The 55,003-nt window shown below is 68.3% G+C and carries 60 protein-coding genes, 1 tRNA gene and 1 pseudogene (1 of these 62 cut by a window edge); 28 read left to right on the forward strand and 34 right to left on the reverse strand.

The genetic code is table 11. The features are described 5' to 3' along the window. Positions 1-227: 227 nt before the first annotated feature. Positions 228-1,445, reverse strand: a complete 1,218-nt coding sequence (locus VFZ92_RS09850; protein WP_330875528.1) for an MFS transporter — start codon at positions 1,443-1,445, stop codon at positions 228-230. Positions 1,446-1,529: 84 nt separating this feature from the next. Between VFZ92_RS09850 and VFZ92_RS09855 the strand changes: the two genes are divergently transcribed. Continuing rightward, positions 1,530-1,970: a Fur family transcriptional regulator gene (locus tag VFZ92_RS09855; protein WP_330875529.1), complete on the forward strand. Its 441-nt coding sequence runs from the start codon at positions 1,530-1,532 to the stop codon at positions 1,968-1,970. Continuing rightward, the gene (locus VFZ92_RS09860; protein ID WP_330875530.1) at positions 1,967-3,415 is read left to right on the forward strand and encodes a catalase; all 1,449 of its coding nucleotides are present in this window, start codon (positions 1,967-1,969) and stop codon (positions 3,413-3,415) included. The genes VFZ92_RS09855 and VFZ92_RS09860 overlap by 4 nt, the downstream gene beginning before the upstream one ends. A gap of 77 nt (positions 3,416-3,492) precedes the next feature. Here the strand turns inward: VFZ92_RS09860 and VFZ92_RS09865 are convergent, their stop codons facing one another. Next, complete coding sequence (locus VFZ92_RS09865) at positions 3,493-4,581, reverse strand: alpha/beta hydrolase (protein WP_330875531.1); 1,089 nt, start codon at positions 4,579-4,581, stop codon at positions 3,493-3,495. A gap of 120 nt (positions 4,582-4,701) precedes the next feature. Between VFZ92_RS09865 and VFZ92_RS09870 the strand changes: the two genes are divergently transcribed. The 3 genes from VFZ92_RS09870 to VFZ92_RS09880 all read left to right on the forward strand — a co-directional run bounded on the left by VFZ92_RS09870 (position 4,702) and on the right by VFZ92_RS09880 (position 6,307). Then, the gene (locus VFZ92_RS09870) at positions 4,702-5,262 is read left to right on the forward strand and encodes an NADPH-dependent FMN reductase (protein ID WP_330875532.1); all 561 of its coding nucleotides are present in this window, start codon (positions 4,702-4,704) and stop codon (positions 5,260-5,262) included. Positions 5,263-5,391: 129 nt separating this feature from the next. After that, complete coding sequence (locus VFZ92_RS09875; RefSeq protein WP_330875533.1) at positions 5,392-5,814, forward strand: organic hydroperoxide resistance protein; 423 nt, start codon at positions 5,392-5,394, stop codon at positions 5,812-5,814. Positions 5,815-5,830: 16 nt separating this feature from the next. Continuing rightward, a complete protein-coding gene (locus tag VFZ92_RS09880) occupies positions 5,831-6,307 on the forward strand; it encodes a DNA starvation/stationary phase protection protein (RefSeq protein ID WP_330875534.1) in 477 nt (158 codons plus the stop codon). Here the strand turns inward: VFZ92_RS09880 and VFZ92_RS09885 are convergent. The 3 genes from VFZ92_RS09885 to VFZ92_RS09895 form a co-directional block, all read right to left on the reverse strand. Then, positions 6,255-6,752 (reverse strand): hypothetical protein, encoded by a 498-nt coding sequence (locus VFZ92_RS09885; RefSeq protein WP_330875535.1) that lies wholly within the window; start codon positions 6,750-6,752, stop codon positions 6,255-6,257. The two genes, VFZ92_RS09880 and VFZ92_RS09885, sit on opposite strands and share 53 nt — an antisense overlap. 214 nt (positions 6,753-6,966) lie before the next feature. Next, positions 6,967-8,799, reverse strand: coding sequence for a S9 family peptidase (locus tag VFZ92_RS09890; protein WP_330875536.1), 1,833 nt, complete (start codon positions 8,797-8,799; stop codon positions 6,967-6,969). After that, complete coding sequence (locus tag VFZ92_RS09895) at positions 8,796-9,608, reverse strand: class I SAM-dependent methyltransferase (protein WP_330875537.1); 813 nt, start codon at positions 9,606-9,608, stop codon at positions 8,796-8,798. The genes VFZ92_RS09890 and VFZ92_RS09895 overlap by 4 nt, the downstream gene beginning before the upstream one ends. Before the next feature lie 42 nt (positions 9,609-9,650). Here VFZ92_RS09895 and VFZ92_RS09900 point away from each other — a divergent pair, with 42 nt between their 5' ends. After that, positions 9,651-10,457 (forward strand): alpha/beta hydrolase, encoded by an 807-nt coding sequence (locus VFZ92_RS09900; protein WP_330875538.1) that lies wholly within the window; start codon positions 9,651-9,653, stop codon positions 10,455-10,457. Here VFZ92_RS09900 and VFZ92_RS09905 read toward each other — a convergent pair. Both VFZ92_RS09905 and VFZ92_RS09910 read right to left on the reverse strand, forming a co-directional pair. Then, complete coding sequence (locus VFZ92_RS09905; RefSeq protein WP_330875539.1) at positions 10,454-11,377, reverse strand: glycoside hydrolase family 16 protein; 924 nt, start codon at positions 11,375-11,377, stop codon at positions 10,454-10,456. The genes VFZ92_RS09900 and VFZ92_RS09905 overlap by 4 nt on opposite strands. A gap of 116 nt (positions 11,378-11,493) precedes the next feature. Next, on the reverse strand, positions 11,494-11,715 hold the full coding sequence (locus VFZ92_RS09910; RefSeq protein WP_330875540.1) for a hypothetical protein: 222 nt from the start codon (positions 11,713-11,715) through the stop codon (positions 11,494-11,496). A 201-nt stretch (positions 11,716-11,916) separates the two neighbouring features. Here VFZ92_RS09910 and VFZ92_RS09915 point away from each other — a divergent pair, with 201 nt between their 5' ends. Next, entirely contained in the window at positions 11,917-12,414 is a 498-nt protein-coding gene (locus tag VFZ92_RS09915) for a GyrI-like domain-containing protein (RefSeq protein WP_330875541.1), read from the forward strand. Between the two features lie 169 nt (positions 12,415-12,583). Here the strand turns inward: VFZ92_RS09915 and VFZ92_RS09920 are convergent, their stop codons facing one another. The 3 genes from VFZ92_RS09920 to VFZ92_RS09930 all read right to left on the reverse strand — a co-directional run bounded on the left by VFZ92_RS09920 (position 12,584) and on the right by VFZ92_RS09930 (position 15,908). Continuing rightward, on the reverse strand, positions 12,584-13,603 hold the full coding sequence (locus VFZ92_RS09920) for a right-handed parallel beta-helix repeat-containing protein (RefSeq protein WP_330875542.1): 1,020 nt from the start codon (positions 13,601-13,603) through the stop codon (positions 12,584-12,586). 670 nt (positions 13,604-14,273) lie between these two features. Continuing rightward, positions 14,274-14,633, reverse strand: a complete 360-nt coding sequence (locus VFZ92_RS09925) for a hypothetical protein (protein ID WP_330875543.1) — start codon at positions 14,631-14,633, stop codon at positions 14,274-14,276. A gap of 66 nt (positions 14,634-14,699) precedes the next feature. Beyond that, the gene (locus VFZ92_RS09930; protein ID WP_330875544.1) at positions 14,700-15,908 is read right to left on the reverse strand and encodes a Shedu immune nuclease family protein; all 1,209 of its coding nucleotides are present in this window, start codon (positions 15,906-15,908) and stop codon (positions 14,700-14,702) included. 171 nt (positions 15,909-16,079) lie between these two features. On the opposite strand from VFZ92_RS09930, the gene VFZ92_RS09935 reads away from it, so the two are divergent. Together VFZ92_RS09935 and VFZ92_RS09940 are read left to right on the forward strand one after the other, a co-directional pair. After that, complete coding sequence (locus VFZ92_RS09935) at positions 16,080-16,442, forward strand: 4-fold beta flower protein (protein WP_330875545.1); 363 nt, start codon at positions 16,080-16,082, stop codon at positions 16,440-16,442. Between the two features lie 249 nt (positions 16,443-16,691). After that, positions 16,692-17,651 carry a hypothetical protein gene (locus tag VFZ92_RS09940; RefSeq protein ID WP_330875546.1) on the forward strand — a complete coding sequence of 320 codons (960 nt, stop codon included), beginning with the start codon at positions 16,692-16,694 and terminating at the stop codon, positions 17,649-17,651. A gap of 125 nt (positions 17,652-17,776) precedes the next feature. On the opposite strand, the gene VFZ92_RS09945 is transcribed toward VFZ92_RS09940, so the two are convergent. From VFZ92_RS09945 to VFZ92_RS09955, 3 genes are all read right to left on the reverse strand, one after another. Then, positions 17,777-19,309: an ATP-dependent nuclease gene (locus VFZ92_RS09945; RefSeq protein WP_330875547.1), complete on the reverse strand. Its 1,533-nt coding sequence runs from the start codon at positions 19,307-19,309 to the stop codon at positions 17,777-17,779. Between the two features lie 104 nt (positions 19,310-19,413). Then, entirely contained in the window at positions 19,414-19,611 is a 198-nt protein-coding gene (locus VFZ92_RS09950; protein WP_330875548.1) for a DUF397 domain-containing protein, read from the reverse strand. Between the two features lie 9 nt (positions 19,612-19,620). Beyond that, positions 19,621-20,481 carry a helix-turn-helix transcriptional regulator gene (locus tag VFZ92_RS09955; RefSeq protein WP_330875549.1) on the reverse strand — a complete coding sequence of 287 codons (861 nt, stop codon included), beginning with the start codon at positions 20,479-20,481 and terminating at the stop codon, positions 19,621-19,623. 362 nt (positions 20,482-20,843) lie between these two features. On the opposite strand from VFZ92_RS09955, the gene VFZ92_RS09960 reads away from it, so the two are divergent. From VFZ92_RS09960 to VFZ92_RS42445, 5 genes and pseudogenes are all read left to right on the forward strand, one after another. After that, positions 20,844-21,179, forward strand: coding sequence for a recombinase family protein (locus VFZ92_RS09960; RefSeq protein WP_330875550.1), 336 nt, complete (start codon positions 20,844-20,846; stop codon positions 21,177-21,179). Positions 21,180-21,587: 408 nt separating this feature from the next. Further along, entirely contained in the window at positions 21,588-22,484 is an 897-nt protein-coding gene (locus VFZ92_RS09965) for a helix-turn-helix transcriptional regulator (protein WP_330875551.1), read from the forward strand. Between the two features lie 154 nt (positions 22,485-22,638). Next, positions 22,639-22,944: a hypothetical protein gene (locus VFZ92_RS09970; protein ID WP_330875552.1), complete on the forward strand. Its 306-nt coding sequence runs from the start codon at positions 22,639-22,641 to the stop codon at positions 22,942-22,944. A gap of 138 nt (positions 22,945-23,082) precedes the next feature. Continuing rightward, the gene (locus VFZ92_RS09975; protein WP_330875553.1) at positions 23,083-23,562 is read left to right on the forward strand and encodes a hypothetical protein; all 480 of its coding nucleotides are present in this window, start codon (positions 23,083-23,085) and stop codon (positions 23,560-23,562) included. A 612-nt stretch (positions 23,563-24,174) separates the two neighbouring features. Continuing rightward, a pseudogene (locus VFZ92_RS42445) lies at positions 24,175-24,429 on the forward strand (zinc ribbon domain-containing protein); the annotation flags it as partial. Here VFZ92_RS42445 and VFZ92_RS09985 read toward each other — a convergent pair. From VFZ92_RS09985 to VFZ92_RS10000, 4 genes are all read right to left on the reverse strand, one after another. After that, positions 24,361-24,597 carry a hypothetical protein gene (locus tag VFZ92_RS09985; protein ID WP_330875555.1) on the reverse strand — a complete coding sequence of 79 codons (237 nt, stop codon included), beginning with the start codon at positions 24,595-24,597 and terminating at the stop codon, positions 24,361-24,363. The pseudogene VFZ92_RS42445 and the gene VFZ92_RS09985 overlap by 69 nt on opposite strands. A gap of 9 nt (positions 24,598-24,606) precedes the next feature. Then, positions 24,607-24,780 carry a hypothetical protein gene (locus tag VFZ92_RS09990; RefSeq protein ID WP_330875556.1) on the reverse strand — a complete coding sequence of 58 codons (174 nt, stop codon included), beginning with the start codon at positions 24,778-24,780 and terminating at the stop codon, positions 24,607-24,609. A gap of 415 nt (positions 24,781-25,195) precedes the next feature. After that, positions 25,196-25,272 (reverse strand) — tRNA-Pro (locus VFZ92_RS09995). 18 nt (positions 25,273-25,290) lie between these two features. Then, positions 25,291-26,253, reverse strand: coding sequence for a metallophosphoesterase (locus VFZ92_RS10000; protein ID WP_330875557.1), 963 nt, complete (start codon positions 26,251-26,253; stop codon positions 25,291-25,293). A gap of 65 nt (positions 26,254-26,318) precedes the next feature. On the opposite strand from VFZ92_RS10000, the gene VFZ92_RS10005 reads away from it, so the two are divergent. Then, a complete protein-coding gene (locus VFZ92_RS10005) occupies positions 26,319-26,789 on the forward strand; it encodes a GatB/YqeY domain-containing protein (RefSeq protein WP_330875558.1) in 471 nt (156 codons plus the stop codon). 46 nt (positions 26,790-26,835) lie between these two features. Here VFZ92_RS10005 and VFZ92_RS10010 read toward each other — a convergent pair whose 3' ends face one another. After that, complete coding sequence (locus VFZ92_RS10010; protein WP_330875559.1) at positions 26,836-29,316, reverse strand: transglycosylase domain-containing protein; 2,481 nt, start codon at positions 29,314-29,316, stop codon at positions 26,836-26,838. Positions 29,317-29,567: 251 nt separating this feature from the next. On the opposite strand from VFZ92_RS10010, the gene VFZ92_RS10015 reads away from it, so the two are divergent. Further along, positions 29,568-29,870, forward strand: coding sequence for a WhiB family transcriptional regulator (locus VFZ92_RS10015; protein ID WP_330875560.1), 303 nt, complete (start codon positions 29,568-29,570; stop codon positions 29,868-29,870). A 15-nt stretch (positions 29,871-29,885) separates the two neighbouring features. On the opposite strand, the gene VFZ92_RS10020 is transcribed toward VFZ92_RS10015, so the two are convergent. From VFZ92_RS10020 to VFZ92_RS10030, 3 genes are read right to left on the reverse strand one after another with little or no spacing between them, the layout of a single operon-like run. Beyond that, positions 29,886-31,013 carry an ArsA family ATPase gene (locus tag VFZ92_RS10020; RefSeq protein WP_330875561.1) on the reverse strand — a complete coding sequence of 376 codons (1,128 nt, stop codon included), beginning with the start codon at positions 31,011-31,013 and terminating at the stop codon, positions 29,886-29,888. Then, entirely contained in the window at positions 31,010-32,014 is a 1,005-nt protein-coding gene (locus VFZ92_RS10025) for an ArsA-related P-loop ATPase (RefSeq protein ID WP_330875562.1), read from the reverse strand. Before VFZ92_RS10025 ends, VFZ92_RS10020 begins: the two co-directional genes overlap by 4 nt. 36 nt (positions 32,015-32,050) lie before the next feature. Continuing rightward, the gene (locus VFZ92_RS10030; RefSeq protein ID WP_330875563.1) at positions 32,051-32,302 is read right to left on the reverse strand and encodes a hypothetical protein; all 252 of its coding nucleotides are present in this window, start codon (positions 32,300-32,302) and stop codon (positions 32,051-32,053) included. A gap of 74 nt (positions 32,303-32,376) precedes the next feature. Here VFZ92_RS10030 and VFZ92_RS10035 point away from each other — a divergent pair, with 74 nt between their 5' ends. Genes VFZ92_RS10035 through VFZ92_RS10050 form a run of 4 tightly spaced genes read left to right on the forward strand, consistent with a single transcriptional unit; the run spans position 32,377 to position 34,903 of the window. After that, the gene (locus tag VFZ92_RS10035; RefSeq protein ID WP_259628849.1) at positions 32,377-32,532 is read left to right on the forward strand and encodes a DUF4177 domain-containing protein; all 156 of its coding nucleotides are present in this window, start codon (positions 32,377-32,379) and stop codon (positions 32,530-32,532) included. Then, on the forward strand, positions 32,529-32,987 hold the full coding sequence (locus VFZ92_RS10040; protein WP_330875564.1) for a RidA family protein: 459 nt from the start codon (positions 32,529-32,531) through the stop codon (positions 32,985-32,987). Before VFZ92_RS10035 ends, VFZ92_RS10040 begins: the two co-directional genes overlap by 4 nt. Before the next feature lie 36 nt (positions 32,988-33,023). Further along, positions 33,024-33,641, forward strand: coding sequence for a hypothetical protein (locus tag VFZ92_RS10045; RefSeq protein WP_330875565.1), 618 nt, complete (start codon positions 33,024-33,026; stop codon positions 33,639-33,641). A 35-nt stretch (positions 33,642-33,676) separates the two neighbouring features. Next, a complete protein-coding gene (locus VFZ92_RS10050; protein ID WP_330875566.1) occupies positions 33,677-34,903 on the forward strand; it encodes a hypothetical protein in 1,227 nt (408 codons plus the stop codon). Between the two features lie 558 nt (positions 34,904-35,461). On the opposite strand, the gene VFZ92_RS10055 is transcribed toward VFZ92_RS10050, so the two are convergent. Together VFZ92_RS10055 and VFZ92_RS10060 are read right to left on the reverse strand one after the other, a co-directional pair. Further along, entirely contained in the window at positions 35,462-36,352 is an 891-nt protein-coding gene (locus tag VFZ92_RS10055; RefSeq protein ID WP_330875567.1) for a Gfo/Idh/MocA family oxidoreductase, read from the reverse strand. Positions 36,353-36,368: 16 nt separating this feature from the next. Beyond that, positions 36,369-36,740 (reverse strand): hypothetical protein, encoded by a 372-nt coding sequence (locus VFZ92_RS10060; RefSeq protein ID WP_330875568.1) that lies wholly within the window; start codon positions 36,738-36,740, stop codon positions 36,369-36,371. Positions 36,741-36,780: 40 nt separating this feature from the next. Between VFZ92_RS10060 and VFZ92_RS10065 the strand changes: the two genes are divergently transcribed. Continuing rightward, positions 36,781-37,635: an NUDIX hydrolase gene (locus tag VFZ92_RS10065; RefSeq protein WP_330875569.1), complete on the forward strand. Its 855-nt coding sequence runs from the start codon at positions 36,781-36,783 to the stop codon at positions 37,633-37,635. Further along, positions 37,632-38,450: an MBL fold metallo-hydrolase gene (locus VFZ92_RS10070; RefSeq protein ID WP_330875570.1), complete on the forward strand. Its 819-nt coding sequence runs from the start codon at positions 37,632-37,634 to the stop codon at positions 38,448-38,450. The genes VFZ92_RS10065 and VFZ92_RS10070 overlap by 4 nt, the downstream gene beginning before the upstream one ends. A 577-nt stretch (positions 38,451-39,027) precedes the next feature. Here the strand turns inward: VFZ92_RS10070 and dnaN are convergent. Continuing rightward, positions 39,028-40,134, reverse strand: a complete 1,107-nt coding sequence (gene dnaN, locus VFZ92_RS10075) for a DNA polymerase III subunit beta (RefSeq protein ID WP_330875571.1) — start codon at positions 40,132-40,134, stop codon at positions 39,028-39,030. A 76-nt stretch (positions 40,135-40,210) separates the two neighbouring features. On the opposite strand from dnaN, the gene VFZ92_RS10080 reads away from it, so the two are divergent. Then, positions 40,211-40,840, forward strand: a complete 630-nt coding sequence (locus VFZ92_RS10080) for a Scr1 family TA system antitoxin-like transcriptional regulator (RefSeq protein ID WP_330875572.1) — start codon at positions 40,211-40,213, stop codon at positions 40,838-40,840. A 13-nt stretch (positions 40,841-40,853) separates the two neighbouring features. Here the strand turns inward: VFZ92_RS10080 and VFZ92_RS10085 are convergent, their stop codons facing one another. The 3 genes from VFZ92_RS10085 to VFZ92_RS10095 form a co-directional block, all read right to left on the reverse strand. Then, positions 40,854-42,095, reverse strand: a complete 1,242-nt coding sequence (locus tag VFZ92_RS10085) for an MFS transporter (RefSeq protein ID WP_330875573.1) — start codon at positions 42,093-42,095, stop codon at positions 40,854-40,856. Between the two features lie 424 nt (positions 42,096-42,519). Next, positions 42,520-43,194, reverse strand: coding sequence for a Crp/Fnr family transcriptional regulator (locus VFZ92_RS10090; RefSeq protein ID WP_106185253.1), 675 nt, complete (start codon positions 43,192-43,194; stop codon positions 42,520-42,522). Between the two features lie 219 nt (positions 43,195-43,413). Beyond that, a complete protein-coding gene (locus tag VFZ92_RS10095; RefSeq protein ID WP_259629660.1) occupies positions 43,414-43,665 on the reverse strand; it encodes a hypothetical protein in 252 nt (83 codons plus the stop codon). Positions 43,666-43,850: 185 nt separating this feature from the next. Between VFZ92_RS10095 and nth the strand changes: the two genes are divergently transcribed. Genes nth through VFZ92_RS10115 form a run of 4 tightly spaced genes read left to right on the forward strand, consistent with a single transcriptional unit; the run spans position 43,851 to position 47,017 of the window. Continuing rightward, entirely contained in the window at positions 43,851-44,555 is a 705-nt protein-coding gene (gene nth, locus VFZ92_RS10100) for an endonuclease III (RefSeq protein ID WP_330875601.1), read from the forward strand. Continuing rightward, positions 44,552-45,148, forward strand: coding sequence for a TlpA disulfide reductase family protein (locus VFZ92_RS10105; protein WP_330875574.1), 597 nt, complete (start codon positions 44,552-44,554; stop codon positions 45,146-45,148). The genes nth and VFZ92_RS10105 overlap by 4 nt, the downstream gene beginning before the upstream one ends. Then, a complete protein-coding gene (locus tag VFZ92_RS10110; RefSeq protein ID WP_330875575.1) occupies positions 45,145-45,807 on the forward strand; it encodes a CoA pyrophosphatase in 663 nt (220 codons plus the stop codon). Before VFZ92_RS10105 ends, VFZ92_RS10110 begins: the two co-directional genes overlap by 4 nt. A 22-nt stretch (positions 45,808-45,829) precedes the next feature. Beyond that, entirely contained in the window at positions 45,830-47,017 is a 1,188-nt protein-coding gene (locus tag VFZ92_RS10115) for a MarP family serine protease (RefSeq protein ID WP_330875576.1), read from the forward strand. Positions 47,018-47,053: 36 nt separating this feature from the next. Here the strand turns inward: VFZ92_RS10115 and VFZ92_RS10120 are convergent, their stop codons facing one another. From VFZ92_RS10120 to acs, 4 genes are all read right to left on the reverse strand, one after another. Continuing rightward, the gene (locus VFZ92_RS10120; protein WP_330875577.1) at positions 47,054-47,980 is read right to left on the reverse strand and encodes an alpha/beta hydrolase; all 927 of its coding nucleotides are present in this window, start codon (positions 47,978-47,980) and stop codon (positions 47,054-47,056) included. Between the two features lie 9 nt (positions 47,981-47,989). Then, complete coding sequence (locus VFZ92_RS10125) at positions 47,990-48,478, reverse strand: phage holin family protein (RefSeq protein ID WP_330875578.1); 489 nt, start codon at positions 48,476-48,478, stop codon at positions 47,990-47,992. A 48-nt stretch (positions 48,479-48,526) separates the two neighbouring features. Continuing rightward, positions 48,527-49,726, reverse strand: a complete 1,200-nt coding sequence (nhaA, locus tag VFZ92_RS10130; protein ID WP_330875579.1) for a Na+/H+ antiporter NhaA — start codon at positions 49,724-49,726, stop codon at positions 48,527-48,529. 129 nt (positions 49,727-49,855) lie between these two features. After that, positions 49,856-51,838 carry an acetate--CoA ligase gene (gene acs / locus VFZ92_RS10135; RefSeq protein WP_330875580.1) on the reverse strand — a complete coding sequence of 661 codons (1,983 nt, stop codon included), beginning with the start codon at positions 51,836-51,838 and terminating at the stop codon, positions 49,856-49,858. A 460-nt stretch (positions 51,839-52,298) separates the two neighbouring features. Between acs and VFZ92_RS10140 the strand changes: the two genes are divergently transcribed. Next, the gene (locus VFZ92_RS10140) at positions 52,299-53,024 is read left to right on the forward strand and encodes an oxidoreductase (RefSeq protein WP_330875581.1); all 726 of its coding nucleotides are present in this window, start codon (positions 52,299-52,301) and stop codon (positions 53,022-53,024) included. Here the strand turns inward: VFZ92_RS10140 and VFZ92_RS10145 are convergent, their stop codons facing one another. From VFZ92_RS10145 to VFZ92_RS10155, 3 genes are all read right to left on the reverse strand, one after another. Continuing rightward, positions 53,025-53,522 (reverse strand): hypothetical protein, encoded by a 498-nt coding sequence (locus tag VFZ92_RS10145; protein WP_330875582.1) that lies wholly within the window; start codon positions 53,520-53,522, stop codon positions 53,025-53,027. Between the two features lie 89 nt (positions 53,523-53,611). Continuing rightward, positions 53,612-54,748 carry a kynureninase gene (gene kynU / locus VFZ92_RS10150; RefSeq protein WP_330875583.1) on the reverse strand — a complete coding sequence of 379 codons (1,137 nt, stop codon included), beginning with the start codon at positions 54,746-54,748 and terminating at the stop codon, positions 53,612-53,614. Next, on the reverse strand, positions 54,745-55,003 hold the final stretch of the coding sequence (locus tag VFZ92_RS10155; protein ID WP_330875584.1) for a tryptophan 2,3-dioxygenase. 578 nt of this gene lie beyond the right edge of the window; 259 of the gene's 837 nt are visible here — the last part of the coding sequence; its start codon lies off the right edge, out of view; its stop codon occupies positions 54,745-54,747. Before VFZ92_RS10155 ends, kynU begins: the two co-directional genes overlap by 4 nt.

Below are 55,003 nucleotides of genomic sequence, written 5' to 3' on the forward strand. Positions count from 1 at the left end.
GCGGGCTCGGCCTCTGGTGGAGAAGGCCTATTCGGCTTTGCGGGAGTTGCACGCGGAGTTGGTTCGGTGAGGTGGGGGTAGGGGTTCCGCCGGTCCCAGCGGTGGTGGCCGATGCGACTCGGGGACCCCTCGATGTGACCCAGTGATCGGGCTGAAGGGCAGGTGGTGGCTACCTGCCCTTCCACCGGGGCAAGGGTCGAATCCCCCGAGCGACATCGGCCACTGCTCTAGGGAAGGCTCTGGCTCGTTGGTTGCGGGTCGGCCTTTTCGTTGTTCTTGGTCGTGTGTTTCGCTCTGTGGTCGAGGGCTGCGCCCAGGGCCGCGATGGCGGCGCCCGCTGCTCCCGTCGCCGCGAAGCCCCAGCCCGATGACGAGTGGTCTATGACGAAGCCCGCCAGTGGGGCTCCTGCTGCTGCTCCGAGGGTGAACGCTGAGCCTTGCAGGCCCATTGCCTCGCCGCGCACCGATGCCGGGGTCAGTTTGGTGATCACCTCGCCCGTGCTGGCGATCACCGGAGCCGCCAGCATGTTTGCCGGGACCAGTGCTGCTGCCAGTAGCCAGAGGTTGTCTGATGCCAGGCCCACCGGGATGGCCAGCAGGCCCAGTGAGGCCATGAGGGTTCTCGGGGTCGGGGCGTTCGTGAGGCCGCCGTAGATGAAGCCGCCCATCAGCGAGGCCGCGCACATGACGATGACCAGTGGGCCGGTCCACTGGATCTGGCCTTGTTCTTGCAGGGCGGCCACCAGGGAGACTTCCATCCCCGCCAGTACGAGGATCGCTCCGCAGGACGTCACCAGCACACCCAGGACCGGTGCCGTCAGCCATTCCCGCCTCGGTGGGCGTTCCGCGTGGGTTTCCTCCTCCTCGCTGCGGACCGGGGGGTTGGCGATCCACAGTGCGATCCCGGCCGCGACCATGGCGGCTCCCACCGTCCACAGTGCTGTGCGGCTGGAGGCGCTGGTGGTGAGCAGCACCGCCAGCGCCGGTCCCGCCATGTAGGCGACCTCGACGGCCATGGAGTCCATGGCGAGCGCGGTTCTGCGGTGGTCCACCGGTGTCAGCGCGGTGAGGACCTGGCGGCCGATGGACATCACCGGGAGGATCGTGAGGCCGGTCAGGAACGCCGTCACGAGCAGGACCGGATAGGACAGTGCCGGTGCGGTGAACCAGAACAGGCCCTCGGTGACCGTGCTGAGCGCGAGCATCGTGCGCAGTCCTCGGCGGTCGGTGAGGCGGCCCATCAGCGGGGCGCCCAGTGCGATGCCGATGGTGCTGGCCGTGCCGACCAGGCCCGCCGCGCCGTAGCCCCTGTCCAGCGACAGGACCACGTGGAGCGTCAGGGTCATGCCCGACGCCGTCGTCGGGATCCTGGCCAGGAGCATCAGCAGCATCGCCGGTCTGATGCCCGGCAGGCGGAGCAGGCTCAGGTACTTAGCAGGGTTCACGATCCCATCGTGCCCTGCGGGAGCAAGTCTTTAACCGCTCGTTTTCTTGACTCATTCCAGAAAACGTGGTCACATGGTCGGGACATGACACCTGACCCGCGTGAACTGCTGCGAGGAGCCGGACTGCGTCTCACCGCTCCTCGGCTGGCCGTGCTGGAGTGGCTCGGCCGGCACCCGCACTCGACGGCCGAGCACGTGGCCGACGGGGTGCGGGAGCGGCTGGGGACGGTGTCGACACAAGCCGTCTACGACGTGTTGAACACGTGTTCCCGGCTGAACCTCGTGCGCAGGATCGAGCCCGCCGGTCATCCGGCCCGCTACGAGACGCGCACGGGGGACGACCACCACCACCTGGTTTGCCGCCGCTGCGGCCGCGCCGAGGACGTCGACCACGTCCACGGCGCGGCGCCCTGCCTCGAACCCCCGAACTCGGCGGGCTTCACCGTCGACCGGGCCGAGGTGGTCTTCTGGGGCCTGTGCGGCGACTGCCAACTCCCACCACGGAACGAGGAGCCACCAGCGTGACCGAACCGCGCCACACCACGAACAACGTCGGCATCCCCGTCGCGAGCGACGACCACTCGCTGACGTTGGGCGCCAACGGGCCGATCCTGCTCCAGGACCACTACCTGATCGAGAAGAACGCCCAGTTCAACCGCGAGCGGGTGCCCGAGCGCGTGGTGCACGCCAAGGGCGGCGGCGCGTTCGGGTACCTGGAGGTCACCGAGGACGTCAGCCGGTACACGAAGGCGGCGCTGTTCCAGCCCGGTGTGAAGACCGAGGCGCTGGTGCGGTTCTCGACCGTCGCGGGTGAGCTGGGGTCGCCGGACACGTGGCGCGACCCGCGCGGCTTCTCGCTGAAGTTCTACACGTCGCAGGGCAACTACGACCTGGTCGGGAACAACACGCCGGTGTTCTTCCTGCGCGACCCGATCAAGTTCCCGGACTTCATCCGCTCGCAGAAGCGGCGGGCCGACACCGGTCGCCGCGACCACGACATGCAGTGGGACTTCTGGACGCTCCAGCCGCAGACGGCGCACCAGGTGGCCTGGCTGATGGGCGACCGGGGCATCCCGAAGACGTGGCGCCACCAGAACGGGTACGGCTCGCACACGTTCCTCTGGGAGAACGCGGTCGGCGAGAAGTTCTGGGTGAAGTACCACTTCAAGACCGACCAGGGCATCGAGACGCTGACGTCGGAGGAGGCCGCGCGGATCGCCGGTGAGGACGCCGACGCGCACCGGGCCGACCTGTGGCACTCGATCGAGCGCGGCGAGCACCCGTCGTGGACCCTGCACGTCCAGGTGATGCCGTACGCGGAGGCGGAGAACTACCGGTTCAACCCGTTCGACCTGACGAAGGTGTGGCCGCACAGCGACTACCCGCTGGTCAAGGTCGGCAAGCTGGTGCTGGACCGGAACCCGGCCGACTACTTCGCGGAGATCGAGCAGGCCGCGTTCGAGCCGACGAACCTGGTGCCCGGCATCGGGCCGTCGCCGGACAAGATGCTGATCGGCCGGATGTTCTCCTACCCGGACGCGCACCGGTACCGGATCGGCGCGAACTACGCGCAGTTGCCGGTGAACCGGCCGAAGTCGCCGGTGAACTCCTACTCCAAGGACGGCGCGATGCGGTACGGCAACGCGTCCGACCCGGTGTACGCGCCGAACTCCTACGGCGGCCCGCACGCCGACCCGATCGCGGCGGGCGAGGTGACGACGAACTACGGCGTCGAGGACGCCCCCGTGCGCGCGGCCTACAAGCTGCACGTCGAGGACGACGACTTCGGCCAGGCGGGCACGCTGATCCGCGAGGTGTTCACGCAGGAGCAGCGCGACCGGCTCGTGGAGACCGTGATCAACCACGCGGGCAACGGCGTGTCCGAGCCGGTGCTGGAGCGCGTGTTCGAGTACTGGCGCAACATCGACAAGGAGACCGGCGACCGCATCGCCGCAGGCTTCGGCAAGTGAGCTAGACCCGCACGCCACCACGCGCAACGGCCCCGGCGGCGCTCCTCGCGAGCGCCACCGGGGCCGTTCCGCCGTGCTCAGGCGGTCTTCGGCACGTCCTGGCGGGCGTTGGCCAGCGCGAGCCCGGTGCGCAGCGAGCCGACGGCCTCGGACACGGCCTCGCGGTAGATGCCGCCCAGGCCGAGGACGTTGGCGAACCCGTGGAACAGGCCCTCGTGGCGGCGGAGCACGACCGGCACGCCCTCCTCCGCGAGCCGCGCCGCGAACGCCTCGCCCTCGTCGCGCAGCGGGTCGAAGCCCGCGGTCGCGAGGTAGGTGGGCGGCAGGAGGCTGAGGTCGTCGGCCAGCAGCACCGAGATCCTGGGGTCCACCCAGGACTCCTCCTCGGGCGCGTAGTGGTCGCGGAACCAGTCCATCTTGGCGTCGGTGAGGAAGAAGCCGTTGCCGAACAGGTCGCGGGAGCGGCGGCGGGTCGAGGCGTCGACGGCGGGGTAGAGCAGCAGCAGGAACACCGGTGTCGGCCCACCGGCCTGCGCCGCGCGCAACGCGGTCACGGCGGCCAGGTTGCCGCCCGCGCTGTCGCCGCCGAGCGCGATGCGGTCGCGGTCCACGCGCAGGTCGGAGGCGTGCTCGACGGCCCACTCGAACGCGACCATCACGTCCTCCACGGCCGCGGGGAACGGGTGTTCCGGGGCGAGCCGGTAGTCGACGGCCAGCACGCGGACGCCCGCCTCGACGGCGAGGAACCGGCACAGGTTGTCGTGGCTGTCGAGGTCCCCGCTGACCCAGCCGCCACCGTGGTAGAAGATCAACAACGCGGAGTCGGGTGCGAGGCCGACGGGTTCGTAGACGCGGCCGGGGACCACGCCGCCGTCGCGGGGGATGCGCACCGGGCGCGTGGCGACGCCCTGCACGACCGGTCCGCACACCAGCGCGTTGCTCTGCGTCAGCGCGGCCCGGTTCTGCGCGGGCGTGGTGGTGTCCCAGTCCTGGCCGCTGAGCTGCTGGAGCTTGAGCAGGAGCTGGGCGTCGGGGTGCAGGCGCTGGCCGTCGACGACGACCGGCTTCCCGGTGATCAGCCGCCGCACCGGAGCGGGCAGGCCGAAGGCGAACCGCAGGGCCCCCGCGAGGACACCGACGGGGAGGGAATCGGCGAGCTTCGACATGAGTCGAATGTTACTCGCGGGTAGTCGATGTGACGAGCGTCCCCACCGGGTGGACCTCCACCGCGCTGGAGGTCGTACGGTCGAGTCGTTCGGTTCGCGCAGGTGGAAGGATCTCGACGCATGACGGTCACCGTGGTGGGCATCGGGGGCTCCATCCGCCCCAACTCGCAGTCCGAACGCGCGATGCGCATCGCGCTGTCGGGCGCGCGCGAAGCCGGTGCGCACACGATCGAGGTGACCGGCCCCGACCTCGTGCTCCCGTTCTACGACCCGCACGTCCCCGACCGCCCCGAGGCGGCGTCCCGGCTCGTGAAGGCGCTCCGCGGGGCCGACGGCGTCGTGCTGGTGTCGCCCGGCTACCACGGCACGGTGTCCGGCCTGGTCAAGAACGCGCTGGACTACGTCGAGGACCTCCGCACCGACGACCGCCCGTACCTCACGGGCCGCGCGGTCGGCTGCGTCGCCGCCGCGCAGGGCTGGCAGGCGTCCGTCACCACGCTGACCGCGCTGCGCTCGATCGTGCACGCGCTGCGCGGCTGGCCGACGCCGCTGGGCGCGGCCGTGCACTCCGGCGACGTCACCTTCGACGGCGACGGCGGCTGCTCGGACCCGGCCGTCGCGGAGACGCTGCGCGTCATCGGCCGCCAGGTCGCGGAGTTCGCCCTGTCACAGTCGGGTTGACGTTCGCACCTTCGGGTATGCCTTCGGCGGGTGAGTTGCCACACCACCGGGAGTCGAAGAGTGTCGGAGAGTGGTTACCAAGTAGTAGAACACCGGGAACCACCCCTCCAGCTCGAAGGAGAGCGTCACATGAACGTGCTCTACACCGCCGAAGCCGTCGCCCTGGGTGAAGGTCGTCAGGGCGAGATCCGGTCTTCCGACGGGGTGCTCGACGAGCTGGTGGCGATCCCCAAGGAGATGGGCGGACCCGGTGGCGGCACGAACCCCGAGCAGCTGTTCGCCGCAGGCTACGCCGCGTGCTTCAACAGCGCGCTGCGGACCGCCGCCCGCATCGCCAAGGTCGAGGTCGGCGTGACCGAGGTGACGGCGAAGGTCGGCATCGGCCGCATCGACGACCGCCCCGGCTTCCACCTGACCGTCGACCTGGTCGCCCGCGTCGACGGCGTCGAGCAGTCCGTGGCGGACAAGCTCGTCCACGAGGCGCACCAGCTGTGCCCGTACTCCAACGCGACTCGCGGCAACATCGAGGTGGCCGTTACCGCCACCGTCTGAAGGAGGCGCTGAAGTCATGCCCGTCAAGTCACCGATCAGCTCCCCGCTCGGCAACGCCGAGAGGGACGCCGTCGGCGAGGTGCTCCAGAGCACCCTGGTCGACCTGATCGACCTGTCCCTGATCGCCAAGCAGGCGCACTGGAACATCGTCGGCAAGAACTTCCGCAGCGTGCACCTCCAGCTCGACGAGCTGGTCACGTTCGCGCGGACCTACACCGACGAGGTCGCCGAGCGCGCCAGCGCGCTGGGCGTCTCGCCCAACGGCAAGGTGCGCACCGTCGCAGACGGCTCCGTGCTGGACTTCCCGGAGGGCTGGCAGGACGAGGACACGGTGATCACCACGATCGTGTCCGCCCTCGCGAAGCTCATCGAGCGGCTCCGCACGCGGATCGAGGCGACCGACAAGGCGGACCTGGTGTCCCAGGACCTGCTCATCGAGATCACCAAGCAGGTCGAGCAGGCGCACTGGATGTGGCAGGCCCAGCAGGCGTGAGACCGCGGCCGCCGCGGGTCCTTCCCGCGGCGGCCGCTCTCGCCTGCTCCCCGTGATCCGTGCTCGCCGTGGGCCATGCCCGTGCGGCACCCCGCGGCACCGCCGGCATGTACGGGTCGGGGTGGTGCCGGGACACGATCGTCATCGTCGGGTGGTGCCCCGCGTACTCGAACACGGAGCACAGGAACCCGACCCCACCGGCCAGGCCCGCGAGCAGCGGCCCGCTCGCCCGGCCGCCGAGGACGTTGCGCAGCAGCGCCGACCCGTGCCGCGTGCCACCGCCGGTGCGGACGGCCTGCTCGCCCAGCAGGTGGCGGCGGGCTGTGGAGCAGGTCTCCCCGGTGCGGGCCATCCGGCTCCGCACCAGGTGCCCGAACGACCTGCGCTCGGTCGTCGCGTGCCTCCAGGACGGACCCCACGCGCCCGCCCGACCCGTCGGGCGCACGACACCGTCACGACGCACCCCGAGGACGCGGGTCCCCTCCGCCCCCGCGATCGCCTGCCCGCGTGGGGGCCGGTCAGGAGGTAGGGCGCGGTACGGCGCCGTGCGACCAGACCAGCGCGGTGACCGCGATCCCCACCGGGTGTCGCGCGGCTCAGGTGCGGCGACGGCACCACGATGAATCGCCCTGGACGGCGCGAAACCCGGCGGGGGTCGCCTAGCTCGGCAGGTGCCGCAGCGCGAAGGAGACCTCGGCCGCCGTCTGCTTGAGCGACTCCTCGATCACCAGCGACCCGTGGCCCGCGTTCCAGCGGTACACCTCGTACACCGCGCCCCGCTCGGCCAGCCGGTCCAGGTAGTTGTCGATCTGCCGGATCGGGCAGCGCGGGTCGTTCTCGCCCGCGAGCACCAGCACGGGCGCGCGCACCGCGTCGACGTAGGTCAGCGGCGAGCACTCGCGGTACAGCTCCGGCAGCTCCTCCGGCGACCCGCCGAACAGCGCCCGGTCGAACGCCCGCAGCGGCTCCATCTCGTCCTCGTACGCCGCCAGGTAGTCCGCCACCGGGATCATCGACGTGCCGACGGCCCAGCGCTCCGGCTGGGTGCCCAGCGCCAGCAGGCTCAGGTAACCGCCCCACGACGCGCCGTTGACCACGCACCTCGCCGGGTCGGCGAAGCCGGTCTCGACGGCCCAGTCGTGCACCGCGGCCACGTCGGCCAGCTCGGTGAGCCCCGGCCTGCCCTCGATCGCGTCCCGCCACGCCGACCCGTACCCGGTGGAGCCCCGGTAGTTCACGTGCACCACCGCGAAGCCCGCGTCCAGCCACACCGAGCGGTACGCGGAGAACCTGTCCTCGTCCGCCGACTGCGGGCCGCCGTGCAGGCTGAACACCGTCGGCAGCGGCCCGTCCGGCGCACCGGCAGGCCGGGCGACGAGCGCGTGCACCCGGCCGCCGGGCCCGTCCACGAACACGTCGGCCACGTCCTGCGAACCGGGGGCCTTCGCCCCGTCCGACTCCAGCAGCACGCGCTCCGAGCCGTCCGGCGACAGCGCGCGGACCACGGGCGGGTGCGCGGCCGACGACCACGAGTACTCGACCGTCCCGTCCGGACGCACGGCCGCCGACCCGACGGTCCCGTGCGGGGTGTCCAGCTCGGACAGCTCACCGGTCATCAGGTGGTAGCGGTAGAGCGTGTTGCGGGCCTCGAACGTGTGCACGACGAGCAGCGCCGTCGCGTCCGGGTACCAGTCCGCGACGATCTCGCCGGGCAGGTCGATGACGATCTCCGACTCGGTGTCCGCCTCGACGTCCCAGAGCAGCAGCTCCTCGCGGCCCCGGCGCTCGTGCAGCACCAGCACCCGGTTGTCGCCCAGCACCGGGCTGAACGCGACCGTGCCGAGGCCCTTGCCCTCGCCGTCCCACTTCTCCGCGACGGTCGCGCCCGTCTCCACCGACAGCACCCGCAGCGCGGGGTGCCTGCTGTCGCCGTGCTCGGAGTGCGAGAGCACCAGCAGCGTCTCGTCCTTCGACAGCGCGTCCAGCCCGCCGTCGTTCTCGTGCGCGTAGACGACCTCCGCCGCACCGCCCTTGCGCGAGAGCCACACCGACGTGCCGTCGTCCGTCGACACGCCCACGGCGGTGACGTCCCCACCGATCTCCAGGCCCGCCGAGTACCCCGCGGGCACGCCCTCGACCGCGGTCCACGCGTCCCGGCCGTCCGCGGTGAACGGCTCGCTCACCCACAGGCCGAACTCGTCGCCGTCGTGGTCGGCGAACCACCAGATCGACTCGCCGTCCGGGCTGATCCGGTAGTGCGACGTGCCGTTCGGCCGGTCCGTCACCTTCCGGTGGACGTCGTCCGACCGGTCCCAGGCGTAGACCTCCCACACCCCGCTCGCGTTCGACAGGTACAGGTTCCGGTCGGGCGCGTTCTCCGCCCAGGAGGGGGCCGACATCCTCGGCGCGGCGAAGCGGGCCCGCCACCGGGCCTCGGCCTCGGGGTCGGTGAACAGCGGATTCGGAACCACGGCAGCGGGATGAGTCGTCACGACTGCGATCCTGCCTCAAGGGTCCGACACCCGGTCACCAGGTAGTAGTCCGCCAGCCCGCGCGCCACCACCCTGGTCCAGTTCCGGTCCCAGTCGTGGCGCACGCGGCCGAGCTCGATCCACCGGTCGAACCCGGCCCACACGTGCTCGCCGATGGTCGTGGCCACGACGTCGACGAACCCGGCCGCCCGCAGGTCGGCCAGCACCCCGTCCACCGGGTGGGCCAGGTCGAGGCCGCTCGCGAACGTCCCCAGCAGGTCGGCGATCTCGGGTCCGGCGTCGGCGCGGTTGGCGAAGAACGTCGCCACCGCGAGCCGCCCACCCGGTCGGAGCACCCGGAACGACTCCCGCGCGAACCCGGCGACGTCCTCGAAGTGCTGGGCCGCCTCCACCGACAGCAGCTTGTCGAACTCCCCGTCGCCGAAGGGCAGGTCGGACGCCGACCCCCGCACGAACGCCAGCCGCTCGTCGTGGTGGGCGGCGGACGCGCGCGCCACCTGCTCGGGTTCGACGTCCACCCCGCGCACCACCGAGGGCCCGCGCCCCACCGCCGAGGCCGCGCCCAGCCCGCGTCCGCTCCCGACCTCCAGCACCCGGTCCCCGGCACCGACGTCGAGCACGTCCAGCACCAGGTCGTAGAGGGCCTGCTGGCTCGCGATCCGCTGGTCGAGGGTCAGCTCGCCGTCGAGCGGGATCCCCTTCCAGTAGCCGAAGTTGATGTAGCCGCCACCGAAGATCGGCAGCTCGCTGAGGTCCCCGACGCCGTAGAACCGCCGCCGCAACTCGATCCGCGCTCGTCGCTCGTCCACGGGTCGAGGTTCCCACTAGCCTGGCGCCACGGGGAGGCCCACATGACGATCACCGCAGGCGACGGCACCGACGTCCGCGTGCACGACGAGGGCTCGGGGCCGGTCGTGGTGCTGCTGCACCCCGGCCTGGACGACGGCAGCCGCGACCACGAGCTGGCCGCGATCCTCGCCCGCCGGTTCCGCGTCCTGAGGCTGCACCGCAGGCAGTACCGCCTCGACCTGGACACCCTGCCGTGCAGCGTCGCCGACGAGGTCGACGACGTGGTGGCCGTGGTCCGCTCGGTCGGCGGGCCGGTCGTGCTCTACGGCCACTCCGACGGCGGCGTGGTCGCCCTGGAGGCGCTGGCGGCGGCACCGCGGGCGTTCTCCGGCGCCGTGGTCTTCGAGGCGCCGGTGGCCATCGGCCCACCCCTGGGCGGTGAGGTGGTCGCCGAGGCGAAGGCCGCGCTGGCCGCGGGCAGGCCGGGCCGCGCCATGGCGCTCTTCTTCCGCCGCACCGTCGGCCTGGCGCCGTGGCAGGCGACCCTCGCGGGCGCGGCCGTCGCCGCCGTCCCGAAGTACCGCCGACTGGTGCCCGGCCAGATCAACTCGCTGGCCGCGCTGGACGACCTCGGCGTGCGCCTGGACACCTACGCCCGCGTCACCGTGCCGACCGTCCTGCTCGGCGGCGACCGCAGCCCCGCCCACCTGGCCGAACGCCTCGACGCGCTCGCCGCCGCGATGCCCACCGCCGAGCGCGTGGTCATGCCGGGCCGCGACCACGGCGCCGACCTCAAGCACCCCGCCGAGGTCGCCGCCGTCGTCGAAGCGCTGGCCGACCGCGTGCTGCGCGCACGGGACGACCGCTAGCGGCCCGCCCTGGTGGACACCGACACGTGGTCGACGACCATGGACCGGTCCGGCGCGGTGGTGGCCGTCGGCGTGCCGCGGCCCGCCACGCCGTCGGGGAAGGCGCCGCCGACGGCGACGTTGAGCAGCACGAAGAAGCCGGTGTGCGAGGTCATCGAGGCCCACGCGGCCGGACCGACCCGCGCCTCGTCGACCGAGTGGTACCGCTGCCCGTCGACGTACCAGCGGAACTCGTTCGGGCTGGTGCCCCGGTCCCACTCGAACGCGTAGGTGTGGAACTCCGCCAGGCACGGCGAGCCGGGGCACGCCGAGTCGGCGCCGATGCCCCGCGGCTCGTCGCACGGCCCGCCCGCCGCGACACCGCAGTGCAGGACGCCCCACACCCGGTCCACGCCGTTGACGTTCTCCACGACGTCGACCTCGCCGACACCCGGCCAGTTCCAGTGGTGATCGCGGTAGGGCGCGCCGAGCGCCCAGAAGGCGGCCCAGTAGCCCAGCCCGGCGTCGCCCCGGACGTCGGGCATCCGCACGCGGCCCTCGATGCGCAGCGCACCGCCCTCGGGGGCCGTGAAGTCGGCGCGCCTGCTCTGGACGCGACCGGACGTCCAGGCGCCCGAGGCGTCCCGCCGTGGGGTGATCTCCAGGTTGCCGCGGCCGTCCAGGCCGATGTTCGACCGGTCCGCGGTGTAGGTCTGCACCTCGCCCGTGCCCCAGTTCGCCGGGCCACCGGGGTAGGCGGTGCCGGTGTCGAGGATCCAGCCGTCCGCGGCGGGCGGAGCGCCCTCGGCGCCGTCGAAGTCCTCGCGCCAGGTGACCTGCCAGTCCGGCTGCTGCTCCGCGCCTAGGTCGGGACTCGAACACGCCGCCGTCAGCAGGACCACCGCGAGGGCGATCACCGTGCGCGGGCGGGCGACTGTCATGGGACGGGCCTCTCGTCGGAGCTGCGGGGTACGCATGGAAGCGGTCCCGCGACCCCCGTGTCAACGGCGGCCACGCGCTCCCGGCACCGAACTGTGCGCTCCGTCGGGAAGATCGGCTACTCGGCCCTCTTCAGGGGCGTCGGCGCCTGCCGCCGCCGGTCGTCCAGCTCTTCGGCGAAGATCGCGTCCATGGTCCGCGCCGCCCGCGACAGCGCCACCCCGAGCGCGGTGACCAGCGTGCACGCGGCCGCGGTGAGGAACGCGAACAACGGCGTGGTCAGCACACCGACGAGGCTGGACAGCGTGACGATCGTCAGCGCGGTCGTCGCGGTGGTCACCCACGTTTTTCGGGCATGGTCGACCGAGGAGATGAAGCTCATGGAGTTTCTCCCGACGTGAACGGCGCCTTCTGGTGCGGACGCCATGTCTCGTTGTCGGAACAACCTCTATTCTCGTTACGCTGAGTCAGCTGAGATATCCTTTTTCACCCGATCGTGCGAACGGCGATGAGTTTTGGCGTAGGGAGTGGTCTCACCTCCATGAGTGAACAACTTCCACGAATCACGCACCGCGCCGAACAGCCGTACGCGGCCATCAGGGGCGTGGTCACCATGCGGACCTTCGGCGAGATCGCCGACCGCATGGGCGAGGTCTTCGGCTGGCTCGGCGCGAGGGGTGTCGAGCCGGCCGGAGCCCCGTTCTTCAGGTACAACCGGATCGGCGCGGAGGACGTGCTGGAGGTCGAGGCCGGGGTCCCCGTGGAGGCTCCCGTCGCAGGTGAGGGCGATGTGCTCGCCGGTGTCCTGCCCGCGGGGCGGTACGTGGAGATCACGCACACCGGCCATCCCGACGACCTGCTGGCCATCACCGAGGACCTGCTGGCGTGGGCCGCCGACCGGGGTCTCGCGTGGGACGTGGAGGACTCCCCGGAGGGTGAGCTGTGGGGGTGCAGGCTGGAGGTCTTCCTGACCGACCCGACCGTGGAACCGGACATGGCGAAGTGGGAAACGGCACTCGCGTTCCGCTTGGCCGACTGATCCGCGCCTACGCGGGAGGCACAGGGCGACGCGCGTCGCGGAGTGCTTTATCGCGTGGATTTCTCGCATTCGAGTTCCGATAAACAGTTTCACGCCGAGCTGATTCGTCGATCACCGGCGGGCCGGGGACGTGATCGAGTTCCCGGCCCGCCGGACGGTCGCGTCCCGGCTAGCAGGCGATGCCCAGGCACCCCAGCGGGTTGTTGACGGAGGTGTTCCCGCCGCCGTCGACCACCGTGCCCGGCTGGGCCCAGTAGCCGTACGCGTGGTTGTCGGCGGAGTGGTTGTCCCGCACCACCAGATCGCCCCCGCTCGGCAGGTAGAAGTGCGCCCCCGCGTCGATCACGTTCCCGCCCTTGTCCCAGGTGCTGGGGCGGAAGCCGTTGGCGGTGAACGTGTTGTGCTCGACCACCACCCTGCCCGCCAGCGGGGTGTCGAGGTTGACGGTCAGCCCGGCGGACGCCATGTTCGAGAACGTGTTGCCGCGGATCACGCCGTTGTCCAGCCTGACGATCATCATCCCGGTGATGTCGACGTCGAACCGGTTGCGCAGGACGACGAGCTTCGTCGCGTAGACGATGAACCCGTCCAGCGTGCTGTCGGTGATCGTCAGGTTGACGGCCCCGACCTGGTAGGAGTAGACCCGCGCCCCGCGGATCGTCAGGTTGGTGCACCCCATCCACGTGGAGTTCAGAAAGCCGCCCCTGAACGTCAACGACGAATCCTCGTCGCAGTTGAGGTAATCACTGATCTGGGTTTGGCTGTTGTCGATCCTGCACGGCGAAGAGGTGTAGCAGCGGAACGAGTAACCCTGGACACTCGATTCCGAGACGGTCACCGACGACCCTTCGGAGAACAGCGTCTGCGTGTACCAGTTTCCCTGGGTGACTTTGTGCAGGAGCGTGTTCCGCGCCCCGGTCCCGGCGATGCCCGCGGCGATGGTCGCGTTCGAGAAGGTGGTCCGCAGCGTGTTCTCCAGCTTCACGCCGCCGACGTTGTCGCCGGTGATCGCGCCGTTGCGGACGACCGTCCTCCGCACGTCCTTGACCAGCAGCGCGGTCTTGGCCTTGAGCTCGTGGCCACCGAGGTCGACCACCACCCCGTTGCCCGCGACGACGAGCCCGACGTCCGCGCAGACCAGGTCCGCGGTCAGCGCAACGCTGTGCGTGATCGTGGCCCCGCACTGCACCGTACCCGCCGAAGCCGGTGGTGTTTGTGAGCCGAACAGTGCAATTGTCGCAGCGAACAGCGTCAATAATCGCATTGATGCCTCCCCTTGTCCGGATGAACAAGGGTGGCACCTCCGCGCGACGAAGTCGCCGGTTCGCCGGAATTTCCACCGAACGTCCCAGGGGAATTGTTGATTCGATCGAAAAACCCGCAATTCTGCGATCCAGGCCATGCTGATTGTTAATCGCACCCGCGGGTGCTGGACGGACTGGTCGCTCCCGGAGGGGACGGGTGCTGGGACGAGAACAGGCCGGGAACCCTCGCGGGTTCCCGGCCTGTGTGTTCAACCGTCGGGATCGCGGGATTCAGGTTGAACTCTCGTCTGGCTCGCTACGTCCAGAACAAGATCAATGAGGTAGACGCATCCTAGGACTGCCTCCGCTGGCCCCGTGGACAGCCACAGGGGCCAGCGGAGGTGCTAGCGACCGGGTCGAGGAACGTCCTCGATGAAGTTCTCTTCGGTCGCGTCACGTCCCCGGAAGATCCTGATCATCGTTGCCCGTGGCTCGATCTGCTGGCGGAAGGCGTTAGCAGCCTCCGTGCGAGCTAACTCAACGGTTGGATGCCCACCACTGCTGGTGATCAACCTTCCCGAGGCCGAAAAGTAGGCAAGGCCAAATTCCTCCATATTATTGCTCCATTTCTGGGAAGCCGCCGGGCTCTGCGTAGCTTCCGTCTTCGTTGTATCGGAAGCCATGGCTAATGATGCCGCTCTTACTGCCATCGTTGTTCCTTGACCTCACGCCGCAAGCGTCAGCGAACTCGTGAGCGTCGAAGTTCGGATCGTTGTAACCCAACACTTGAGCAGTCACCCACATGACGTTCATGCGGATATTGGCAGCCTCGCCATCCGACAGGAACTTAGTGTCGCGGCCAGGATTGTCCCGAGGGCGTTGATGTCCCGCGCGGTCATTACGCCATGGGGCATCTGACCAGTCATGGTTTTTGATTTCCGCCGCAAACTGTGCAGCGATCTTGCTGAGAGGCATCTATACTCCTGGTATGCGGTCGATTGTACCCAATATCGTTCGCGTAGGGCAGAATGTTACCCTCGCTCAGCTATCGCGCACGATAAAGCAAGCTCGTTCATATAGCTCATCGAAGGTTATGATCTCCACGTCCTGAAAAGACTGTCTGAATAGCTCGAATGAAGACAGTTGCTGCGGATTGACCGCGCCATTCACTTTGAACTCATCAAGGTTACCGATGATCAGCGCTTGTCGTGGCTTGATAGTCGAAAACTGGATACCGGTGGGCGTTCCGTCATCCTTGTACAGATCATGCAGTTCCCGCGAAATACTCATGAGCGCTTTACTCACGGTCTTCTGAATCTGGGACAGCCCGCCACTGACTTCATCGGAAACCCGATACACGTCAGGTTTCCGGTAGACCCCAGAAGCGAGAAGTGACTTCTCGTGTGTTTTAATCTCACAGAATAACAGGCTGCTGATGTAGCCCTTCGAACGTAGAATCGCATCGACACGCTTGCCCGCACCCGTGAAAATGTTCGCTCCGGTTGTAATCCGCTCCATCTTCTCAGGATCAAGTGGCTCGCAGGCAACCAACTTCAGCCCATAGCCGAATATCCAGGTGTTGGCCTCAAAGAAGGCCTGCCAAAGTGCCTCCGGTCCGACCTTCTCCAGGCGCACACGCTCTTGCTCGAAGAACTCTTTGTCGGTCAAAAGCTTCTCAAACACCTTGAGCTGTGCCTTGCGGTTGCTGAGGAGCAGCATGTCTTCTTCAGTCAGCCCGCCGCCTAAGGCGATCCGCACAGCCTCAAGTACCGTCTGCTTGTCTGTTGACTCAAGCAGTTCTGCAAGCTGGGCACTGTCTTCGGCAACGACGCGAAAGTTGTCGTCTGGCAGCTCAACACCAGTAAAGCTTTGTAGAAAGTGAATAAGCTTCCACACGTTTTTGTGGGCGTCGCTCGTGTCAACTGTAGCCTTGATGATCCTTGTGACTTCATCCTCAGCGACTACGTGCGCCAGAGTCTTCTTCTGCTTATTGGTCTTATCCTTCTTCCAAAACCTCAGCCGCGGAGCGTACTTGCCGTCTTTCTTGATGAGCGTCACCTGGCACAGCGTTGCCACTTGAGGCCCATCCTTAAGCACGAAGTCAGTGATGAGCCGGTTTAATTTGGTGTCGTAGAAATACTGAAAGCCGCTTTCACTGCCACTATCCCGGATTTCCAGCATCGAGAAGTCGTCATCAGACACCGAGAATTCGGTCTCATCGGCTCGATAGCTAACTGAAAATGCCGTCATAGTGGTACATCCTTATTGACCATTCTAACGCAAAGATCGACTTACAAACACTGTCGTCCGAGGCGGCCAGTCTGTTACAGAGGCGATCTTGCTACAGGAAGTGGACATGACAGAGGGTTGAATTTGGCAACGTGACGCCGGTCACGTACTATGTCTACACGGGAGGATCACATGTCGGAAGAGACGCTCTACACGAAATCTGGAAAACCAGTTGCCTACTTGGCATCGGACAATGAGACCATCTATCTCTGGTCTGGGCGTGCCGTTGCCTACATGGATCAAGGCACCGTCTACGGCTGGAATGGGAAGCATCTGGGATGGTGGAGTGACGGGGTCATCTATGATCTTCAGGGCAGGCGTGTCGGCTTCACCCGTCAACGTTGCCCGAACGTTTGTCATGTGCCATCAGTTAAATCCGTGAAGCGCGTCAAGAATGTCAAAAGTATCCGTTCCATTCCAAATGTCAGAAGCGCGTTTTCAAGTAGTAGTTCTACGCAGGAGCTTGAAGACTTCCTTAAGCGCGGTTCGGCTTAGGTAAGGGCGAATGAGCATGTCGCAACTATCGTATGGATTACTATCGCAGCTGATTGACATTCCATGTTCAAGCTGTGGCTACCTCTTTGAGGTGCAACTCGTCGACGTCTACACCCAGACATTCAGAACGTGCCCTTGCTGTCGTCAGCGATTCCGCCTAGTTGATGGCGACGGCTCTGTCTACGGTACTATTCAGGATGTTGACCAGGCTATGCGCAACTTGCAATCCCAGATGAAAGGCCTCTTTGGATGAGGTACGAACGCGACCTTCAAGTTCGTATTCGGGAGCGCTACAAGCGTCTCTTTAAGACTGGTCATGACGTATACGACGTGCAATGCGGCTATGTCCGCGACTTCATCTTGAAGAGTCCAGCGCTTCGGGCCATCGTTGAGCAGCTCGAACATAGCCTTCCGGAGCTAGACGCGACAAAGTGGGTCGCAGACAACTTCGACTATCACAACCACAAGTGGCCAAACAGTGAGCAGGGGCGAGCAAAGGTTGTTTGGCACATGCTTCGCAGCTTCGCTGACGGCAGTGTTGATCCGCTACAGATCAGCCACTCCTTCTCGAATGAGCGCAATATTAACGCGTCTGTCCGTGAAATGACCGAACAGGTCATGGAGCCGTTCGTTGAATACCTTGAGGAACGGCTTGGCACCGAGAGTGAGACCCTCTATTTGCTAGAGCGCCTAAAGCAACGCATCGAGCGTTTTGATTCGGATGAGCTGTTTGCCAGGTACGAAGCTGACACCGCACACGGCGAAGATATTTATGATCGATACATCCAGAAGTTCCTGTTCGATCAAGGCGCTGATCATGTCATCGCGAAGCCGCGGACTGCTTCGGGCGAAGCGGACGTGGTTTCGAACCTCGACAGTGATGACGCTCTGATCGAGGAAACGAAACTCTATGACGGTGCCAGTTACGGTGTCTCGTACATCCGCAAGGGCTTCAATCAGGCGGTCCAATACGCGCACGACCACGGCAAGACGGCCGCCCACCTCATCGTGATCAATCTCAGCGATGATAATCTACAGATTGCCTCGGACGAGGACGTTGCGATCTGGCCGCCACGAGTTCACTCATCCGGCGTCACAGTCTATATCGTCGTGGTACGCGCGCGTCCTTCACCATCCGCGAGCAAGCGTGGTTCACAAAAGACAGTCCAGGTAACGCGAGAGAAGTTGATTCTCGCTACCGATCAGTGACCTATCCGGGAAAAGTTTGCCCGTTCAGTGATTCGAGTTGATGTAATCCAACTTGAATAACATATTGGGCAAGTTCTTCCGTGATTTGCTGACGAAGTATGCGTGAGTAGCATTTGAAATACAGACTAAGAAAACAACTTCTGCTCAATCTCTCGCAGAAAGCCAATCACTTCCGATGCTGATGCGGCAAGCTCTTGCCTTGCCTCTTCTTCATTGGCAGCACACCAGCCCTTCACATCGTGCAGCAACTGCTTCTTCGCTGCTCGCTTTTTCTCGCCATGAAGGGCGAAGGCTTCGCCCACGCGATCCTGGAAGTCGACCGGATAGTACCGCTCGAAATCGGTTTCGACCCATGTGCGGAAGTGGTCAGGTGAGTACGAGTCCTTGTAGGTTTTCGCGAGGTTTGCCGCAACCTCCTTACCGCGGTCATCACCATCAATGACGACCCAGGCGCGCTGTTTATAGCTTTTTTCGAGGTGCGTGAAAAGGAACAGGCGGTTAAGCTCGTTGAAGAGTGGTTTAACGCCGTCAACTCCCCTGCCGGAAACAACCTTAATGCGGGCAAGCTTCGGCGCAAACCATGGGATTAGATACTGTTCGATAATAGTCTGCGCCGACGCCTCCTCCAGAAACAACCATCCCTCGTACATATCGAAATCGGTAAGCTCATAACCGAGCTGTCGCAGCAGTGCGATGCGTGCTTCAGTAGTGTTCTCTACAAGCTTGATCGTTGAGGTTGGCGCTTGCCCGCGTTCGAACGTGGACTCCACCGAGAATAGACGTGCATCTGGTGCAGCACCGAGATACCTAGTAACGATATTGCTGTGCGTCGTCACAATAAACTGGTTGTTGGCAGACTTTTCCACGATGACACTTAGCAGAAACTTGAGCGCTTCTGGGTGCAGGTCGTTTTCCGGTTCCTCGATGAGAAACAGGTTTCCGTTGCCCCGACACAAGTTGACGATGAGTCCAAGCATGCTTGAGACGCCTTCACCCATTGCCTCAATAGCGATGTGCTCGTCATCGTCGCCAACAGAAATGCCAATCCTCTGGCCTGCATGCTCGACTGCATACGTGCTTAGATTAAAGCCAATGGCTTGCTTGCACAGTTCAACAAATTCTTCATTGCCACGATAGGTACTATCTGCGAGCCGAAAGACTTTCGCGGCAAGGTTTCGCAGATCGGATGCTACCGACTTGGTGCGCTCACTGTCGACAGATGGGTCGATTATAACCTTGCGTTTCGAATAATATGGATAAATAAAGTTGACTGGTTCAACTGGGGAAATTGGTTCCGCAGATGTCCGTCGACTCTCTCCCAAGTCGGCATACGAGTTCATTTCAAGGCGAGGACTAGTGCCATGGGAAAATTCAATTACCATGGTAAATTCTTCGTTCTCAAAAGAGTGCCCGAAACGTCTATCTGAAAGTGGCTGAGTTACATCGGCTAGAGACAGCCTGACTGAGCCGCTTTCATGGCCGATTCGAATGTCCGAGTCAAGGGCGTCCTCTCCGTACTGCATTAGATGTATCGCCCTCAGGACCGCGGACTTGCCACTATTATTGCGGCCAAGAAGGACGTTGATCGACCCCAGTTCGATGTCGCCCGTATCCTCGAAACTTTTCCAGTTTTGAATTCGAACAGATGTGACCTTCATGCAGTAACCCGCCAGAGTTTTACGTTGCACCGACTTTAATACAACTTCACCCGCCTACCGAGTCTCAGCAAGCGGGCGAAGTCTTGGACAGCAACGTCGCAGAGCTACCCGTTGCCATCCCGAATCTTCTTCAAGAACTGAGTCCACTCAACATCTCCCACGATCAGCACGCCGCCGTTGGGGTTCTTGGAATCCCGAGCGGCAACGACGTCACCGAGCAGCGCAACCTCTACGCACTGACCGTTGCCACTGCTACGGGAACTCGTGCGCCACACGGCGTGCGTAAGGTCTGCCTTGCGCATGGTGCCTCCTTACTCGATCTCTCTCGCGATGTGTGCAACCAGCTCGACTGAGCTGTCGGGACTGAGCGCTACGGCGCGCAGGTTGTCGAAGATGGTGCTGTAGCGGCTGATGTCGGCCTCCGACTCCAAGAACAGATCACCAGCCATGCTGTCGATGTAGATGAGGTCGGTGTCCATCGGGTCGGCGAAGTCCATCAGGACGAACGAACCAGGCATACCAGCGTGGGCGCCGGTGCTGTAGGGGATCACCTGCAAGGTGATGTGCGGTTCGCGGGTCACGTCCAGGAGGTGCCGGAGCTGGGCGTGCATGACTTGACCGCCACCGACCAGTCGATGTAGCGCGGCCTCGTCCACGATCGCCCACAGCTTGAGCGGCTGTTCCTTGCTCAGCACGCCACGCCGTTCCATGCGGGCTTGCACGCGGTCTTCGACCTCTTGCGTGTTGGCCATCGGCAACACGCCCCGGATGACCGCTCGTGCGTAGTCCTCGGTCTGGAGCAGACCTGGGATGAACAGCGACTCGTAGTTGCTGACGCCCAGCGCCTCGGCCTCGAAGCTGATGTAGGCCGTGTACTCCTCGGGCAGGTCGGAGTGGAAGCCGCGTAGCCAGCCTTGCTCGGTGGACTCCTTGGAGAGCGCCACCAAGTGCTCGCGCTGCGGTTCGTCGGTGTCGTAGTGCTTGAGCAAGGTGAGCAGCGTTCGCTTCTGCGGGCGCGTGCGAGCCGTCTCGATCCGGTACAGCGTCGAATCGTTGATGCCCGTCGCCTCGGCAACATCTTCACGGCTCAACCCGGACGCCGCGCGCAGGCGACGGAGTTCACCTGCAAGTCGGCGCAGACGAACGGTTGGCGTGTGCTTCTTGACGGCCACGAGTGTCGATCCTTCCTCAACTCCCGCAGGAGTAGCGCCAGTGTGGCGGTGATCTAGGACGAACTCAAACTACAGGGCACCTGCAAAACAGGCGTTTGCAGTCCTTGCATTTGCAGTCTTGCGCGGGCATGCTTGCGTCTGTACGGCGCGCAACCACCCCGACACAGCGCGTCGCTGCACCAAGCCGGGCTAGGCGGCGGCGCTCCCCGAAGCCGCCGCCTAGCCCGGTCACCAGCACGCCCCTACATCCGAGAACACCGGACGCCACACGTCCGGCGATGACGCACGCGAAAAAGGTGATCCCGATGGCTTCGGTGTCTACGCCTCCAGAGGACGCAGTACCCACCCCAAACAGTCCGTCTGTGGTCTACGGCTACATCCGCATGGAGGAGCCGGACGAGATCGAGATTGCCTTGCTGCGCAGGGACATCAGCCGCTACTGCACCGACCGCGGACTGTTGCTCGGCTCGACGTTCGTCGACCGCGACGTGCGAGGACACGAAATCGCCCGTACCGGCTTTACCGCGTTGCTCGACGTACTGACGTTCCCGGACAGCTACGGGGTGGTGGTGCCGACCGTTGATCACCTATCCACCAACGACGGTATCCGCAAGGTGTTGACCACCCGGATCGTTGGGGTGGGCCGCAAGCTGTTCGTCATCTACCCCGACGCCTCCGACACGGCGGATGCATCGTGACCACCCCGGCGGTGAACGGCGTAGATGGCATGCAGCGCGCCGCTCACTGGACGGGGCTACGGAGTACGAGGCGCGTAGACCTCACACGCCGATCAGGCATGCCGTGTTGAGCCGCGACGAACGCATCTTCCTAGGTGCTCTCGGACAGGCCAACCAGGAGCTTGGACGCTACGTCGTCCGTGTGCTCCAGGAGAGCACCGGTACTGGCGTCACGGAGTACTCACGTGCCCTCCCTGGCGTCGAGCTGGCGCTCGGCCTGGCGCTGCTCGACTTCGGCCACCAGCTCATTCAACGCGCTGAGGCCCGCGGACTGGTCGTGGTGGAAGGCGTTGCGCCCCAAGCAAAAGCACTCGATCGGCCCGTGGGTGAGCCGACTCAAACCGGACTTTCGGCAAATGAGGTACAGCAGTGACCACGTCGCCTGACAACGAGCAGCCCTCCTACCGGCTTGCCAACGCCCACAGTCGGGAACTCGGTGAGGAGTTGCGGCGGATTCGACTTGACCTGGGACTCAAGGGCACCGTCGTCTGCCAGGACGTGGAGTGGTCACCGAGCAAGCTCAGCAAGCTGGAGAGCGGCGTTCGAGGTGCGAGCGAAGCGGACGTCGCCACACTGCTGGGCCTCTATCGCGTGGGCAAGGCAGCCCGAACTCGCGTCCTCGGGCTGGCCACCGAGCCGGACTACGGCTTGTTCGTCCGCGCGCACCACAATGCCTCGCCGGACGACGTGCTGTGTGTGCGGATGCATGAGGCCACCGCCCGGACGCTCACCTGCTACCAACCGCTGCTGCTGCCGTCACTGCTGCACACCTCGGCATACGCCGAAGCCCTGCTCCGTCACACCTGCACCAGTGGCGAACAGCTCGGCGTCTGGCTCGACGCTCGTGCTGCTCGACAAGAAGCACTGCACCAGGAGGCCGCACCCGAAGCGGTGTTCTTCATCCACGAAGCCGCGCTGCGACTGGTGGTTGGTGACACGAGCGTGATGCACGACCAGTGCTTGCACCTTGGTTTCATGGCCGAACAGCCTCGGTTCACTCTGCGGGTGATACCGGTATCCACGGGTCACCCCGCGCTGCGGCACGCGGTGACGCTCTTGACCTTCGCAGCGCCTCTGAAGCCGCTGGGCTACAGCGAAACCGACACGGCCACGGTGTTCTTTGACGAGGACACCGCCATTGCCACCGTGCAAAGGAAATTCGCAGCGCTGGACAGGCTGGTGCTGGGGGTCGAGCAGTCGAAGGACGTCTTCAGGCACTGGGCTGATGTGTACGACAGCGCCGAACTCCCCCTCAGCGGGAGGTGAGCTGGAAGTGGATGTTGCAACCAAATCCGCGGTGATCGTGCTGGGGCTGGTGGGCTTCATCTGGTGGGTGATGAACAGCGCTACTCGGGAGCGTCGGCGGACACGAGTTAAGGCTTGGGCACGAGCGCAGGTAGCTCGGGCGGTGGTGTCCGACATGAGCGCAGCCGTCGACGGCCACCAAGCCGAAGCCAACACCTTCCCGATTCTAGCTCCGCGGGATGGCAAACACCACCTTGGCGAGGTGTCGTTCGAGGAAGCCGTCACGGTGCCGATGCTGCTTGCTCGGAACGTCGAAGAGATTGATCCGCCGCTAGCGCGGCGGTACATGCGGGACGACATGCCGACGAGGGAGATCGTGGTGTGGCGGGGAGAGCCATCACCTGTGTGGACGGAACCTACGGCACAACCACTTCCAGCCTGGTTCAGGGAGCCAACACAGCGGTCAACATTGAAGAGGTAAAGCCTGGCTGACGCAGCTTGGCTGAGATGTCCCAAAGGAAGCCTGTTGCCACTACCTAGGGTGACAGGCTTCCTTAGCGCGAAAGGAGCTGTAACAAATTTAACCGACAGATTGATAAAATAGTGCTGAAATATAAAAATGGAACAGCATCAACAGTGCGAGCAGGAACCAGAGGCGGCGCTCATCGAGAGAGCAGTCTTGCTAGCCTCAGCGTTTGAATGGGCTTATGTTGAAAATCCTGATATACCGTACGGCGGTACGCCAAACCCCACCGAAGACCTATCGAAATACATTGATGACCTTCCTAATGACAATCTTCCGCTTGCGCTGCACGTCTTCCAATTTTTAGGTCGCAGCGAAAACCCAGATGTCCGTCACTACATGACCGGCCTACTGGGCCCACTCTTCGACGCTGATTTAGACATGGGCATCGCGATAACAGGCAAGCTAATGCTTGACCATGTCCCCCGCGTTCGGACAGCAGCGTTTAATTCGCTAATGGATAATGTCATTCCCTACGAAGATAAACTCCTGTTTTCCCAAGTTGAGGGGCCAATCAACAAGTATCTCGAAATGTGGCACCCTACAGCTTTCCGTCCGAATAAAAAAGACAAATAAGCCTGATCACCCTTACTCTCCAAACTGCCACGCGATACCGACTAGGCGCGCGGGACGCATCGGTTTAGTAAACTCCATCTCATAGATATCAGTCGGCAATCTAGGGAGTCGCTTGTTTTCGTTAAACGGAAAATCTGGGTGGGTAGCTGTCATAATTGGATAGGGTGACTCAAGCCACCACACGCGTTCGGGGTGTTCATTGGCTCTAAATTCAACTGACAGCAACACTCTTTCGGTATGAACCATCTGCTGTTTGAGGACCATACCTACATCTTCAAACGTACTGCCGTCTGCGGTTATGTAGAACCGGAACGAAGCCCTCTCGCCTTCTTGCAAGGCTTCCGGAAGTTCAATGTGGAACACATACGAGTTTCTGGCGTGCCGCAGTACCCGTGCAACTCTAGCCGGAGCCTCTACGCCTATCCTGATGTTCTTAATCGGCGACTCTGGATCTTCATCGAAGCTGTAAGGAAAGACTCTGAATCCTGGCGCTGTAGCACGCACAACCCGAGAAAGTAGCGTCCGTTCAATGCCGCGAGTCTGACCTATGATATAACGCTCTTCGAGATTCAGCACGTGCAGCGCATCTTGCGCAACACGTACTACATCGGGGTGGTTACTTACGCGGGCGTGCAGTACCCCGGTGAGCACCAGCGCCTCATCGATGATGAAACCTTCGTCGTGGTACAAGCTATTCTGACCGCTCGGAATCTCAACAAGGACAAGAGCAGGCAGCATCCGCACCCGCTCAAGGGCAACCTATTTTGTGCCCGGTGCGGCCGACGCATGGGGATTACCTCACCCACCAATCGTTACGGCATAACTTACTCCTACTTCTATTGCCTTGGCCGTCAGAAGGACAACAACAGTTGTGAACAGACTTTCGTACCCATCGCCACGATTGAAGAGGAAGTCGCCAACTACTTCCGCCGCGTACGCATCCCGCAGGATCGTTTGGCCAGACTGCGGGCAGAGATCACGTACGCATTTGAGGGCAAGCACGATGATGCCGCTGCTGCCATCGACAAGCAGCAAGCCCGCTTGCTACGGCTGAAGCAACGGGCACAAAAGAACCGTGAGGCCTACTTCGCCGACGCGCTCAGCCTCGATGAGTTCAAGGCTGAGCAAGATCAGACTAACGGCGAGATTGCCGCTGCCGAGAAGGCCATTGCTAAGTGGTCGCTGACGCTCGAATCCATCGAGCAGAGTCTTGACCACGCGCTGAGCCTCATGGTCGATCCGTACCGGTTCTTCGTAGAGGCACCCGATGCCCTGAAGCTTCTGCTGACGCAGGCCATCTTCGACAAGCTGTGGGTGATGGACGCCGTCATCGTTGGCTCGGAGCTGACCGATGCCTACTTCGAGCTGATGACCTTGGACGCTCGTATGGCTGACGTGGACGCTGCCGCTGAAGACGACCCTGACGGCTTGAGCCTCGCTCCGACACCTCGTGCCTACTACCGACGCCGTGCGGCGCTCAGCGACAAGCTGAGCGAGGACGACGAGTTCACCGCCCTCATGCAGCGGCTATGGGTGGAGCGCCCACGTGGGCCGATACCCCTGGACAAGCAAGAAGCCGCCTCCCCGGAGGGGAGACGGCTTCTTGATCAACCGGGTTTGAACCAAACTCATCTGGTCGGGGTGACAGGATTTGAACCTGCGACCTCTTCGTCCCGAACGAAGCACGCTACCAAACTGCGCCACACCCCGGTTCGAACGAGGTGAACTCTACCGGACGTTCCCGCCTACTCCGAATCGGGTCTCCCTAAGTGATCCAGACCCACCCTGACCTGCGTCGACAGGTCGCGCCACGAGGGTGAGGAGGCTGGCCTCCGGTGGGCACGCGAAGCGCACCGGCGCGTACGGGGAGGTGCCCAGGCCCGCCGAGACGTTGAGCCACATGTGCGAGCCCCAGCGGGAGACGCCGCGGGCGCGGGCGCGGTCCAGGTCGCAGTTCGTCACGAGCGCGCCGTAGCCGGGGACGCGGAGCTGGCCGCCGTGCGTGTGGCCCGCCATGACGAAGTCGTAGCCGTCGGCCGCGAACGGGTCCAGCACGCGGGGTTCGGGGGAGTGCGTGACGCCGAGCCGGAGGGCCGCGTTCCCGTCGGCGGGGCCCGCGATGTCCTCGTAGCGGTCGCGCTTGAGGTGCGGGTCGTCCAGACCGGCCGCGAACACCGTCTGACCGGCCACCTGGAACGTCCTGCGCACGTGCGTGAGGTCCAACCACCCCCGCTCCACCATCGCGGCCCTGAGGTCGCGCCAGGGCAGGTTGATGCCGTGCACGCGCTTCGTCTTCGCCGACGGCAGCAGGTACCGGACCGGGTTCTTCGGGCGGGGCGCGAAGTAGTCGTTGCTGCCGAACACGAACACGCCGGGGCGGGCCAGCAGCGGGCCCAGCGCGCGCACGACCGCGGGCACGGCCTGCATGTGCGCGAGGTTGTCGCCGGTGTTCACCACGAGGTCGGGTTCCAGCTCGTCCAGCGCGGCCACCCAGCGCTGCTTGGACTTCTGGCCGGGCAGCATGTGCAGGTCGGAGATGTGCAGCACCCGCAGCGGCGACGAGCCCGGCGCGAGCACCGGCACGGTGGCCCGGCGCAACGTCCAGTGACGTCTCTCGATGCCCGCCGCGTAGGCGAGGGTGGCGGTCCCGACGGCGGTCGTGGCGAGCAGTGCGCGGCCGAACGTGTTCACGTCAACGAGCCTACGGGCGTCGACCGATGAGGAGTAATCGCCTGTTCCCGGTACCGTTCGGCCTCATGGCGGAGCTGAAGACACGGTTGCAGAACGACCTCACTGCCGCGATCAAGAGCCGGGAGACGGTCAAGGCCGGAGCCCTGCGCATGACGTTGAGCGCGATCACCAACGAGGAGGTCTCGGGCAAGAGCGCGCGCGTGCTCTCCGACGACGAGGTCCTGAAGGTGATCACCCGTGAGGTGAAGAAGCGCAAGGAGGCCGCCGAGGCCTTCGCGGGCGCGGGTCGCGCCGAGCAGGCGGAGCTGGAGAAGTCCGAGGGCAGCATCCTGGAGGGCTACCTGCCCGCGCAGCTCGGCGACGACGAACTGGTGGCGCTCGTCGACGAGGCGGTCGCCGAGGTCGCGGCCCAGCTCGGCGAGCAGCCGGGCCAGCGGCAGATGGGCCAGGTCATGAAGGCCGTCAACGCCAAGGTCGCGGGCCGCGCCGAGGGTGGCCGCGTCGCGGGCGCCGTGAAGGCGAAGCTCGCGGGCTGACGGCCCCGCCTCCGACCGCCCGCGGCGGTCGGAGGCACCACGGCGGTCAGCCGCTCGGCTCCACCGGGATCGTGATGCCGCCCGGCGGTGGCTCGCCCTGGCCCGGCGGCTGCCCCTGGCCCGGCGGCTGCCCCTGGCCCGGCGGCGGTTCCTGACCGGTCGGCGGCGGCACCGGCTCGTCGCTGGTCTGCGGTGGCGGCACGTAGCCGGAGCTGATGAACAGCACGATCGTGGCGCCCTTCAGCGCGTTGCCGCGGGGCGTCTGGCTCACCACCGTGCCCTTGGTCTGCTCGGAGTTCCGGTCCTGCGTGCTGACCTTGTACCCGGCCTCCTCCAGCGTCCTGGTGGCGTCGTTGACGTTGCGGCCGACGACGTCGGGGATGCGGATCTCGCTGCCGCCCTTGAGGTACCGCTCGTCGGTCGGCGGCAGCGGCTTGGCGGGGGAGTCGCCGAGGACGCGGGTCATGGTGTCGAACCACGTGCGCGCCGGGACGGTGCCGCCGTAGATGTCGCCGTTGCCGCACAGGCGGGGCTTGCCGCCCACGCAGATGCCGCGCGGCTCGATGCCGTCGTTGAAGGTCTGCACGGACGCGGCGTAGTCGGGGGTCGCGCCGATGAAGGCCGCCGACTTGTAGTCCTCGGTCGTGCCGGTCTTGCCGAGCATCGGGCGCTTCCACTTGAACTGGGCCGCCGCGGCCGCCGCGGTGCCGCCGCCCTGGTCGTCCTTGCTCATGCCGGTCGTGAGGGTGTTCGCCAGCGGTTCGGCCACGACCTGCTCGCACGGCTGCTCGTTGACCGGCACGGGCTTGCCGTAGCGGTCCAGCACCTGCTGCAACGGCGTGGGCGGGCACCACTTGCCGCCGCTGATGAGCGTCGCCGCCACGTTCGCCAGCTCCAGCGTGCTCACCGGCGCCGGGCCGAGCGTGAAGGAGGCGTTGCCGCCGTTGCCCTTGTAGAACTCGGCCTGCGAGATCCGCAGCTCCTGCTGCTTGGCCTTCGAGTCCGGCCGGACGCCCGCGATGTTCGTCGCCAGCGTCTCGCGCATCCCCAGCCGCGACGCCATGTCGACGACGGCCTCCATGCCGAGCTGCTCCTCCAGGATGACGAACCCGGTGTTCGGGGACGTCTGGAGCGCGGTCTGCAACGACATCGACGCCGGGTAGGAGGTGGACGCGTTCTTCAGGCAGTACCAGCGGGTGTCGGGCTCACCGGTGGGCGGGCACTTGTCGCCGCCGCCCTTGAACACCCGTGACGTGTGCGACGCGGGGGTGGCGATCGTGTTCTCGATCCCCATCCCCTTCTCCAGCGCCGCCGCCGCCGTGAAGGTCTTGTAGATCGACCCGGCGCCGAACTTGTTCTCCACGCCGCTGGGCAGGTCGAACTGGGTCTGGTTCGCCTCGGCCTTGAGGCCGTAGTCGCGGTTCGCGACGAGCGCGACCACCTCGTGCTTCTCCGTGCCCGGCCGCACGATCGCCATCGCGTTGGCGATGCCGTCGGTGTCCTTGGAGACCTGCGCCTCGGCGGCCTGCTTGGCCTGCTCGGTGATGCCGCGGTCCAGCGTGGTCCGGATGGTGTAGCCGCCGGTCTTGAGCTGCTCCTCGCTGAACCCGTTCTTCTGGAGGTAGTTGATCACGTACGAGCAGAAGAAGCCGTTCTCCGGGCCCGCGCCGACGCAGCCGTTGGGCGGGGTGCGCACCGGCACCGCCAGACCGAGCGGTTCCTTCTTCGACGCCTCGCCCGCGTCGCGGGTCAGCTTGTCGTTCTCGACCATCTTGTCGATGACCTTGTTGCGGCGTTCGAGCGCCTTCTCCGGGAACACCTCGGGGTCGAGCGCCGACGGGCTGTTCACCATGCCCGCCAGGACGGCGGCCTGCGGCACGGTCAGCTTGTCCGGCGTCGTGTTGAAGTACGCCTGGGACGCGGCGGCGATGCCGTAGATGGTCGAGCCGAACGGCACCACGTTGAGGTAGCGGGCCAGGATCTCGTCCTTGCCGAGCTTGCGCTCCAGCTGGATGGAGATCCGCGCCTCGCGGGCCTTGCGGGCGATCGTCTGCTCCTGGGCCTTCTGCTGCTCGACCTTGTTGTTCCGGGCGACGACGTGCACCAGGTAGTTCTTCACGTACTGCTGGGTCAGGGTCGACGCGCCCTGCGAGACGCTGCCGCCGACCTGGTTCGTCACGGCCGCGCGCAGCGTGCCCTTCCAGTCGACGCCCTGGTGCTCGTAGAACCGGCGGTCCTCGACCGAGACCAGCGCCGCCTTCATGGTCGCCGAGATCTGGTCGGGCGGCGTCAGCACCCGGTACTGGTCGTAGAGGTAGGCGATCGGCGCACCGTCCTTGTCCGTCACCGTGGTGATCAGAGGGGGATCGGTGGTGACCAGGTCCGCGGAGATGCTGTCGACCGTGTCGCTGGCTCGGTTGGACACGACTCCGAGCGCGCCCACGGCTGGGAACAGCGTGCCGGCGAGGAGGACGCCGGCAAGCAGACACAGGCCGAGCAGCTTCAGCAGGCCGTTCCTGACTCGCACGGCGGCCAGCGTACGCGGCACCTGAACGGGTGAGAGTGACCCACGACACTGATTACCGAGGATGAGTAGACGTACTCAAGACAGATAACAGGTGCGCAACCCAGGGTTGGAGGTGGAACCAGAAGCACCTAGAGTTCGTCAACGTCCAAGTAAGGCGCCGACGGTCGACCACTCACGTGGTGACCCTACGGCATCCGCGGCAGGGGTGTGGCGGATTTCGGAGTTTGGACAGCTCAAACGAGGTGGGGGTTATGGACCAGGGGGATTGGCGAATCAATGCGTCGTGCCGCGAGGAAGAGCCGGACCAGCTCTTCGTTCGGGGTGCGGAGCAGCGCAAGGCGAAATTGGTGTGCCTCGGCTGCCCGGTGCGGACGGAATGTCTGGCCGAGGCCCTGGACAACCGGATCGAGTTCGGTGTCTGGGGAGGGATGACGGAGCGTGAGCGTCGGGCACTGCTGCGGCGCAGGCCGGACGTCACGTCCTGGCACGAACTGCTGGACACGGCGCGTCAGGAGCACTTCGTCGACGTCGACGTGGACGTCAGGGTGAGCTGACCGCCCACCGCGGGCTCACTCGCCCGCCAGCCTGCGCCCGATCTCGTGCAGACCGTCGAGGTCGTGCACGTCGGTCGGCAGCGCGGGCACGCCGACCAGCGCCACACCGGGGTGCGCCTTCGTGAACCGCGCGATCAGGCGCTTCTCCCGGTCGGCGACGGCCACGCGGTCCGCGTGGAGGCGGAGCACGGCCGCGGCCAGGGGCGCGTCACCGGCGCGCTCCAAGCCGTCGGCCGCCGCTTCCGCCCTGGTGGCGGACAGCGTGGCCAGCACGGGGTGCGTGCGGTTGGCGACGAGGCCGATCAGCGGCATCCCCTCCTCGCCGAGCCGCTCCACGAAGTAGCTGGCCTCCCGCAGCGCGTCCGGCTCGGCCGCCGCGATCACCAGGAAGCCGGTGCCCGGCGAGCGCAGCAGCTCGTAGGTCTTCTGCGCGCGCTGGCGGAAGCCGCCGAACATGCTGTCGAACGCCTGCACGAACGTCGACGCGTCCTGGAGCAGCTGCCCGCCGACGATGGTCGACACGGCCTTGGTGAACAGCCCGAACCCCGCTCCGACGATCTTGCGGATGCCGCGGCCACCCGCGCGGGCGGGCGCCGACAGCATCCGGATCAGCCTGCCGTCCAGCACGGTCGACAGGCGCTGCGGCGCGTCCAGGAAGTCCAGCGCGGACCGGCTCGGGGGCGTGTCCACGACGATCAGGTCCCACTCGCCGTCGGCGACGAGCTGGCCCAGCTTCTCCATCGCCATGTACTCCTGCGTGCCGGAGAACGACGTCGAGATGGTCTGGTAGAAGGGGTTCGCCAGGATCTGCTCGGCCCGCTCGCGGCCCGCGTGCGCCAGCACCATGTCGTCGAACGTGCGGCGCATGTCCAGCATCATCGCGTGCAGCTCACCCTTGGGCTCGAAGCCCTCGGTCGTCACCTCGCGCGGGCTGTTGTCCAGTTCCCGCAGGCCCAGGGACTGCGCGAGCCTGCGCGCCGGGTCGATGGTGAGCACGACCGTGCGCCGCCCGCGCTCCGCGGCCCGCACCGCGAGGGCGGCGGCCGTCGTCGTCTTGCCCACCCCGCCCGAACCGCAGCACACCAGCACCCGCGTCTCCGGGTCGTCGATCAGCGCGTCGACGTCCAACAGCGGTGGCCTCACCGCACACCCCGCTCCACCATCAGCTCTGCCAACTCGTACAACGCGGCCAGGTCGATGCCGTCGGTGAGCTCCGGCAGCTCCAGCGACGGCAGGTCCGACTCCTCCAGCTTCTCCTTCGCCTCCAGCTCCATCGAGACCCTGATGGCGTGCTCCACCGTCTCCTCGACCAGCCCGTCGACGGTCTCGGCGTCCAGGTCCAGCCCGGCCGCCTCCAACCCCGCGCGGACCCGGCTCGCGTCCACCCGACCCCCCGCCGCGGCGACCACGGAACGGGCGGGCAGCCGCGCCGTCCGCACCCGGTTGAGCAGCACGGCCCCCGGCCGCAGGTCGGCCCCGTCCAGCTCGGCCACCGCGTCCAGCGTCTCCCGGACCGGCATCTCCTCCAGCAGCGTGACCAGGTGCACCGCGGTGTCGCCGGAGTGCAGCAGGTTCACCACCCCGTCGCTCTGCCCCTTGATCGGACCGACCTTCGCCAGGTCCGCCATCGCCTTCGTGACGTCCAGGAACTGCACCACCCGACCCGTCGGAGGGGCGTCCAGCACGACGGCGTCGTACTCGTGCCGCCCGGACGGGCCGGTGCGCCGCACGCACTCCTTCACCTTGCCCGTCAGCAGCACGTCCCGCAGACCGGGCGCCAACGTCGTGGCGAACTCGATCGCCCCCATCTTGCGCAGCGTACGACCGGCGAAGCCCAGGTTGTAGAACATGTCCAGGTACTCCAGCAGCGCCGCCTCCGGGTCGACCGCCAGCGCCCGCACCTCGCCACCACCGGGCGCCGAGGCGATGCGCTCCTCCGAGTACGGCAGCGGCGCCCGGTCGAAGAGCTGGGCGATGCCCTGGCGACCCTCGACCTCGACCAGCAGCACCCGACGACCACCGGTCGCCAGCGCCAGCGCGAGCGCCGCCGCCGCCGTCGTCTTCCCGGTACCGCCCTTGCCGGTGACGACGTGCAGCCGTGCTCGGGTGAGTTCCTGGGTCCAACCAGTCGCGGGGAATGCCACCTGGTCAGCCTAAACGCGCGTGCTCCACCGCGTTGGTCAGTCCATCATCGTGATGAAGAACACCGCCATGGCCGTCGCGGCCACCACGCCCCACGTGACGACCGACGGCAGCCAGAACGCGATGGCGGTCGCGAGGACCGCGACCACCGCCAAGCCGATCACCCCGGCCCGCACGACCTCGGCGTGGCTCGTGCGCTTCCGGTCGCGGACCTGCGCCATGGCCACGAGCACCATCACCAGCCCACCGAGCACGAACAACCCGGTGGCTACCGCGCGCCACGTTTCCATTGGATCAAGGTAGCTGCGCGTAGCCGTTCCGGGCAGGGTCTTCACCCGCCCGCCGGACGGCTAGGCTCCCCGCCATGACTAAGTGGGAGTACGCCACGGTCCCGCTGCTGATCCACGCCACGAAGGCGATCCTGGACCAGTGGGGCGCCGACGGCTGGGAACTGGTCACCGTGATCCCGAACCCGACCGGTGAGCAGCACGTCGCCTACCTGAAGAGGCCGAAGGCATGACGACCTGGTCGAAGAAGCTCGCGGACCTGGGCATCGAGCTGCCCGCCGTGGCCGCGCCGCTCGCGGCCTACGTGCCCGCGGTGCGCACCGGCTCGTACGTCTACACCTCCGGCCAGCTGCCCTTCGTGGACGGCGCCCTCGCCGCGACCGGCAAGGTCGGCGCCGACGTCAGCCCCGAGGAGGCCAAGCAGCACGCCAGGACGAGCGGCCTCAACGCCCTCGCCGCCGTGCACGCGCTGGTCGGGATCGACAACGTCGTCCGGATCGTCAAGGTCGTCGGGTTCGTGGCGTCCGCCGAGGGCTTCACCGGCCAGCCCGCGGTGGTCAACGGCACGTCCGAGCTGCTGGGTGAGGTTTTCGGCGAGGCGGGCGTGCACGCCCGGTCCGCCGTGGGCGTGGCCGAGCTGCCGCTCGGCGCCCCCGTCGAGGTAGAGCTGGTCGTCGAAGTCCGCTGAGCCGTGAAGGCCGGGTCGTGAAGGGCGTGATGTGAGATGTCGGACACCGAGTGGGCTTGCCACGAACTGCTGCTCCGGTTGGCCGGGCGGCTGCCGGACGACATCCTGTGGCGCTTCCGCGACTGGGCCGCGACGGACGCCGTCGTGGTGCTCGCACGCGCTCTACCGCGTGCTTTGCTGCACGACCGGATCGGTCTGACGGACCTGGAGATGAACCTCCTCGCTGACGCTGTGCTGTCAAATGGAGCCGATCGGGCGATGCTGAGTTCCGTCGAAGGGGTGGACGAACTCTCCGAATCCCGCTACACCTTCACAGCAGAATCACCCGATCGTGTTTCGATGGGGGATTCAGCGACCGCGGTGCTCGGTGCCACGCTGCGCGGTCGCCAGGGGGTCGGAGAGGTCCGGTCCAGCTGGCGGCAGGGCGGTGGGGACCAGGTGGCCAGGCGAATCGTCCTGATCGCCGCGACCGCGGACCACGCCCGTCTGACGGGCGAGGTCCAGCGGGTGCTCCGCGCACTGGGTGAACACGACCCGTGCGTCGAGGTCGTACCGCTCGGAATGGAACTGCCGCCCTACCACCAGGCGGCACTGGCGGCATCGGAGCCGATCTGCACCGGCGCCGAGGTCGATGGGCACCTGGTGCCCGTGTAGCGCTCGTCGATCGGCGGGCCGGAAGGAGAACAGGCGTGGCGAACGACGTGGAACTGCCCGTCCGGCTGCACGATCTCCTGTTGGCGCTGGCCGGTCGCGTCGATGACGACGCGCTGTCCCAGGCGCGGGAGCTGCTGGCCGTCGCGGAACCGGATCGGGCCGTGGAACTGGTCGTGGGCGCCCTGCTCGCGGGCCGGATCCCGGTCACCGACGCCGAACGCGGCCGGATCACCGACCTGCTGGACGAGCTGAACTCGGCGCGCTCGCTCGCCGACCTGCTCAACGTGGTCGACACCCTCCCCGTGCCGAGACACCGCTTCTCGGCCGAGTCCGACCCGGCCGACGGCGTCGCGGACGCGTTGGCGAAGGTCGTCACGAGCCTCCCCGACATCCGCTCGGTCATGTGCGTCTGGCGCTCGACACCCGCGGGCGCGTCACCCGGCCCGCTGCCGCAACGGCTCGTGCTGGTCGACATCGGCCCGCAGGGCTACGCCCCGGCCACCGCCTACCGGATCGACCGGGCGCTCCGCAGGGCCCGCCTCAGCGCCGCCGTCGAGGTCCTGAGGCCCGCGACCCAGCTCAGCGACTACCACGCGGCGGCCGTCACCACGGCCCGCGAGGTGAAGTTCAGCTCCTCGTCCTCGGGCGGTGGCCACCGGGACGAGTCCGGCGCCTGGTTCGACGGGCCGGAAGACGTTCGGGACCAGGCACCGGTGGTTGAGCCGACACCGGTGCCGGAGATCCCCGAGACCGGCTCAGAGTCCCCCAGACGCAACCGCGGCGAGGCCTACGAGGGCGGCCAGCCGTTCCCGCCGAAGCCGGTGAAGCGGGTCGTCCGCGACGCCGTCGAACCGGTCGAGGAACCACCGCTGCCGCCCGCGCTGAGCCCACCGACCCCGCCCCCGGTGTTCCACAACGCCGAGGTGACGATGGAACTGGGCCCGGACGACCTGGCGGCGCTCCAGGCCGCCCTGGCCGACCCGAACGGCCTGCCGCCCGGCGCGTCGGTCGCCGTCGAGGCCACCCCGGCCGCGGACGCGAAGCTGAGCGACCGCGAACGGGCGCTGCTGCAACAGCTCCACGAGGAGCTGGCGCAGCGCGAGGACCCGCCCGCGCAGGACGGCGACGCGGGCCAGTGGCAGATCGACCGCTCCGGCACGCAGGGCTCGTTCCAGCCGCCCGCGTGGATGGGCGCGCAGAACAAGGGCGACCTCGTCAACGGCGGCAAGCAGAACAACGGCCACCCGCCCTACCCGGCCTGACGCACGACCTCCGCACGCGCCCGGCTCCCCCTGGGGACCGGGCGCGTTGCTGTGCCGGGGGTCCGGATCCGGCAGCCGGATGATCACTCTCCGTCGCGATCGGGTCCGGGCTCCGCGGTCGGTCCCGCGCCTCGCTCGGCCACCGGTCGACCACGGGGTGTGACCGCTCGCCGTTCGTCTCGCGGTGGGCGATGAATGTGAGGAACAGTCAATTCGCCGGGCCGCGAATGATCGGAAGTGTTCCCCAACTTCACTCAAGATCACTCCACTGCGCACGGCGACGGAATTGTCAGACCTTCCCCGTAACGTGGAATTCGGGGGCCCATCCCTCGCGCGCGTGGTGGGGGTCCCCCCGATTTCCAGCGTAGCGCGGGGGTCCGACAAGATCGTTCCACTGGTTTCCGGCACGTTCGTTCCAGGAAATTGGGCCGGGAATGAGCCTGCGCGGGTTGGGGTTTCGGGTGGCGCGCGCAAGTTTTCGATCAAGATGAGCGTTGTTCGGGCGAGACGATCCGGTTCGCGGCCTCCCCGGCGGGGGCGGGGAGGCCACCGCGGCGCTCAGCCGCCCGCCCGGTCACCCGCCAACGCGATGATCCGCTGGAGGTGGAGGCCGCGCCGGACGTCGAGCGGGTGCTCGACGGTGCCGCTGTGGACCATGGCGACGAAGTCGTCGAGCAGCAGGGTGTAGCAGTCCTGCGCGGACGTGCCGCTGGTGGACAGCCTGCGGTAGCCGTGCTCGCCGTAGACGGTCACCTCGGCGACCGGCGGTCGCAGCGGCACCGTCATGGACATCGTGACGGAACTGGTCGCGCCGCCCTCGTGGGCGAAGATCAGTCGCCACAGACCGGTGGCCGAGACGGTCGCGGCCGTCACGTCGGTGATGCGGCCCAGCGCGACGTCGAGCAGGTCGAACACGTGCGGGCCGAGGTCGTGCAGGGCGCCGCGCTCGTGCCGCCACGGCGAGTGGGAGTACGGGCCGTCCAGCAGCGCGCCGGACAGCCACTGCGCGTCCGCGCCGGTCCAGCCGCCGGTGCGGTGGAGCTGCGCGAGCAGCTCCTTGGTCTCCGGGGCGTACCGGCGGGTCAGCAGCACCAGCGACGCGACCCCGGCCCGTTCGACGGCCGAGGCGAGCCGTTCCGCGTCCTCCACCGTGGACGCGATCGGCTTCTCCAGGATCAGGTGCCTGCCCGCCTCCGCCGCCCTGGTGGCGATCTCGGCCTGCACCTCCGGCGGCACGGCGAACGCGACCGCGTCCACACCGGACAGCAGCTCGTCCGGACTGGACGCCACGTCCGCGCCGTGGACGGCCGCGATCCGCGCCGCGGCTTCGGGCTTGCGCGCCCACACCGACGCGAGCCGGGTGCCGGGGTGGTCGGCGATGCCGGGCGCGTGCACCGCGGTCGCCCACGGGCCCGCACCGATGAGTCCTACGCGCAGTTGTTCTTCCACGGCCCCATCCTGCCCCTCAGCCCCCGCCGGCGGTCTCCGGCACGAAGATCTCGCCGCCGCCGTCGAAGCGCAGCCGGGTGCCGCCGTTCTCGAAGACGGCGTCCGGGTCGCTGTCCCAGCCGCGGGGGATCGGCACGACGGCGCCGCGCGACTCGTCGGGACCGATCCACACCTCGTAGCTGGTCGCGCCCGCGATGCTGTCGACCCTCTTGACGAACACCCCCGGCCCGCGCGCCGACTGCGGCGTCGAGTGCACGGTCGTGCGGTCGGGGATGAACAGCACCACCCCGGCGACGGCGGTCAGCACCGTGCCGAGGATCGCGCCGAGCATCATCACCAGGATCTTGACCAGGCAGCCGGTGACCAGTGGGCGGGAGTCGGAGACCATCGGCCCATCCTGCCCGGTGCCCGGAAGTAGGCTCGTCGGCATGCGCGAACTCCCCGCGGACATGGTGCTGCCCGAAGGAATGGTGCCCGACGAGCCACCGGCGACCCCGGTCGTGCCGAAGGACGCCGCGACCGTGGTCCTGATCCGCGACACGGAGGCCCGCCCCGAGGTCTTCCTCCAGCGCCGCGTCACCGGCATGGCCTTCGCGGGCGGCATGACCGTGTTCCCCGGCGGCGGCGTCGACCGCCGCGACGCCGACACGTCCGTCTCGTGGACCGGCCCCGACCCGGCCTGGTGGGGCCGCTGCTTCGACTGCGACCCCGCGCTGGCCACCGCGCTCGTCTGCGCCGCCGTCCGCGAGACGTTCGAGGAGTCCGGCGTGCTGCTCGCCGGTCCGGACGCCACCAGCGTCGTCGCCGACACCCGCCCGTACGCCGACGCGCGCCGGGCGCTGGAGAAGCGCGAGGTGTCGCTGGCGCAGTTCCTCTCCGAGGCCGGTCTGGTGCTGCGCGCCGACCTGCTGCGGCCGTGGGCGCACTGGGTGACGCCGATCGAGGAGCCGAGGCGCTACGACACCCGGTTCTTCGTCGCGGTCCTGCCCGAAGGCCAGCGCGCCGACGACGTGACCAGCGAGGCGTCCGACGCGCTGTGGCAGACGCCCGCCGCCGCCATCGCCGACTGGCGCGAGGGCCGCCGCGGCCTGATGCCCCCGACCTGGGCGGCGCTGGCCGACCTGGACGAGTTCGACAGCACCGCCGCCGTGATGGCCGCCGACCGCACGGTGGAGAAGATCATCCCCAGGGTCGTCCGCAGGGGTGGCGAGCTGCACGTGGTGCTGCCCGGCGACCCCGAGTACCCGACCGCCGGAACCGACAACGAGGTGGGACGACGATGAGCCGGTTTCCCGCGATCGGCCACCAGGCCCAGCACCCGGCGTACGGCATCCTGCGCCGGGTCACGCCGGTCGCCTCGGTGATGCTCGCCGACAACCCGTCGATCATGACGCTCGACGGCACCAACACCTGGCTCCTCAGAGCCCCGGACTCGGTGTCGTGCGTGGTCGTGGACCCCGGTCCGCTGACCGAGGCCCACCTGACCAGGATCGCGGCCTGCGGCCCCGTCGCCACGGTGGTGATCACCCACGGCCACCCGGACCACGCCGAAGGAGCCCGCCGCTTCGCCGAACTGGTCGGCGCCCCGACCCGCGCCATCGACCCGGACCTCTGCCACGGCGCCGACCCGCTGTCGGACGGCGACACCATCGCCGCCGCGGGCCTGCGCCTGCGCGTGCTGGCCACCCCTGGCCACACGGCCGACTCGCTCTGCCTGCTGCTGGACCACGAGGGCAGCTCGGCGATCCTCACCGGCGACTCGGTGCTGGGCAGGGGCACCACGGTCGTGGCCCACCCGGACGGCAAGCTGGCCGACTACCTGACGTCCCTCCACCGCCTGGCGGACCTCCCACCGGGCACCGTCGCCCTACCCGGCCACGGCCCGGAACTCCCCGACGCGGCCGAAACCGCCCGCCGCTACCTGACCCACCGCGAGCAGCGCCTGGCCCAGGTCCGCGACGCGGTCGAGCAACTGGGCGGTGGAGCAACGGCCAGGCAGGTGGTCGAGGTCGTGTACGCCGACGTGGACCGCTCGCTCTGGGGCGCCGCCGAGTGGTCCGTGGAAGCCCAGCTGGAATACCTGCGCACTGAAGGCTGATCTGCCTGGTTGAGCAGGGTGGGGTGGGGCAGGTTGGGCGGGGTTAGCTGGCTGAGCAGTGGCCGGGCAGGTAGGGCAAGGGCAGACAGGTAGGGCAAGCCATGCGGGGCAAGGCAGTCAGGCAGGAACGGCTGACTGGCAGGGCAAGGCTGGTAGGCAGGGCAAGGCAGGCAGGGCTGGCAGGCGGGCAGGGCTGGCAGGCGGGGCGAGGCAGTCAGGCAGGAACGGCTGACTGGCAGGGCAAGGCTGGTAGGCAGGGCAAGGCTGGCAGGCGGGCAAGGTAGGCAGGCAGGGGGTGAGGGGAAGGCTGGGAGGCGGGGAGGGCAGGTTGGGCGGTGCTGGCTGAGCGGTGGCAGGTGGGCTGGGTGCAGGAGATCCTGCGGACAAGCGCCAGCGCCGAGCAGCCGCAGCAAGCGGCGTACTGCCGACAAGCCGACAGCCACCCGCGGTGAAGCACTGCCCACGGCGCGCCCACCCTGGACAGGTGACCACCCCTGGTCAGCCCTAGCCGCACGAAAGCCGGGTCTTCCCTTCCCACTGCACCCCGCCCCACCCCCCGGGCCCGGCCCTCAGGACCTCAGGCCACCGTCCTCAACGGCACGACGAGGTACGTCAGCTCCACCCCGTCGTCCCCGGCGGGCGACGTCAGCACGGTCGACCGGAGACCGTCCTGGATCCGCAGCTCGATGCGCTTCCCCGTGAACGCCTTCAGCGCGTCGCTCAGGTACCGCGCCTGGAACGTCTTGGTCAGCCGGTTGCCGTCGACGGTGGCCTTGACGGACTCCTCCGACTCGCCGTTCTGCGGGTCGCTGCCCTTGACCCGCAGTTCGCTGTCGTCGACCTGGATGGTCACCGAACCGTGCGGGCCCGCGTACGGGGTGGCTCTGCGGACCGCGCCCGCCAACGCGTCCGCGTCGACCAGGACCGTGCTGTCGATGACCGCCTCCAGGAGTTTCCGTGCTCGATCGTCGGGGAAGGGAGCGGCCAGCAGCGCCGTGCTGACCGAGCCGCCCGGCCAGGAGAGGCCGAGTCGGTCGAGGTCGGCTCGGAGCGAGACCTGGTCGCCGGGTGAGGGTTGGCGGACCACGTCGGCCAGCAGCGCGGCCGGGGCCAGGACGTCCAGCGGGCCGGTGGGCTGCCACGGGAGCGTCGCGAACGCCATCCGGTACCGGTCGGTGGCCAGCAGTTCCAACCGGTCGTCGACGGCGTGCACGCGGATGCCGGTGAACACCGGCAGCGCGTCGTCGCGGGACGCCGCACCGGCCACCGGTAGGACGGCGGCGGCCAGCGAGGCGGCCGACACGTGCCCGGCCAGCGTGGGCAGCGGCGGCACACCGGGGTGGGCCGCGACCTCCAGCAGCGGCAGGGCGAAGCGGGCGTTCGAGGTGCGCACGGCCAGCCGCGACCCCTCCACGACGAGTCTCACCTGGGGCGAGTCGAGCGTGCGGAGCGTCTCCGCCAACGGCTTGGCGGGCACCAGCACCGTGCCCTCGGTGTGCACGGTCGCGTGCCGCACGAGGCGCACGGCCCGTTCCCGGTCGCTGCCCGCCAGTTCGACCTCGCCCGCCCCCGTCGTGCGCAGCACCAGGCCGGCCAGCACGGGGTCGTGCACCCTGGTCGGCAGGAGTCGGGCCACCTCGGCGGCGGCGCCGGCCAGGTCGGCTGTCGTGGCGGTGAGGTCCATGGTGCGCACGCTAGCGACGGGGTCCGACAATTCTTTGTCGTGCGAGGTCAGGGGCCGTCCGACTAGCGTGTGCCCGGTGAAGAGCGAACCGGTGCCGATGCCGACCCTGCGAGGCCGCGTCCTTGGGGGGAAGCTCCGCGACCTGCGGGAAGCGACCGGCTTCACCGTCGAAGCGGTGGCGAAGCGGCTGGACATCGTGGAAGCGCGCGTCCAACGCCTGGAGGACGGCGTCACCCCCGTGTGGATGCCCGACCTGCACGCCTACTTCCACGCGCTGCGCATCGAGCGCAGGCTGCGGGACGTGCTGATCGGTGAGGCCGTGCGGGCGCGCGACCTGTACCTGGAGTGCGACTGGGGGCCGGAGGCCGAGTCCGTCCTGACCCTGCTCGGGCAGACCGCGGAACGGGTGGACGTGCTCAGCCCGCACGCGGTGCCGACGGTGCACGTGAAGGACCCGAGCCGGTGCACGGTCTTCACCAGCGAGGGCGCCATGCCGAGCGACCAGCCCGGCATCACCGTCCGCCGGATCCCGTTCGCCAAGGGCGCCTACCCGGGGATCGGCCACCCGTGCACGCTGTTCCACATGCCCAAGGGGCCGTCCGTGGTCTACCTCGAACACGTGCACGCGGCCACCTTCATCGAGGAGCCCGACGAGGTGCGGGCCGCGCGCAGCGTGTTCGAGCGGCTGGACGTGTTCCTGGCCTAGTGCGGTGACCGCGCTAGCGGGCGGCGAGGTCCATCTCGACGCGCGTCTCGGCCGGGACGCCCGCCGCGACCGTGCCGCGGAGCAGCCACACCGCCGCCGCCACGAGCAGGCCCGCGCCACCGGCCGCGAGGAACGCGACCGACGTGCTGACGTGCTCGACGAGGTAGCCGCTGATCGACTGGCCGATGGCCAGGCCGACGGTGACGGCGGTGATGACCCAGCCGAACGCCTCGGTGGCCGTGCCCTTCGGCGCGACCTGCTCGATCGCGGCCGAGTGGGTGGTCGCCTGCGGCGTGACCAGGGTGCCGACGAACAGCATCGTGATGCCGAGCCAGATGAGCGTGGTCGGGACGGCCAGCAGCAGCGACAGCGCGCCGAACCCGCCGAGCAGCGCGGGCAGCCGCAGGTGCATGGACTTGGGGAACGGCCTCATCGCGTACAGCACGCCGAACACGACGGAGCTGATCGACCAGGCGCTCAGCAGCAGACCGCCCATGCTGAGGTGGCCCGCGTTCGCCGCGGCCGCGGGCACCGCGACCTCGATGAACCCGATCGTGATCCCGAAGCCGAGCGCGGCGAGCGCGACGGTGCGCATGCCGGGGCTGGCCAGCGCGCCGAGCAGTTGCCGGTTCTCGACGACGGCGGGGCGGACGGCCCGGACGGTGGGGTTGAGCGCGAACCACGTGGCGCCGATGACCATGCAGACGACGCCGATGACGACGCCGGTGCCCGCCCACGGCGCCGCGACCAGCAGCCCGGACAGGCCGGGGCCGAGGATGAAGAAGACCTCCATGCTGATCGCCTCGTAGGCGTAGCCCGCGAGGCGGGTCGAGCCCGGCGGCACCATGCGGGCCCACAGGGCGCGGGACGCGGAGCCGACCATGGGCTCGTTGAACCCGACGAGGAACGCCAGGGGCAGCATCACCGCGACCGGCGCCCTCGACTCGACGGCCGTGATCGAGGCCGCGGCGAACACGATCAGCAGCCCGGTCGCGACCAGCAGCGGCCTGGTGGGGCCGAGCCGGTCCATCAGCCTGCCCTGCACGACCGCGCCGACCGCGACACCGACCAGCGAGCCCGCCGACACCAGCCCGGCGATCGCGAACGAGCCCGTCGTGCGCTGCACGTAGAGCAGCAGCGACAGGCCGACCATCGCGATCGGGAGGCGGGCGAGGAGGGAGGCGACCACGGGGCCGCGCATTCCGGGGGTGGTGAGGGCGGCGCGGTAGTCGGCGAGGCGGGCGGAGTGGGACATGCGTACCAGTGTGCACCACAGTGGTACGCCCGTACCAGTCATTTGCCGGTGCGGTCCATCACCGGCCCACCCGCTGGGACCGCCGTTGCGATTCGGTCACGGCAGTGCGATGTCCGGGTGAAAGTTGGCAACGAATCAGCTGAACTCGACGTCTTACAGGGTGACAGGGCTTGATGTGCCGGGGAGTCGTCGTGCGATCGTGTGCACAACGGGTCTCCGGAGCGGTGCCCGTCCGTGAAGATCGGCGCAGGGGTTTGGGCCGAGATCGGACCGGGTATCCAGTCCTCCACACCGGCGACGAGGGTCGGGGCCTGAACGCCGGAGTTGGAGATAGCGCGGTTCGTCGGGGGATGGACCGCGCAGAGCAAAGGGACCGGTGCGCCGCGTCGGGGGCGGCGCCCGGTCCCTTTGTTGTGCTCCGAACCTAGCGGGCCCGGCGAGCCAGTCGCTCGGGGTCGAGGATCAGCACGCTCTTGCCCTCCAGCCGCAACCAGCCGCGGTGGGCGAAGTCGGCCAGCGCCTTGTTCACGGTCTCCCGCGAGGCGCCGACGAACTGCGCGATCTCCTCCTGCGTCAGGTCGTGGGTGACCCTCAGCAGTCCCGCTTCCTGGCTGCCGAACCGCTGGGCGAGCTGGAGCAGCGCCTTCGCGACTCGGCCCGGCACGTCGGTGAAGATCAGGTCGGCCAGCATGGAGTTCGTCCGGCGCAGCCTGCGGGCCAGGGCCCTCAGCAGCTGCTCGGCGATCTCCGGCCGGTTCGTGATCCACGTCCGCAGAGCGGGTCGGTCCATGCTCACCGCGCGGACCTCGGTCACCGTGGTGGCCGTGGACGTGCGCGGACCGGGGTCGAAGATCGACAGTTCGCCGAACATGTCCGAGGGTCCGAAGATCCCCAGCAGGTTCTCGCGACCGTCCGGGGACTTCCGGCCGATCTTCACCTTGCCCGACTGGATGATGTACAGCCGGTCGCCCGGCTCACCTTCCGCGAAGATCACGTGGCCACGCGGGAATTCAACGGACTCCAGCGTCTGCGCCAGTGCCTCCGCTGCAGCCGGTTCAACCCCCTGGAAGATGCCCGCGCGGGCCAGGGTCTCGTCCACCTCGTCCCTCCTGTCGAGACGCGACGGCATGGTCGTGCGCCTTCCGCCTTTTGGCGGAGCCAGCGCCGTGCCGTCGATCACTGAGTGCAGTCTAAGGGTTGTGCGGTGGATCGCCTTCCGGCTCGCCGTCCCAAGTGGAGACGTGCTGATCCTCACCAACCCCAGACAGCCCGGTAAGGCCCACGAAGGGTGCTTCGTGGACCTGGTCGGTGCTCGCTGTCAGCGACGTGTGCGCCGCTGACGCAGGTTCCTGGCACGACCGCCCAGCCGTCGCAGCCGGAACAGCTCCAGCGCGCGACCGATGCCGTGCCCGTAGAGCGCCCTGACCTCGTCGGGGCGCGCCTGCTCCAAGAACTCCTCGACCTCGTCCTCCTGCACGGCGACGTGCCGCAGACGAGCTTCCACGCGCTCCATGAAGAGCGCGAAGAACATGATGATGATCGGAACGGCGATGACGAACCAGGCAGTCATGATGGCTCCGATCCTTGCGCATCGTGTTTCGGGTCGCTCAAGAGGGGGTCCCTCCAGCGTGTCGAGCCTCTGACGTATGAGGACGCCTACGCCCGTACATTGGTTCCGTGCCCACCGCGAAGTTTCGCCAAACGCCTGCGGCCAGGACGGAGACCAAGTTGGGTCGCGTTCGGCGGGCCCGGCGCATGGTCCGCCTGCTCCAGACGGGGTACCCGGACGCCCACTGCGAACTCGACTTCACCACGCCGTTGGAGCTGCTGGTCGCGGTGGTGCTGTCCGCGCAGACCACCGACAAGGGCGTCAACCTGGCGACCCCCGCGCTGTTCCGGCGCTACCGGACGGCCGAGGACTACGCGTCCGCCGACCGGACCGAGCTGGAGGAGCTGATCCGCTCGACCGGCTTCTACCGGAACAAGGCGAACTCCCTGCTGGGCCTGGGCGCCGCGCTGGTGGAGAGGTTCGACGGCGAGGTGCCCTCGAAGCTGGAGGACCTCGTCACGCTGCCCGGCGTCGGCCGCAAGACGGCGAACGTGGTGCTCGGCGACGCCTTCGGTGTGCCCGGCATCACCGTGGACACGCACCTCGGCCGCCTGGTCCGCCGCTGGGGCTGGACGACCGAGGAGGACCCGGTCAAGGTCGAGCACGCCGTCGGCGCGATGATCGAGCGCAAGGACTGGACGCTGTTCAACCACCGGACGATCTTCCACGGCCGCCGCGTCTGCCACGCCAAGAAGCCCGCCTGCGGTGCCTGCTTCCTGGCACCGCAGTGCCCCTCCTACGGGATCGGCGAGGTCGACCCGGACAAGGCCGCGAAGCTGGTCAAGGGCGACGAGGCGCCGCACCTGATCGAGCTGGCCGACCGCGTGCGGGCGGGTGAGAGGCTCGGGTGAGGACGGCGACGCGGTGGGCGCTGGTGGCGCTGGTGCTGGTGGTGGCGGGTGCGGTCGCGCTGTGGCCGCGCTCGGACGACCGGTCCGGCCAGGAGCCCGTCGCCGCCGCGAGGCCCGCGGAGGACCTGGGCGTGGCCCGCAACCTCGCCGCGCTGCGCCCGTGCCCCCGTGGCGGCCAGGACGGCCCGCAACCCCTTCGGGGGATCACCGCAACCTGCCTGGGTGATGGCGCGTCCCTCGACGTGGCCACGACCGTCGCGGGCGGTCCGGCGCTCATCAACTTCTGGGCGACCTGGTGCCAGCCGTGCCAGGAGGAGCTGAAGGTCTTGGACACCTACGCCCAGCAGCCGGGAGCGGTGCCCGTGGTCGCCGTGCAGGTGCTCAGCGGCGAGTCGGACGGGCTGGAGCTGCTGGCCAGGCTCGGCGTCCACCTGCCGTCGCTGCACGACGGGGCCGACGCGCTCCGCAAGGCGCTGAGGGCGTCGCCGAACCTGCCCTCCAGTTTTGTCGTCCGAGCGAATGGTGACGTGATCCAAGTTACATCTCCGCTGATCTTCTCCTCGCCGGACCAGGTCCGGGAGGCCGTCCGATGACGCTCCTGGCCGACCCGGCCGACGTGCCCGAGTGGATGGCCACGCTCGTGAAGGCCTCCGCCCAGATCGACGCCTCGGTCTTCTCCCGGATGACCGCACCCGCTTCCGCGACGGCTCGCGCGGCCGCCGTGCTGATGCTTTTCGGCGAGGGCAACGACGGCCCTGACGTGCTGCTCCTGCGTCGGGCGGACACGCTGGGGTCGCACCCCGGCCAGGTCGCGTTCCCCGGCGGAGCCGCCGACCCGACCGACGACGGACCGGTCGACACCGCGCTCCGCGAGGCCCGCGAGGAGACCGGTGTGCTCCCCGAGGGGGTGCGTCCGCTGGTCGTCCTGCCGGACCTGTTCGTGCCCGTGTCCAGCTTCCTCGTGAGCCCCGTGCTCGCACATTGGCGTGAACCGTGTCCGGTGGAGCCCGTAGACCCTGCTGAGACCGCGGCGGTGGCACGGGTGCCGATCGCCCACCTCGCGGACCCGGCCAACCGGTTCCTCGTGGGCCACCCGTCGGGCTACGTCGGCCCCGCGTTCTCCGCACCTGGCATGTTGGTGTGGGGGTTCACCGCGGGACTGCTCAACGGCCTCATCTCACTGGGCGGCTGGGAACGCCCGTGGGACGGGACCGACGTGCGGGACCTTGATCTAGCGCTGCGCGCTACGTAGAAGCTCGTCGGAGGTTGTGGGCGTGAATTGGGTCGACCTGCTGGTGCTGGCGCTCGCCGTGTTCGCGGCGGTGTCCGGCGCCCGGCAGGGCATGGTCATCGCCCTGCCCGCGTTCATCGGTGTCCTGGTCGGTCTCGTGCTGGGCACCCAGCTCGCGCCCCTCGTGGTCTCGCAGTTCGACAACGTCGTGACCAAGGTGGTCTTCGCGGTCGGCATCGTGATCCTGCTGGTCGCGCTGGGCGAGACCCTGGGCGTCTACATCGGCCGGATGGTGAAGCCGCACGTCAACGCGACGCCGCTGCGGGGCCTGGACAACGTGCTCGGCGCGGTCGTCCAGGGCCTCGTGGTGTTCGTCGTGGCGTGGATGATCGCCCTGCCGCTGACCTCGGTGGCGGGCCTGCCGTCGCTGGCCAAGGCGCTCAACCAGTCCGTGCTGCTCAAGACGGTCGACGACGCGATGCCGCAGGCCGCCCGCCAGCTGTCGGACGACCTTCAGAAGCTGTTCGACGTGTCCGGCTTCCCGGCCGCGATGGACCCGTTCAACCGCACCCCGCTCAAGGACGTCGGCCCCCCGAACCCGGAGCTGGCGGCGAACCCGATCGTGCAGAAGCTCCGGCCCAGCGTGCTCAAGGTCCGCGGCCGGGCCCCGTCGTGCTCGCGGGCGCTGGAGGGCACCGGGTTCGTCGTCGCGCCCGAGCGGGTCATGACGAACGCGCACGTCGTCGCGGGCACCAGCGAGGTGACCGTCGAGGTCGGCCGCGGCCAGTTCGACGCCACCGTGGTCCTCTACGACGCGCAGACCGACGTGGCGATCCTCGCCGTCCCGGACCTGGAGGCCACGCCGCTCCAGTTCGTCAGCGAGGAGATCCCCCAGGGCACGGACGGCATCGTGCTGGGCTACCCGCTGGACGGTCCGTACACGGCGTCGGAGGCACGGGTGCGGGAGCGCATCCCGATGCTGCGCGGACCGGACATCTACGACGCGCAGACCGTGACCCGCGACGTCTACACCGTGCGGGCGAAGGTCCGCAGCGGCAACTCCGGCGGTCCGCTGGTGGACCCGCAGGGCCGGGTGATGGGCGTGGTGTTCGGCGCGGCCGTCGACGACCAGGAAACCGGGTTCGTGCTGACCGCGCAGGAGGTCCAGGCCGAGGTGGAGAAGGCGTCGCAGCTGGTCAGGAAGGAGTCGACCCAGAGCTGCGCCAGTTAGCGCGGGGCCGCGCCGGAGTCCGCGGAGCAGCGACCATCAGGTGCCGCCGAGGAACTCCGCCAGCACCCTGCTGGTCGTGTGCGGGGCTTCCTGGTGGGGGAAGTGGCCTATCTCCGGTAAGCAGCGGAACTTGGAGTTCGGGCCGAGCCAGTAGGACGAGTGGCGGGCGGTGGGTTCGAGCATGACCGGGTCCACCGCGCCGTGCAGTTGCAGCACCGGCACGGCGAGCCTGCGGTCGATGGTCTCGATGAACCGCCTGCCGTCGCTGCGGACCTGCGAGCGCAGCGCCCAGCGGTAGTACTCCAGCGCGCTGTGGGCGACGCCCGGCACGAGCATGGCCTCGCGGTTGCGGCGGACGACCTCGTCGAACTCGGGCGCGACCGTCCACTTCGGACCGGACCACGTCCGCAGGAGCCCGCCGACGTTGGCGGCGCCGTCGCCGGTCAGCCAGCGCTCGGGGTAGACCGGCGCCTGGAACCGGAACACGTGGCCGCTGGCCCGTCCCTGGCCGCGCGGGTTCTTGCGGATGGCCCGGCGCAGCGCGAGCGGGTGCGGGGCGGAGATCGCGGTCACCGAGCGCACGAGCCGGGGGTGCATCGCGCCGACCGTCCACGCGAGCAGCCCGCCCCACGCGTGGCCGACGAGGTGGGCCCGGCGTTCACCGAGAGCCTTGACCAGGCCCGCGACGTCACCGGCGAGCGTCCAGCCGTCGTAGCCGCGCGGGGGTTTGTCCGAGTCTCCGTAGCCGCGCAGGTCGACCGCGACCGCGCGGTAGCCCGCCTCGGCCAACGACGTCAGCTGGTGCCGCCACGACCACCAGAACTCCGGGAACCCGTGCAGCAGCAGGACCAGCGGGCCGTCGCCCATCTCCGCGACGTGCAGCCGGATCCCGTTGGCCGAGACGTCGCGGTGGGTCCACGGGCCGCTGATCCGCACCGTGGACGGATCAGGTGGCAGGCGCACCGCGCGCGCCTAGCGGGCTTCGCCGCGGTGTCGCAACGTGTCGACGATGTCCTTGGCCGATTCGATCGTGCGCTCGGGTTTCCGCAGCTTCTTGAGCTTGCGGACGCCCAGCAGCACGAACAGCCCGGTGACGAGCAGCATCGCCGCGAAGACCGTCAGGAACGACAGCGACAGCGGCCAGCCGAAGACGTCGTAGAGCGCGTAGCCGATGGTCAGGAACAGGAAGAAGAGGCTGAACAGCAGCACCGTGAGCGCGACGATGAAGTACACGCTGCCGGTGAGGCCCTTCTTGACCTCCTTGACGACCTCGGACTTCGCCAGTTCGACCTCGGCCCTGACCAGCGTCGACAGGTGGCCGGTGGCATCGCGGACGAGCCCGCCGAGCGACGTCTCCTCCGCGATCCTGGCCGCGTTCTCCGCCGTCAGCGGGATCGACGGGACGGGCGGCAGACCGTCGCTTCCACGGCCGCCGTTGGTGTTCTCCCTCGCGCTGGTCACCCGGTCATCGTGCCATGCACGCGGACGGGCAGCCGTTCGGCTGGCGGATCAGGTCGCTTCGTCGTCGCGCCGGTGCGCGCGACTGCGCCGAACGAGCAGGACGGCGGCGAGCAGCGAGGCCGCCAACGACGCCAGCAGGACGGCGGCCTTCGCCTGTTCAGCGGCGGCTCCGTCCAGCGCGAGGTCGGAGATCAGGAGGCTGACGGTGAACCCGACGCCGCCCAGCATCCCGACGGCGACGATGTCGCGCGGCCCCGCTCCGCTCGGCCACACCGCGGCGCCGAACCGCACCGCGAGCGCCGCCGCGCCGACGATCCCCACGACCTTGCCGACCACCAGCCCGGCCATGACGCCGAGCGCGATCCGGTCCGAGAACAGCGCGCCGAGCGCGTCGGCGCCGACGGGGACCCCGGCGGCGAACAGCGCGAACACCGGGACCGCGAACCCGGCGGAGTACGGCTGGAGCCGGTGTTCGAGGCGGACGGCCGGGGAGTGCCTCTCGCGCGGGTCCTTGCGGACGCGCGTCAGCAGGCCGAGCGCGACGCCCGCGATGGTGGCGTGCACGCCCGCCGCGTGCACCAGCGCCCACGTGGCCAGCGCGATCGGCACGTACAGCCACGCGGTGCGGACCCGCCGGTGCTGGAGGTAGGCGTAGAGCGCCATCAGCGCCACGGCCCCGAGCGCCGCGAGCGCGTTGAACGTCGAGGTGAACAGGACCGCGATCACCAGGATGGCGCCGAGGTCGTCGACCACGGCGAGGCTGAGCAGGAACACCCGCAGGCTGCTGGGCAGGCCGGACGCGGTGATCGCGAGGACGCCGAGCGCGAACGCGATGTCGGTCGCCACGGGGATGGCCCACGCCCGTTCGACGCCGGGCTCACCCCAGGCCACGCCCACCGCGACCAGAGCCGGGACGACCATGCCGCCTGCCGCGGCGATCACCGGCAGGATCGCCGCCTTGACCTTCGACAGCTCGCCGACGACCAGTTCGCGCTTGAGTTCGAGGCCCGCGACGAAGAAGAACACCGCGAGCAGACCGTCCTTGGCCCAGTCGCCGACGCTCAGGTCCAGGTGCAGCGACGCCGGACCGACCCGCAGGTCGCGCAGCCCCGTGTACAGGTCGGCCAGCGGTGAGTTGGCCCAGATCAGCGCGATGGCGGTGGCGCCCAGCAGGACCAGGCCGCCGACGGTCTCGGTGCGCAGGTAGCGGGCGAAATCGGTGACGATGGCTGGGGGGCGGGACTTCACCAGGTCAGCTCCGGGGTCTCGGGGACAGCACGATGTTGCTGCCGACCAGACTTCCCGGCTCACCGGAACCCACTCTAACGACCGGAAGGGCCCGCCGACGGATCGGCGAGCCCTTTCGTGACCGGGCTATCAGTCCTCGGTCGTGGTCTTCAACCCGCTGGAGATCAGGTCCATCACGGACGAGTCGGCCAGCGTCGTCACGTCCCCGACCTGCCGGTTCTCCGCCACGTCCTTCAACAGCCTGCGCATGATCTTGCCCGAGCGGGTCTTCGGCAGCTCCGGCACGACCATGATCTGCCGCGGCTTCGCGATCGGCCCGATCTCCTTGGCCACGTGCTCGCGCAGCGCCTTGATCGCCTCCGCGCCGGACGCGCTGTCGGCCACGCCACCGCGCAGGATCACGAACGCCACGATGCCCTGGCCGGTGGTCGGGTCGGACGCGCCGACGACCGCCGCCTCGGCCACGGTCGGGTGCGAGACCAGCGCGGACTCGACCTCGGTGGTGGAGATGCGGTGGCCGGACACGTTCATCACGTCGTCCACCCGGCCGAGCAGCCAGATGTCGCCGTCGGCGTCGTACTTCGCGCCGTCACCGGCGAAGTAGAAGCCCTGCTCGGCGAACCGCGACCAGTACGTGTCGCGGAAGCGCTCCTCGTCGCCCCAGATGCCGCGCAGCATCGCGGGCCACGGCTGGTCGAGCACCAGGTAGCCACCGCCGCCGTGCTCCACCTCGACGCCCTGCTCGTCGACCACCTTCGCGCCGATGCCGGGCAGCGGGCGCTGCGCCGAACCGGGCTTGGTCGAGATGACGCCGGGCAGCGGCGAGATCATGATCGCGCCGGTCTCGGTCTGCCACCACGTGTCCACGATCGGCGCCTTGCCCGCGCCGATGTGCTCGCGGTACCAGATCCACGCCTCGGGGTTGATCGGCTCGCCGACGCTGCCGAGGACGCGCAGCGAGGACAGGTCGTACTTCGCGGGGATGTCGTCGCCCCACTTCATGAACGTGCGGATCAGCGTCGGCGCCGTGTAGTAGATCGAGACGCCGTACTCCTGCACGATCTCCCAGTGCCGACCCTCGTGCGGGGTGTTCGGCGTGCCCTCGTAGACGACCTGGGTGACGCGGTTCGCCAGCGGCCCGTAGACGATGTAGCTGTGGCCGGTGACCCAGCCGATGTCGGCGGTGCACCAGTACACGTCGGTGTCCGGCTTGAGGTCGAACACGTTGTGGTGCGTGTACGCGGCCTGCGTCAGGTACCCGCCGGTCGTGTGCAGGATGCCCTTCGGCTTCCCGGTCGTGCCGGAGGTGTAGAGGATGAACAGCGGGTGCTCGCTGTCGAACGCCTCGGGCACGTGCTCCTCGGACTGGGCGTCCACGACGTCGTGCCACCACACGTCGCGGCCCTCCACCCAGTCCACTTCGGACTCGGTGCGCTTCACGACGAGCACGTTGGTGACGCTGGGGGTCTGCGCGACGGCCTCGTCCACGGCGGCCTTGAGCGACACGGGCTTGCCGCGCCGGTACTGGCCGTCCGTGGTGATCACGATCTTGGCCTGGGCGTCGTCGATGCGGGTGCGCAGCGCCTCGGCGGAGAAGCCCGCGAAGACGACGCTGTGCGTCGCGCCGAGCCGGGCGACGGCGAGGATCGAGAAGATCGCCTCGGGCACCATCGGCATGTAGACCGCGACCCGGTCACCGGTCTCCAGGCCGAGCGAGACCAGCGCGTTCGCGGCCTTGGAGACCTCGCGCTTGAGGTCGTTGTAGGTGATCGTGCGCTTGTCGCCGGGCTCGCCGACCCAGTGGATCGCGACCTGGTCGCCGTGGCCGGACTCGACGTGCCGGTCCACGCAGTTGTAGGCGACGTTGAGCTTGCCGCCGACGAACCACTTCGCGAACGGCGCTTCCGACCAGTCGAGGACCTGGTCCCACCTGGTGTCCCACTCCAGGCGGTCCGCCTGCTCCGCCCAGAACGCCTCGCGGTCGGCACTCGCAGCGTCGTACAGCGCGGATGTCGCGTTCGCCTGCGCGGCGAACTCCGCGCTGGGCGGGAACGTCCGGCTCTCCGTGTGCAGGTTGTCCAGGGCTGGGCCCTGGCCCGACGGCTGGGTCATGGTGCGAGACCTCCTACATTCCTGACCTACGTGCTGAGCGGCAGTGCTGACCGTAGTGCCGGACGACCCGGATCGACAGGCTCGGCACGCGAAAAGGTTCAGACCAATTCTGCGTCCAGTCGAAACACCTGGGTAACTGTGTAACTCCGCTCGCGCGCCAGTGCCACCGTTCTTCGGCTGAACGACCCGTCCGTTGCGACGAACGGCCCCGGCGTGACGCACCTCACCCCTGATCGGACCAGTTTCGGCTGGTCAGCCCTTCGCGCACGGCGGGCCACTCCGGTGCGGTCGCGGAGTGCGCCGCGGTGTCGCGCAGCGTGCCGTCCGGTCGCGCGCGGTCACGGGTCGGTCGAACCGGTCTGCGCTCACGGCCTGGCGCCATGGCGGAAGTGGCTACTCTTGCGGGCCCACTTCAGGGCAATGCCGGATATCCACTTTACCGGCGGGTAATGTCCGGGCCGTGACCGATCCGCTGGCTCCGCTGCTGGACCTGCCCGGCGTGGCCGACGCCGTCGCCAACGCCAAGAACGCCGTCTTCCAGGTGCACCGCCACCGGGTGAACCTGCGCGGCTGGGCGACGACGGCCGCCGAGGCGTCCGTGCGCGCCGCCCGCGCGTCCGCCGCCCTGGACGGCGGCCCGACCGCGATCCCGGAGGACGGCTCGGTGACCGACCCCGTGCTGGCCGGGTCGCTGCGGGTCGCCGAGGCGCTCGGCACGCTGCTGCCCACGTGGGAGCGCGCTCCGTCGCAGGCGCTGGCCCGGCTGCACCTGCTGGCCGCCGCCGACTTCGACGGCGAGCTGGGCAGGCCCCGGCTCGACCCCGGCGTCGCCGACCGGCTCGACCTGCTCGCGGGCCTGCTGACCGGCGGCACGAAGGCACCGGGTCCACTCCTGGTGTCGATCGTCCACGGCGAACTGCTGGCGCTCTCGCCGTTCGAGAGCGCCAACGGCGTCGTGGCGCGGGCCGCCGCGCGGCTCACGTCGATCGCCACCGGCCTGGACCCGAAGGGCCTCGGCGTCCCCGAGGTCCACTGCCTGCGGCGGCAGAACGAGTACGACGCCGCGCTGGTCGGGTTCACCACCGGTGAGCCCGAGGGCGTCGCCCGGTGGATCCTGTTCTGCTGCTCAGCCCTGGAGGCGGGCGCCCGCGAGGCGTCGAGCATCGCGGACGCCGCCTCCACGTGATCAGCTGACGAAGTCGCCCACGTACCCGAGGCGCGCCGGGCCGGTCAGGGCGGCCTTCGGCCACTTCACCATCACGGTCCGGTCGGTCGCGGCGGTCGACGGCAGGGTGAAGGACGCGGCCGCGGGCGTGTAGCCCTCACCGGTCCCCTTCTTGGAGGCGAGGTACACCACCTTCGGGTTGCCGGGCACCAGCACGGCGGGCTTGGCGTTCGCCGGGTCGGGGGAGACGACGGGGACGGGCAGCGGCATGTTGGACCGGTCCACGAAGACCAGGTCGCCGAGCGTTCCGCTCATCGTGCACGCCGTACCGGGTTTCGCCTCGAAGATGATGCCGAACAGCTGGTCGCCGGGGTTCGGCGACGTGAACGTCGCCACCTCGGAGAAGAGGGTGGACGCGGTGCACTGAGGGGTGGGGATGGAGGCGTCCGCGACGCCCGCCGAGCCGAGGGCGAGCGCCACGGCGCCGACGAGGACTGAGGCCAGCTTGGAAGTGGTCATACCCGTGAACACGCCTCGGTCCGGACGTCGGTGGCCCGGTCGCGAGATGTGCCACAGGAGGACAACCGACACCCGGACCCGAGCGTGATCTAGAGGACCTCGGCCAGGGCCTCGGCGGCCCTCCGGGCGTCGGAGTACCGGGTGTACAGCGGCGCGAACCCGAATCGCAGCACGTCAGGGGGCCGGTGGTCGCCGATGACGTTCCGCGCGATCAGCTTCTCCATCAACGCCGCCGCGTCGGGGTGCCGCAGCGAGACCTGGTGCCCCCGCCACTCGTCGGCGGGCGTGATCACCTCCACGCCCGGCAGGTCCTCCACGAGCGACCGGAAGTACGCCGTCAGCTTCAGCCCCTTGGACCGCACGTCGGCCAGCGACACCCCGTCCCACACGTCCAGGGCGGCGTCCAGGGCCAGCATCGACAGGATGTCCGGCGTGCCGACGCGACCCCGTGCGATGCCGGGGTCGGGTGTGAAGGCGTCCTCCATCGCGAACGGCGCGCGGTGCCCGGTCCACCCGGTCAGCGGCTGCTCGAACTCGGCCTGCGCGGCCGTCGGCACGTAGAGGAACGCGGGCGCGCCCGGCCCGCCGTTGAGGAACTTGTACGTGCACCCGACGGCGAGGTCCACGCCCAGCGCGTCCAGCTCGATCGGCAGCACGCCCGCGCTGTGGCAGAGGTCCCAGACGACCTTCGCGCCGACGGCGTGCACCTGCTCGGTCACGGCGGCCATGTCCAGCATCCGGCCGGTCCGGTAGTCGACGTGGTTGAGCAGCACCACGGCCGTCCGCCCGGTCGGCTCCAGCGCGTCCGGCGCCGCGGGCCGCAGGTCGAGGCCGGTCAGCTCCGCCACCGACCGGGCGATGTACCCGTCGGTCGGGAACGTGCCCGCGTCCACCACGACCTCGCCGCGGTCGGTGCCCCTCACCGCGGCCATCAGCGCCTTGAAGATGTTCACGCTGGTCGAGTCGCCCACGACGACCTGGCCCGGCGCGGCGCCGACCAGCGCGCCGATCCTGTCGCCGACCCGCTGCGGAGCCTCCCACCAGCCCTCGGACCAGCTCCGGATCAGCCTGCGGCCCCACTGCTGCCGCACGACCTCCTGCACCCGCTCCGCGACCGCGCGCGGCGGTGCGCCCAGCGAGTTGCCGTCCAGGTAGACGACGTCGTCGTCCAGGTCGAACAGGTCGCGCAGCGGCGCCAGCGGGTCGACGGCGTCGAGGTCGGTCACACGAAGCTCCTCGCGGTCCACAGCTCGGGGAACACCGAGCGCTGGGTGCGCTTCTCCAGCCAGGCCACGCCCGCCGAGCCACCCGTGCCCACCTTGGCACCCATCGAGCGGCGGGTGGCCAGCAGGTGGTCGTAGCGCCAGCGCGCGAACTCCTCGGCGATGTCGGTCAGCGCCTCGCCGAGCTCCAGCAGGTCGCGGTCGTCGCCGCGGTAGACCTCCGCCCACACCGCCTCCACGTCGGCGTTGGGCTCGTAG

Source organism: Umezawaea sp. (assembly GCF_036375055.1).
GTDB lineage: Bacteria > Actinomycetota > Actinomycetes > Mycobacteriales > Pseudonocardiaceae > Umezawaea.

Bases quoted from the DNA above. Each gene is read 5' to 3' on its own strand.
- VFZ92_RS09925 (WP_330875543.1), bottom strand. From the start codon at position 14,633: ATGCCTCTCAGCAAGATCGCTGCACAGTTTGCGGCGGAAATCAAAAAC.
- VFZ92_RS09905 (WP_330875539.1), bottom strand. From the start codon at position 11,377: ATGACAGTCGCCCGCCCGCGCACGGTGATCGCCCTCGCGGTGGTCCTG.
- VFZ92_RS10065 (WP_330875569.1), top strand. From the start codon at position 36,781: ATGCGCGAACTCCCCGCGGACATGGTGCTGCCCGAAGGAATGGTGCCC.
- VFZ92_RS09935 (WP_330875545.1), top strand. From the start codon at position 16,080: ATGTCGGAAGAGACGCTCTACACGAAATCTGGAAAACCAGTTGCCTAC.
- VFZ92_RS09875 (WP_330875533.1), top strand. From the start codon at position 5,392: ATGAACGTGCTCTACACCGCCGAAGCCGTCGCCCTGGGTGAAGGTCGT.
- VFZ92_RS09940 (WP_330875546.1), top strand. From the start codon at position 16,692: ATGAGGTACGAACGCGACCTTCAAGTTCGTATTCGGGAGCGCTACAAG.
- VFZ92_RS10070 (WP_330875570.1), top strand. From the start codon at position 37,632: ATGAGCCGGTTTCCCGCGATCGGCCACCAGGCCCAGCACCCGGCGTAC.
- VFZ92_RS09855 (WP_330875529.1), top strand. From the start codon at position 1,530: ATGACACCTGACCCGCGTGAACTGCTGCGAGGAGCCGGACTGCGTCTC.
- VFZ92_RS09865 (WP_330875531.1), bottom strand. From the start codon at position 4,581: ATGTCGAAGCTCGCCGATTCCCTCCCCGTCGGTGTCCTCGCGGGGGCC.
- VFZ92_RS10030 (WP_330875563.1), bottom strand. From the start codon at position 32,302: ATGGAAACGTGGCGCGCGGTAGCCACCGGGTTGTTCGTGCTCGGTGGG.
- VFZ92_RS09915 (WP_330875541.1), top strand. From the start codon at position 11,917: ATGAGTGAACAACTTCCACGAATCACGCACCGCGCCGAACAGCCGTAC.
- VFZ92_RS10145 (WP_330875582.1), bottom strand. From the start codon at position 53,522: ATGACCACTTCCAAGCTGGCCTCAGTCCTCGTCGGCGCCGTGGCGCTC.
- VFZ92_RS10060 (WP_330875568.1), bottom strand. From the start codon at position 36,740: ATGGTCTCCGACTCCCGCCCACTGGTCACCGGCTGCCTGGTCAAGATC.
- VFZ92_RS10045 (WP_330875565.1), top strand. From the start codon at position 33,024: ATGTCGGACACCGAGTGGGCTTGCCACGAACTGCTGCTCCGGTTGGCC.
- VFZ92_RS10085 (WP_330875573.1), bottom strand. From the start codon at position 42,095: ATGTCCCACTCCGCCCGCCTCGCCGACTACCGCGCCGCCCTCACCACC.
- VFZ92_RS09970 (WP_330875552.1), top strand. From the start codon at position 22,639: ATGAGCGCAGCCGTCGACGGCCACCAAGCCGAAGCCAACACCTTCCCG.
- VFZ92_RS10005 (WP_330875558.1), top strand. From the start codon at position 26,319: ATGGCGGAGCTGAAGACACGGTTGCAGAACGACCTCACTGCCGCGATC.
- VFZ92_RS10035 (WP_259628849.1), top strand. From the start codon at position 32,377: ATGACTAAGTGGGAGTACGCCACGGTCCCGCTGCTGATCCACGCCACG.
- VFZ92_RS09975 (WP_330875553.1), top strand. From the start codon at position 23,083: ATGGAACAGCATCAACAGTGCGAGCAGGAACCAGAGGCGGCGCTCATC.
- VFZ92_RS10110 (WP_330875575.1), top strand. From the start codon at position 45,145: ATGACGCTCCTGGCCGACCCGGCCGACGTGCCCGAGTGGATGGCCACG.
- dnaN (WP_330875571.1), bottom strand. From the start codon at position 40,134: ATGGACCTCACCGCCACGACAGCCGACCTGGCCGGCGCCGCCGCCGAG.
- VFZ92_RS10040 (WP_330875564.1), top strand. From the start codon at position 32,529: ATGACGACCTGGTCGAAGAAGCTCGCGGACCTGGGCATCGAGCTGCCC.
- VFZ92_RS09950 (WP_330875548.1), bottom strand. From the start codon at position 19,611: ATGCGCAAGGCAGACCTTACGCACGCCGTGTGGCGCACGAGTTCCCGT.
- VFZ92_RS10015 (WP_330875560.1), top strand. From the start codon at position 29,568: ATGGACCAGGGGGATTGGCGAATCAATGCGTCGTGCCGCGAGGAAGAG.
- VFZ92_RS10095 (WP_259629660.1), bottom strand. From the start codon at position 43,665: ATGACTGCCTGGTTCGTCATCGCCGTTCCGATCATCATCATGTTCTTC.
- VFZ92_RS09945 (WP_330875547.1), bottom strand. From the start codon at position 19,309: ATGAAGGTCACATCTGTTCGAATTCAAAACTGGAAAAGTTTCGAGGAT.
- VFZ92_RS09870 (WP_330875532.1), top strand. From the start codon at position 4,702: ATGACGGTCACCGTGGTGGGCATCGGGGGCTCCATCCGCCCCAACTCG.
- VFZ92_RS09880 (WP_330875534.1), top strand. From the start codon at position 5,831: ATGCCCGTCAAGTCACCGATCAGCTCCCCGCTCGGCAACGCCGAGAGG.
- acs (WP_330875580.1), bottom strand. From the start codon at position 51,838: ATGACCCAGCCGTCGGGCCAGGGCCCAGCCCTGGACAACCTGCACACG.
- VFZ92_RS09930 (WP_330875544.1), bottom strand. From the start codon at position 15,908: ATGACGGCATTTTCAGTTAGCTATCGAGCCGATGAGACCGAATTCTCG.
- VFZ92_RS09900 (WP_330875538.1), top strand. From the start codon at position 9,651: ATGACGATCACCGCAGGCGACGGCACCGACGTCCGCGTGCACGACGAG.
- nth (WP_330875601.1), top strand. From the start codon at position 43,851: ATGGTCCGCCTGCTCCAGACGGGGTACCCGGACGCCCACTGCGAACTC.